At 68.9% G+C, this 55,071-nt stretch carries 56 protein-coding genes and 2 tRNA genes (2 of these 58 running past the window's edge); 27 read left to right on the plus strand and 31 right to left on the minus strand.

The window, feature by feature from the left end; all coding sequences use genetic code 11:
• From mutL to PQI07_RS03930, 7 genes are all read right to left on the minus strand, one after another.
• Positions 1-97, minus strand: the 5' end (the start) of a protein-coding gene (gene mutL, locus PQI07_RS03900) for a DNA mismatch repair endonuclease MutL (RefSeq protein WP_274927680.1). 1,850 nt of this gene lie to the left of the window's left edge; the window shows 97 of its 1,947 coding nt (coding positions 1-97); it begins with the start codon at positions 95-97; its stop codon lies off the left edge, out of view.
• 63 nt (positions 98-160) lie between these two features.
• A complete protein-coding gene (locus PQI07_RS03905; RefSeq protein WP_244538817.1) occupies positions 161-463 on the minus strand; it encodes a hypothetical protein in 303 nt (100 codons plus the stop codon).
• A 237-nt stretch (positions 464-700) separates the two neighbouring features.
• Complete coding sequence (locus PQI07_RS03910) at positions 701-1,687, minus strand: branched-chain amino acid ABC transporter permease (protein ID WP_043380392.1); 987 nt, start codon at positions 1,685-1,687, stop codon at positions 701-703.
• A gap of 23 nt (positions 1,688-1,710) precedes the next feature.
• The gene (locus tag PQI07_RS03915) at positions 1,711-2,598 is read right to left on the minus strand and encodes a branched-chain amino acid ABC transporter permease (RefSeq protein WP_043380394.1); all 888 of its coding nucleotides are present in this window, start codon (positions 2,596-2,598) and stop codon (positions 1,711-1,713) included.
• A 28-nt stretch (positions 2,599-2,626) separates the two neighbouring features.
• On the minus strand, positions 2,627-3,844 hold the full coding sequence (locus PQI07_RS03920) for an ABC transporter substrate-binding protein (protein WP_043348643.1): 1,218 nt from the start codon (positions 3,842-3,844) through the stop codon (positions 2,627-2,629).
• Between the two features lie 95 nt (positions 3,845-3,939).
• Positions 3,940-4,680 carry an ABC transporter ATP-binding protein gene (locus PQI07_RS03925; protein ID WP_043380399.1) on the minus strand — a complete coding sequence of 247 codons (741 nt, stop codon included), beginning with the start codon at positions 4,678-4,680 and terminating at the stop codon, positions 3,940-3,942.
• Entirely contained in the window at positions 4,673-5,431 is a 759-nt protein-coding gene (locus PQI07_RS03930) for an ABC transporter ATP-binding protein (protein WP_043348639.1), read from the minus strand. The genes PQI07_RS03925 and PQI07_RS03930 overlap by 8 nt, the downstream gene beginning before the upstream one ends.
• Before the next feature lie 211 nt (positions 5,432-5,642).
• Here PQI07_RS03930 and PQI07_RS03935 point away from each other — a divergent pair, with 211 nt between their 5' ends.
• From PQI07_RS03935 to PQI07_RS03945, 3 genes are all read left to right on the plus strand, one after another.
• Complete coding sequence (locus PQI07_RS03935) at positions 5,643-6,521, plus strand: 2-dehydro-3-deoxygalactonokinase (RefSeq protein WP_274926077.1); 879 nt, start codon at positions 5,643-5,645, stop codon at positions 6,519-6,521.
• Positions 6,518-7,153 (plus strand): 2-dehydro-3-deoxy-6-phosphogalactonate aldolase, encoded by a 636-nt coding sequence (locus PQI07_RS03940; protein ID WP_274926078.1) that lies wholly within the window; start codon positions 6,518-6,520, stop codon positions 7,151-7,153. The genes PQI07_RS03935 and PQI07_RS03940 overlap by 4 nt, the downstream gene beginning before the upstream one ends.
• Positions 7,154-7,237: 84 nt before the next feature.
• Positions 7,238-8,404: an alanine racemase gene (locus PQI07_RS03945; RefSeq protein WP_274926079.1), complete on the plus strand. Its 1,167-nt coding sequence runs from the start codon at positions 7,238-7,240 to the stop codon at positions 8,402-8,404.
• A 15-nt stretch (positions 8,405-8,419) separates the two neighbouring features.
• Here PQI07_RS03945 and PQI07_RS03950 read toward each other — a convergent pair whose 3' ends face one another.
• The 5 genes from PQI07_RS03950 to PQI07_RS03970 form a co-directional block, all read right to left on the minus strand.
• Entirely contained in the window at positions 8,420-8,662 is a 243-nt protein-coding gene (locus PQI07_RS03950; protein ID WP_043380408.1) for a hypothetical protein, read from the minus strand.
• A 145-nt stretch (positions 8,663-8,807) separates the two neighbouring features.
• Complete coding sequence (locus tag PQI07_RS03955; RefSeq protein ID WP_164706330.1) at positions 8,808-8,981, minus strand: hypothetical protein; 174 nt, start codon at positions 8,979-8,981, stop codon at positions 8,808-8,810.
• A 147-nt stretch (positions 8,982-9,128) separates the two neighbouring features.
• On the minus strand, positions 9,129-10,049 hold the full coding sequence (locus tag PQI07_RS03960; protein WP_043380410.1) for a histone deacetylase family protein: 921 nt from the start codon (positions 10,047-10,049) through the stop codon (positions 9,129-9,131).
• Positions 10,046-10,987: an NAD(P)/FAD-dependent oxidoreductase gene (locus PQI07_RS03965; protein WP_274926080.1), complete on the minus strand. Its 942-nt coding sequence runs from the start codon at positions 10,985-10,987 to the stop codon at positions 10,046-10,048. Before PQI07_RS03965 ends, PQI07_RS03960 begins: the two co-directional genes overlap by 4 nt.
• 175 nt (positions 10,988-11,162) lie before the next feature.
• Positions 11,163-11,247 (minus strand) — tRNA-Leu (locus PQI07_RS03970).
• A gap of 126 nt (positions 11,248-11,373) precedes the next feature.
• On the opposite strand from PQI07_RS03970, the gene PQI07_RS03975 reads away from it, so the two are divergent.
• Positions 11,374-11,955, plus strand: coding sequence for a YqaA family protein (locus PQI07_RS03975; RefSeq protein ID WP_043353820.1), 582 nt, complete (start codon positions 11,374-11,376; stop codon positions 11,953-11,955).
• A 2-nt stretch (positions 11,956-11,957) separates the two neighbouring features.
• Positions 11,958-12,446 (plus strand): disulfide bond formation protein B, encoded by a 489-nt coding sequence (locus PQI07_RS03980; protein WP_274926081.1) that lies wholly within the window; start codon positions 11,958-11,960, stop codon positions 12,444-12,446.
• A gap of 25 nt (positions 12,447-12,471) precedes the next feature.
• On the opposite strand, the gene PQI07_RS03985 is transcribed toward PQI07_RS03980, so the two are convergent.
• From PQI07_RS03985 to cpdR, 4 genes are all read right to left on the minus strand, one after another.
• The gene (locus tag PQI07_RS03985) at positions 12,472-12,930 is read right to left on the minus strand and encodes a DUF1178 family protein (RefSeq protein ID WP_043754906.1); all 459 of its coding nucleotides are present in this window, start codon (positions 12,928-12,930) and stop codon (positions 12,472-12,474) included.
• On the minus strand, positions 12,927-13,808 hold the full coding sequence (locus PQI07_RS03990) for a carbon-nitrogen hydrolase family protein (protein WP_043380415.1): 882 nt from the start codon (positions 13,806-13,808) through the stop codon (positions 12,927-12,929). Before PQI07_RS03990 ends, PQI07_RS03985 begins: the two co-directional genes overlap by 4 nt.
• A complete protein-coding gene (gene grxC, locus PQI07_RS03995) occupies positions 13,801-14,070 on the minus strand; it encodes a glutaredoxin 3 (protein WP_043353813.1) in 270 nt (89 codons plus the stop codon). The genes PQI07_RS03990 and grxC overlap by 8 nt, the downstream gene beginning before the upstream one ends.
• Positions 14,071-14,188: 118 nt before the next feature.
• Positions 14,189-14,545 (minus strand): cell cycle two-component system response regulator CpdR, encoded by a 357-nt coding sequence (cpdR, locus tag PQI07_RS04000; protein ID WP_003603128.1) that lies wholly within the window; start codon positions 14,543-14,545, stop codon positions 14,189-14,191.
• A gap of 206 nt (positions 14,546-14,751) precedes the next feature.
• Between cpdR and PQI07_RS04005 the strand changes: the two genes are divergently transcribed.
• Positions 14,752-15,654 carry an N-formylglutamate amidohydrolase gene (locus PQI07_RS04005; protein WP_043754900.1) on the plus strand — a complete coding sequence of 301 codons (903 nt, stop codon included), beginning with the start codon at positions 14,752-14,754 and terminating at the stop codon, positions 15,652-15,654.
• A gap of 336 nt (positions 15,655-15,990) precedes the next feature.
• Here PQI07_RS04005 and galU read toward each other — a convergent pair whose 3' ends face one another.
• On the minus strand, positions 15,991-16,860 hold the full coding sequence (galU, locus tag PQI07_RS04010) for a UTP--glucose-1-phosphate uridylyltransferase GalU (protein WP_043380421.1): 870 nt from the start codon (positions 16,858-16,860) through the stop codon (positions 15,991-15,993).
• Positions 16,861-17,035: 175 nt separating this feature from the next.
• Between galU and galE the strand changes: the two genes are divergently transcribed.
• From galE to PQI07_RS04025, 3 genes are all read left to right on the plus strand, one after another.
• Positions 17,036-18,028, plus strand: coding sequence for a UDP-glucose 4-epimerase GalE (gene galE / locus PQI07_RS04015; RefSeq protein ID WP_043353807.1), 993 nt, complete (start codon positions 17,036-17,038; stop codon positions 18,026-18,028).
• A gap of 4 nt (positions 18,029-18,032) precedes the next feature.
• Positions 18,033-19,226, plus strand: a complete 1,194-nt coding sequence (locus PQI07_RS04020; protein ID WP_274926082.1) for a lytic murein transglycosylase — start codon at positions 18,033-18,035, stop codon at positions 19,224-19,226.
• A gap of 93 nt (positions 19,227-19,319) precedes the next feature.
• Entirely contained in the window at positions 19,320-20,747 is a 1,428-nt protein-coding gene (locus tag PQI07_RS04025; protein ID WP_111474290.1) for an SGNH/GDSL hydrolase family protein, read from the plus strand.
• 28 nt (positions 20,748-20,775) lie between these two features.
• Here the strand turns inward: PQI07_RS04025 and PQI07_RS04030 are convergent, their stop codons facing one another.
• Positions 20,776-22,209 carry a glutamate synthase subunit beta gene (locus PQI07_RS04030; protein WP_274926083.1) on the minus strand — a complete coding sequence of 478 codons (1,434 nt, stop codon included), beginning with the start codon at positions 22,207-22,209 and terminating at the stop codon, positions 20,776-20,778.
• A 101-nt stretch (positions 22,210-22,310) separates the two neighbouring features.
• Positions 22,311-27,026 carry a glutamate synthase large subunit gene (gene gltB, locus PQI07_RS04035; RefSeq protein WP_274926084.1) on the minus strand — a complete coding sequence of 1,572 codons (4,716 nt, stop codon included), beginning with the start codon at positions 27,024-27,026 and terminating at the stop codon, positions 22,311-22,313.
• A 538-nt stretch (positions 27,027-27,564) separates the two neighbouring features.
• Here gltB and PQI07_RS04040 point away from each other — a divergent pair.
• Entirely contained in the window at positions 27,565-28,410 is an 846-nt protein-coding gene (locus tag PQI07_RS04040) for a hypothetical protein (RefSeq protein ID WP_274926085.1), read from the plus strand.
• A gap of 37 nt (positions 28,411-28,447) precedes the next feature.
• On the opposite strand, the gene fdhD is transcribed toward PQI07_RS04040, so the two are convergent.
• Positions 28,448-29,290: a formate dehydrogenase accessory sulfurtransferase FdhD gene (gene fdhD / locus PQI07_RS04045; protein WP_446720939.1), complete on the minus strand. Its 843-nt coding sequence runs from the start codon at positions 29,288-29,290 to the stop codon at positions 28,448-28,450.
• Positions 29,291-29,590: 300 nt separating this feature from the next.
• Between fdhD and coxB the strand changes: the two genes are divergently transcribed.
• The 10 genes from coxB (at position 29,591) to PQI07_RS04095 (ending at position 39,000) form a co-directional block, all read left to right on the plus strand.
• Positions 29,591-30,430, plus strand: a complete 840-nt coding sequence (gene coxB, locus PQI07_RS04050) for a cytochrome c oxidase subunit II (RefSeq protein ID WP_043348479.1) — start codon at positions 29,591-29,593, stop codon at positions 30,428-30,430.
• 50 nt (positions 30,431-30,480) lie between these two features.
• On the plus strand, positions 30,481-32,109 hold the full coding sequence (gene ctaD, locus PQI07_RS04055; RefSeq protein WP_043348481.1) for a cytochrome c oxidase subunit I: 1,629 nt from the start codon (positions 30,481-30,483) through the stop codon (positions 32,107-32,109).
• Between the two features lie 215 nt (positions 32,110-32,324).
• Positions 32,325-33,275 (plus strand): heme o synthase, encoded by a 951-nt coding sequence (locus PQI07_RS04060; RefSeq protein WP_043380432.1) that lies wholly within the window; start codon positions 32,325-32,327, stop codon positions 33,273-33,275.
• Positions 33,276-33,280: 5 nt separating this feature from the next.
• Complete coding sequence (locus PQI07_RS04065) at positions 33,281-33,445, plus strand: cytochrome c oxidase system small membrane protein (RefSeq protein WP_043348492.1); 165 nt, start codon at positions 33,281-33,283, stop codon at positions 33,443-33,445.
• 10 nt (positions 33,446-33,455) lie between these two features.
• Positions 33,456-34,067: a cytochrome c oxidase assembly protein gene (locus PQI07_RS04070; protein WP_274926086.1), complete on the plus strand. Its 612-nt coding sequence runs from the start codon at positions 33,456-33,458 to the stop codon at positions 34,065-34,067.
• Positions 34,068-34,221: 154 nt separating this feature from the next.
• Entirely contained in the window at positions 34,222-35,085 is an 864-nt protein-coding gene (locus PQI07_RS04075) for a cytochrome c oxidase subunit 3 (RefSeq protein WP_043348496.1), read from the plus strand.
• 146 nt (positions 35,086-35,231) lie between these two features.
• Entirely contained in the window at positions 35,232-35,612 is a 381-nt protein-coding gene (locus PQI07_RS04080) for a DUF983 domain-containing protein (RefSeq protein WP_075381481.1), read from the plus strand.
• Positions 35,609-36,373, plus strand: coding sequence for an SURF1 family protein (locus tag PQI07_RS04085; protein WP_182592440.1), 765 nt, complete (start codon positions 35,609-35,611; stop codon positions 36,371-36,373). The genes PQI07_RS04080 and PQI07_RS04085 overlap by 4 nt, the downstream gene beginning before the upstream one ends.
• A 212-nt stretch (positions 36,374-36,585) precedes the next feature.
• On the plus strand, positions 36,586-37,701 hold the full coding sequence (sfnG, locus tag PQI07_RS04090) for a dimethylsulfone monooxygenase SfnG (RefSeq protein WP_274926087.1): 1,116 nt from the start codon (positions 36,586-36,588) through the stop codon (positions 37,699-37,701).
• Positions 37,702-37,743: 42 nt separating this feature from the next.
• Positions 37,744-39,000: an SfnB family sulfur acquisition oxidoreductase gene (locus tag PQI07_RS04095; RefSeq protein WP_179697834.1), complete on the plus strand. Its 1,257-nt coding sequence runs from the start codon at positions 37,744-37,746 to the stop codon at positions 38,998-39,000.
• Between the two features lie 5 nt (positions 39,001-39,005).
• Here PQI07_RS04095 and PQI07_RS04100 read toward each other — a convergent pair whose 3' ends face one another.
• The 3 genes from PQI07_RS04100 to PQI07_RS04110 form a co-directional block, all read right to left on the minus strand.
• Positions 39,006-39,893, minus strand: a complete 888-nt coding sequence (locus PQI07_RS04100) for a cation diffusion facilitator family transporter (protein ID WP_043348505.1) — start codon at positions 39,891-39,893, stop codon at positions 39,006-39,008.
• Between the two features lie 97 nt (positions 39,894-39,990).
• Entirely contained in the window at positions 39,991-40,209 is a 219-nt protein-coding gene (locus tag PQI07_RS04105) for a hypothetical protein (protein ID WP_043754866.1), read from the minus strand.
• Positions 40,206-40,463, minus strand: a complete 258-nt coding sequence (locus tag PQI07_RS04110) for a hypothetical protein (RefSeq protein ID WP_043754863.1) — start codon at positions 40,461-40,463, stop codon at positions 40,206-40,208. The genes PQI07_RS04105 and PQI07_RS04110 overlap by 4 nt, the downstream gene beginning before the upstream one ends.
• Positions 40,464-40,560: 97 nt before the next feature.
• Between PQI07_RS04110 and queA the strand changes: the two genes are divergently transcribed.
• Positions 40,561-41,625 (plus strand): tRNA preQ1(34) S-adenosylmethionine ribosyltransferase-isomerase QueA, encoded by a 1,065-nt coding sequence (gene queA / locus PQI07_RS04115; RefSeq protein WP_274926088.1) that lies wholly within the window; start codon positions 40,561-40,563, stop codon positions 41,623-41,625.
• Entirely contained in the window at positions 41,622-42,758 is a 1,137-nt protein-coding gene (gene tgt / locus PQI07_RS04120; RefSeq protein ID WP_274926089.1) for a tRNA guanosine(34) transglycosylase Tgt, read from the plus strand. Before queA ends, tgt begins: the two co-directional genes overlap by 4 nt.
• A gap of 9 nt (positions 42,759-42,767) precedes the next feature.
• Here tgt and PQI07_RS04125 read toward each other — a convergent pair whose 3' ends face one another.
• A complete protein-coding gene (locus PQI07_RS04125) occupies positions 42,768-43,808 on the minus strand; it encodes a hypothetical protein (protein WP_446720940.1) in 1,041 nt (346 codons plus the stop codon).
• A 237-nt stretch (positions 43,809-44,045) separates the two neighbouring features.
• Between PQI07_RS04125 and PQI07_RS04130 the strand changes: the two genes are divergently transcribed.
• The gene (locus PQI07_RS04130) at positions 44,046-44,303 is read left to right on the plus strand and encodes a hypothetical protein (RefSeq protein WP_274926090.1); all 258 of its coding nucleotides are present in this window, start codon (positions 44,046-44,048) and stop codon (positions 44,301-44,303) included.
• Between the two features lie 117 nt (positions 44,304-44,420).
• Here the strand turns inward: PQI07_RS04130 and PQI07_RS04135 are convergent, their stop codons facing one another.
• The 4 genes from PQI07_RS04135 to PQI07_RS04150 form a co-directional block, all read right to left on the minus strand.
• Positions 44,421-44,705: a hypothetical protein gene (locus PQI07_RS04135; RefSeq protein ID WP_274926091.1), complete on the minus strand. Its 285-nt coding sequence runs from the start codon at positions 44,703-44,705 to the stop codon at positions 44,421-44,423.
• 133 nt (positions 44,706-44,838) lie between these two features.
• Positions 44,839-45,219: a hypothetical protein gene (locus tag PQI07_RS04140; RefSeq protein ID WP_274926092.1), complete on the minus strand. Its 381-nt coding sequence runs from the start codon at positions 45,217-45,219 to the stop codon at positions 44,839-44,841.
• Between the two features lie 93 nt (positions 45,220-45,312).
• Positions 45,313-45,389, minus strand: a tRNA-Pro gene (locus PQI07_RS04145).
• Positions 45,390-45,474: 85 nt separating this feature from the next.
• Complete coding sequence (locus PQI07_RS04150) at positions 45,475-46,191, minus strand: 4'-phosphopantetheinyl transferase family protein (RefSeq protein WP_274926093.1); 717 nt, start codon at positions 46,189-46,191, stop codon at positions 45,475-45,477.
• 130 nt (positions 46,192-46,321) lie between these two features.
• Between PQI07_RS04150 and PQI07_RS04155 the strand changes: the two genes are divergently transcribed.
• From PQI07_RS04155 to PQI07_RS04165, 3 genes are all read left to right on the plus strand, one after another.
• Positions 46,322-47,614, plus strand: coding sequence for an MFS transporter (locus PQI07_RS04155; protein WP_274926094.1), 1,293 nt, complete (start codon positions 46,322-46,324; stop codon positions 47,612-47,614).
• 64 nt (positions 47,615-47,678) lie between these two features.
• The gene (gene ligA, locus PQI07_RS04160) at positions 47,679-50,156 is read left to right on the plus strand and encodes an NAD-dependent DNA ligase LigA (RefSeq protein ID WP_274926095.1); all 2,478 of its coding nucleotides are present in this window, start codon (positions 47,679-47,681) and stop codon (positions 50,154-50,156) included.
• A gap of 72 nt (positions 50,157-50,228) precedes the next feature.
• Positions 50,229-51,098: a 3'-5' exonuclease gene (locus tag PQI07_RS04165; RefSeq protein ID WP_274926096.1), complete on the plus strand. Its 870-nt coding sequence runs from the start codon at positions 50,229-50,231 to the stop codon at positions 51,096-51,098.
• Positions 51,099-51,104: 6 nt separating this feature from the next.
• Here PQI07_RS04165 and PQI07_RS04170 read toward each other — a convergent pair whose 3' ends face one another.
• Together PQI07_RS04170 and PQI07_RS04175 are read right to left on the minus strand one after the other, a co-directional pair.
• Entirely contained in the window at positions 51,105-52,166 is a 1,062-nt protein-coding gene (locus PQI07_RS04170) for a GntG family PLP-dependent aldolase (protein WP_274926097.1), read from the minus strand.
• A 19-nt stretch (positions 52,167-52,185) separates the two neighbouring features.
• A complete protein-coding gene (locus PQI07_RS04175) occupies positions 52,186-53,094 on the minus strand; it encodes an amino acid ABC transporter substrate-binding protein (RefSeq protein ID WP_085987610.1) in 909 nt (302 codons plus the stop codon).
• Positions 53,095-53,254: 160 nt separating this feature from the next.
• Between PQI07_RS04175 and PQI07_RS04180 the strand changes: the two genes are divergently transcribed.
• The gene (locus PQI07_RS04180) at positions 53,255-54,217 is read left to right on the plus strand and encodes a LysR substrate-binding domain-containing protein (RefSeq protein ID WP_274926098.1); all 963 of its coding nucleotides are present in this window, start codon (positions 53,255-53,257) and stop codon (positions 54,215-54,217) included.
• On the opposite strand, the gene PQI07_RS04185 is transcribed toward PQI07_RS04180, so the two are convergent.
• Positions 54,187-55,071 carry the 3' portion of a 3-hydroxyacyl-CoA dehydrogenase NAD-binding domain-containing protein gene (locus tag PQI07_RS04185; protein ID WP_274926099.1) on the minus strand. It continues 1,317 nt past the right edge of the window, so 885 of the gene's 2,202 nt are visible here — the last part of the coding sequence; the start codon falls outside the window, past its right edge; it ends in the stop codon at positions 54,187-54,189. The genes PQI07_RS04180 and PQI07_RS04185 overlap by 31 nt on opposite strands.

Raw genomic sequence — 55,071 nt, forward strand, 5'->3', positions numbered from 1 at the left:
CCGAGGCGGGACGCTCAACGACTTCGCCGGCCGCGATGCGATCGACGAGCACGGGGTCGAGGCGACGGACGGACGGCGCGGTCAGGGCGGTGGACATCGCCACGGAGAATAGTCCCTGCGCCGCGGTGATCCAATCACGCTGCGCAGTGCGGACTGGGAATCAGGCGCGGCGCAGCGAACCGCCCAGAGAAATCCGGCCGCCGCCGCTGCGCGTCCCCTGGCTTGTCGCCACCTGGGGCCGGCGCGACAGGTCGAACAATGCGTTGCCGACGACGCCTGCCGTCCGCCGCAGGGTGGCACCGTCGCAGGTCGACGCAACGCGAACGCCGATCGCATGGGTGTGACTGCGGCCGTAGAGCCAGACCGCGAGCCGCGCCCGGGTCGCCTCCGGGATGCCCTCAAGGAGAAAGACCGCGCCCTCAGGATCGGCCTTGATCAGACGACCGACGACGTCCGGTGCCACCGGGCACTCGAGGGCGGGATCGTCGATGCTGAGCGTCCGGTCCTGAGTCATAGCGCCCCCTGGCAGCGTCAAGCCGTCAGCGTGGGCGGTCTTGGTTAACGAATGCTCACCGCGCGACGTCGGAAACGCAGACCGCCTGCGAAGCCGCTCATCTTCGGCTCGCCGTGATGCAGCCCGACGCCATGCGCCCGCATCTTCGGAACCCTAGTCAGTCCGTCTCCGGTGACGGTGCGGGCGCTACAACGGCCGGCGGACAACCCGGGCGATCAGACCGATGATGCCCTCCCGGAACAGCAGCACGCAGAGCACGAACACACAGCCCTGAATGATCGTCACCCAGGCCCCGAACTGCGCGAGGTAGGTCTCCATGGTGACGATCACCAAGGCCCCCACGATCGGTCCGAAGACCGTGCCCATGCCGCCCACGAGCGTCATCAGCACGACCTCGCCGGACATCGACCAGTGCACATCGGTGAGCGAGGCGAGCTGGAAGACGATCGCCTTGGTGGAGCCCGCGAGTCCGGCAAGGGTCGCGGAGAGGACGAAGACCGCGAGCTTGTACTGGCTCGCCCTGTAGCCGAGGGAGATCGCCCGGGGTTCGTTGTCGCGGATCGCCTTCAGCACCTGCCCGAAGGGCGAGTGGATGATCCGGTAGATCAGCAGCATCCCCGCCATGAAGATTACGGCGACGACGGCGTACATCGCCCGGTCGTCCGCGAGGCTGATCGCGCCGAACAGGTTGCCGCGGGGCACCGCCTGGATGCCGTCCTCGCCGCCGGTGAACTTCGCCTGCAGGGAGAAGAAGAACACCATCTGGGCGAGCGCCAGGGTGATCATCGAGAAGTAGATGCCCTGCCGGCGGATCGCCAGGGCGCCGAAGATCAGACCCAGCAGGGCCGCCGTCACCGTGCCGCTGAGGATCGCCAGTTCCGGCGTGAAGCCGAGCTGCTTGGCCGTGTAGGCGCAGAGGTAGCTCGCCATGCCGAAATAGGCGGCATGGCCGAAGGACAGCAAGCCGCCGTAGCCGAGCAGCAGGTTGAAGGCGAGCGCGAACAGCGCGAAGCACAGCACCTTCATCAGATAGACGGGGTACAGGACGAGCGGCGCTACGATCAGCAGCAGCGCGATGCCGATGAAGATCAGGCGATGGAGCGCCTTGTCGTCCCGGCTCGTCGGGAGCGCGGCGGCGATCGGGGCGGCCTCGAGGGCGGCGGTGTCGGCCATGGGTGTCGAGCCTCAGTTCGCGGTCAGGCCGTGCGCCCGAACAGGCCGGCGGGTTTGACGAGCAGCACCAGCACCATGATCACGAAGATCACGGTGGCCGACGCCTCCGGATAGAACACCTTGGTCAGCCCCTCGACGAGGCCCAGGGCGAAGCCCGTGATCACCGACCCGATGATCGAGCCCATGCCGCCGATCACCACCACGGCGAAGACCACGATGATGATGTCGGCGCCCATGTTGGGGTTCACCGAGTAGATCGGCGCGGCGAGCACCCCGGCGAAGCCTGCGAGTGCGACGCCGAATCCGTAGGTCAGCGTCAGGAACAGCGGCACGTTCACCCCGAAGGCCTGGACGAGCGTCGGATTCTCGGTGGCGGCCCGGAGATACGCGCCGAGCTTGGTCTTCTCGATGACGAGCCAGGTGGCGATGCAGACGGTCAGCGACGCGACCACCACCCAGGCCCGGTAATTCGGCAGGAACATGAAGGGCAGCCGCTGGCCGCCGGAGAGCTCCGCCGGGATCGCGTAGGGCAGCCCCGAGACGCCGTACTGGTTGCGGAACAGGCCCTGGATGATCAGCGCCAAGCCAAAGGTCAGCAGAAGTCCGTAGAGGTGGTCGAGCTTGTAGAGCCGGGCGATGAGCACCCGCTCCAGCACGATGCCGAAGGCGCCCACCACGAGGGGCGCGAGACCCAGCGCCCACCAGTAGCCCAGGCCCACATAGGTGAGCAGCATCCAGGCCACGAACGCGCCCATCATGTAGAGCGCACCGTGGGCGAAGTTGATGATGTTCAGGAGCCCGAAGATGATGGCGAGCCCCAGCGACAGGATCGCGTAGAACGAGCCGTTGATCAGGCCGAGCAGCAATTGCCCGAACAGGGCCTGCGTCGGCACTCCGAAGATCGTGGTCATGGCCGTTCTCCGCGCCCCGATCCCACCGTCAACCCTTCACGAGGGGGCAATTGCCCTCGTTGAGCGGCCGGAAGACCTGATCGCCCGGGATCGTCTCGAGCTTCTTGTAAAGATCCCACTCGCCCTTCGACTCGGCGGGCTTCTTGACCTCGAACAGGTACATGTCGTGGATCTTGCGGCCGTCCGCGCGGATCACGCCCTTGCCGAACAGCGGATCGTCGGTCGGCATCGCCTTCATCTTGGCGACCGTGGCGGCGCCGTCGGTGGTGGATTTCAGCTCGGCCACCGCCTTCAGGTAATGGAGCACGTCCGAGTAGACGCCGGCATGGTTGGCGGTGGGCTTCGAGCCACCCTTCATCTGCTTGGCGAAGCGGTCCGAGAAGGCCCGGGTCTGGTCGTTCAGGTCCCAGTAGAACGGCTCGGTGAGCACGAGACCCTGGGCGACCTTGGTGCCCAGCGAATGCACGTCGGAGGAGAAGACCAGAAGGCCGGCCAGCGCCTGCCCGCCCTCGGTGATGCCGAACTCGCCCGCCTGCTTGATCGCGTTGATCGTGTCGGTTCCGGCATTGGCCAGGCCGATGACCTTGGCGCCCGAGCCCTGCGCCTGAAGCAGGAAGGACGAGAAGTCCGAGGTCGGGAACGGCGTCTTCACCGAGCCGACGACCTTGCCGCCGTTCTTGGTGATCACCGCGCTGGTGTCGCGCTGAAGCGTCTGGCCGAACACGTAATCGGCCGTGAGGAAGAACCACGTATTGCCGCCGCGCTTCACCATGGCGCCGCCGGTGCCGTTGGCCAGCGCCACCGTGTCGTAGACCCAATGGATGGTGTTCGGCGTGCATTGCGGGCCGGTGAGGTCGGCGGTGCCGGCGCCGGTGTCGATGAAGACCTTGTTCTTCTCCTTGGTGACCTGGCTGATGGCCAGCGCCACCGAGGAGGTCACCCCGTCGGTGATCATGTCGACGTTGTCGCGGTCATACCATTGCCGGGCGATGGCCGCCCCGACATCCGGCTTGTTCTGGTGATCGGCCGAGACGATCTCGACCTTCAGGCCGTGAGCGTCCGGCTTGAAGTCTTCGACGGCGAGCTTCGCGGCCACGACCGAGCCCTCGCCGCTGATGTCGGAATAGGCGCCCGATCGATCGCCCAGGATGCCAATCTTCACGTTCGTCTGCGCAGCAGCGGTGCCCATCATCAGGGCGCCGGCGAGGGCGGCGAGGGTCGCGGGCCGGGCGATACGTCCGAACATTTTCGTTTCCATCCTTGTAACGGCGCAGCGGATCTCCGCCAGCCGAGTATCGGGGCGCCGATTGTTGGCGCTTCTACGGTTTTTGCGAACGGGCTTCAGACGCCGAGATAGGCGTGGAGCTTGTCGATATTGGCGTCAAGCTCGGCATTGGGGATCATATCGACCACCCGCCCCTGCTCGATCACGAAATGCCGGTCCGCCAGGGTCTGGGCGAAGCGGAAGTTCTGCTCCACCAGAACGATGGTGTAGCCTTTCGCCTTCAATTGCTGGATGGTCCGGCCGATCTGCTGGACGATGACCGGCGCCAGTCCCTCCGTCGGTTCGTCGAGGAGGATCAGCTTGGCACCGGTGCGCAGGATGCGTCCGATCGCCAGCATCTGCTGCTCGCCGCCGGAGAGCTTGGTGCCCTGGCTGCCGGCGCGCTCCTTCAGGTTCGGGAAGAGCTGATGGATCTCGTCCACCGACATGCCCCCCGGCTTCACCCGCGGCGGCAGCATCAGGTTCTCGTGGACCGTGAGGCTCGCGAAGATGCCCCGCTCCTCCGGGACGTAGCCGATTCCGAGGCGGGCGATGTTCCGGGACGCCATGCGGATGGTCTCGACACCGTCGTAGACGATCGAGCCGGCGCGCTTGCCGAGGATGCCGATGATGGCCCTCAGCGTCGTGGTCTTTCCGGCGCCGTTGCGCCCGAGCAGCGTGATGACTTCACCGGTCCGGACGTCGATGTCGATCCCGTGGAGCACGTGGCTCTCGCCGTACCAGCCTTCCAATCCGCGGACGGTGAGGAGCGCGCCGGTCGCGGCCGCCGGAGGTGTCTTGAGAGCCGCCTCACGCATGTCCCGCCCCGATATACGCTTCGACCACACGCGGATCCTTCGAGACCGTGGCGTAGTCCCCCTCGGCCAGCACCTGGCCGCGGGCCAGCACGGTGATCCGGTCCGAAAGGGAAGCGACCACCGACAGGTTGTGCTCGACCATCAGGATCGTCCGGTCCTTCGAGACGCGCCGAATGAGCGCGGCGGTCCGGTCCACGTCCTCGTGGCCCATGCCGGCCATCGGCTCGTCGAGGAGCAGCATCTCGGGATCGAGAGCGAGCGTGGTTGCGATCTCCAGCGCGCGCTTGCGGCCATAGGACAGCTCGACCGCCAGCACGTCGGCGAACTCCGAGAGTCCGACCGCGTCGACCAGTTCGAGCGCCTCGCCGTTCAGCGCACGCAGGACCCGCTCGGGCCGCCAGAAATCGAAGGAATCGCCGCGCCGCCGCCGCTGCAGGGCGATGCGGACATTCTCCATCACGGTGAGATGCGGGAAGACCGCCGAAATCTGGAACGAGCGGACGAGCCCCAGCCGGGCGACATCCGCCGCCTTGAGGCCGGTGATGTCGCGATCCTTGTAGCGGATCGTCCCCGAGGTCGGGATCAGGAACTTGGTGAGCAGATTGAAGCAGGTGGTCTTGCCGGCGCCGTTCGGCCCGATGAGTGCGTGAATCGTGCCGCGCTCCACCTGCAACGCCACGCCGTTGACGGCCCGGAATCCACGGAATTCCATCGTCAGGCCATCGGTCGCCAGGATTACATCCCGTGCCAAGCGTGTCCCTCCCGGGTTTGATTTCTTGCCGCCATATCGCCGATCCGTGACGGTACAGTCCATCGCAATCGCCGGGGACCACGCGACAATCCCCCGTCAGTGATATCTGTCGCCGACCGTGTCGCGACGGTCGCTCGACCGAACTTGACCACGCGCCGCCCTCCAATTAACTCAGACAAATTACGGTGGCGCTATTCAGGGGAGACACGGCATGGACGGTCGCGCGGCCTACATCGCCGTCGACTGGGGCACCACGAACCGTCGGGCCTTCGCCGTGTCGGGCTCGGGAGCGGTGCTCGACAGCCTGCAGGACGGACGCGGGATCCTCTCCCTGGCGCCCGGCGACTACCCCGCGGAGATCGCGGATCTGCGCGCGCGGCTGGGGCCTCACCCGGTCATCGCGGTCGGCATGGTCGGATCCAACCGGGGCTGGCTGTCGGCGCCCTACATCGCCGCGCCGGCAACCCTCGCGGCCCTGGCGAATGCCTGCGTGGAACCCGCGCCCGACGTGCGGATCGTCCCCGGCGTCGCCCTGCGGGACGGACAGCGTCCCGATGTGATGCGGGGGGAAGAGGTCCAGGTCTTCGGTGCGATCGAAGCGGGTTCAGCGCCGCCGACGGCCTTGTTCTGTCAGCCGGGCACACACAACAAGTGGATCGAGACCGTCGATGGTGCGATCACGGATTTCACCACCGTGATGACCGGAGAGATCTTCGCCCTGCTTCGCGCACAGGGCATCCTGGCGGGGATGCTCGACGGTGAGGTCGGGAACGGAGCCGCCTTCCGCGCGGGCGTCGGGCGGGGCCTCGCCTCCCGAAACCTCGCCGCGACCCTTTTCGAGGTCCGCTCGGGACTGCTGCTCGACCGCCTCGCCCCCGATGACGCGGTCTCCTACGCCAGCGGCATCCTGATCGGCGCCGATGTCGGCACCCGGGACGACCTCCAGGGCCGTCCGGTCCATCTGCTCGGCGGCGGCCCCCTGGCCGCGCTCTACGCCGCCGCCATCGCGCAAGCGGGCGGGACTGGGGTGATCGTGCCGGACGGTTCCACCACGTCCGGTATCCACGCCATCTGGAGTCTGCGGACATGACCATCCACGACCGGTTCGAGGCGGCTTTCGCGGGCTGCCCGCTCGTGGCGATCTTGCGGGGACTCACGCCGGACGAGGCGCCGGCGATCGGGGAGGCCCTGGTCGGGGCCGGGTTCACCCTCATCGAGGTGCCGCTCAACTCGCCGGACCCGCTGCGGAGCATCGCGGTGCTCGCTGAGCGCCTCGCCGGACGGGCGCTCGTCGGCGCCGGCACCGTTCTCAACCGATCGCAGGTCGCCGACGTCGCGGCCGCCGGCGGAGGCCTCGTGGTGTCGCCGAACGCCGATTCGGCGGTCATCGGCGCGACCGTCGCGGCCGGTCTCGTTTCCCTCCCGGGCTATCAGACACCCACGGAGGCCTTCGCGGCCCTGGCGGCCGGCGCCACCGCGCTCAAGCTGTTCCCGGCGGACGTCGCGACGCCTCTGGCGCTCAAGGCGCATCGCGCGGTTCTGCCGCCGGTCACCCGAGTCCTGGCCGTCGGCGGAATCCTGCCCGAGACGATCGCGGGCTGGCGACAGGCGGGAGCCGATGGTTTCGGCCTCGGCTCCAATCTCTACCGCCCCGGCAAGGGGGCGGACGACGTGGCGCGCGATGCTGCGGCCTACGTGGCGGCATTGCAGCGATCTGCCTGAAGACACGTACGGGGTCCCGACGGCTTGGACCGGCGCCGAGGCTCGCCTATCAGCCTCTCGCGTCGGATAGGTCGGGAGCGGTAGATGATCGGTGACACTGCGGTATCGCCCGGTGGCGGCGGTTTTGACGGGCTGGAGACACCGTGCCTCCTCTTGGACGCCGACATCCTGCAGGCGAATGTCGACAGGATGCGCAGGCATCTCGACGGGTTGGGCGTCACCCTGCGCCCGCATCTCAAGACGGCCAAATCCCTCGAGGTCGCGCGCCGGGCGATGGCCGGTCCCGCTGGGCCCGCGACGGTCTCGACGCTCCGGGAGGCCGAGTATTTCGCCGAGGGCGGCGTGCGCGACATGATCTACGCCGTCGGCATCGCACCGCAGAAGCTCGATCGGGTCGGAGCCATCCGACGGCGCTGGGGGGCGGATCTGGCGATCGTCCTGGATTCGGCAGCCCAGGCCGAGGCTGTGGCGGCCTGGAGCCGGCGCAGTGGCGATGCCCTGCCGGTGCTGATCGAGGTGGATGCCGATGGACATCGCTCCGGGGTCGGGCCGCGGGATGCCGAAGCGCTCGTCGCCATCGGCCGCGCGGTCGCGGACGGCGCGAGCCTGCGCGGCGTGCTGCTCCATGCCGGCGACAGCTATGGGCTGAGCGATCCCGCCGCCCTTCGTCGGGCGGCCGAGGCCGAGCGCGTGGCCGCCGTCGCGGCGGCCGAGATCCTGCGCGGCGCCGGCCTCCCCTGCCCTGTCGTGAGCGTCGGATCGACGCCCACCGCCCGGTATGCGGAGACCCTCGCGGGCGTCACGGAGGTGCGCGCCGGCGTGTTCATGATCGGCGACTTGTTCCAGGCGGGCGTCGGCTCCTGCACGATCGACGACATCGCCCTCACCGTTCTCGCGACGGTGATCGGGCATCAGCGGGACAAGGGCTGGATCATCACCGACGCGGGATGGATGGCACTCTCGCGTGATCGTGGCACCGCGCGGCAGGCGGTCGATCAGGGTTATGGCTTGGCCTGCGACATCGCCGGGCGCCCCTATCCGGACCTGATCGTGCGGGACGCCAACCAGGAGCACGGGATCGTCGCGGTGCGGAAGGGCGCTGCCGCCGGGCTTCCCGACCTTCCGGTCGGCGCGCGCCTGCGGATTCTCCCGAACCATGCCTGCGCCACGGGTGCTCAGCACGACCGCTATCACGTCGTCGCCGATGGCCGCCTCTCCGGAGAGGTCTGGCCGCGCATCAACGGCTGGTGAGGCGCGGCGCCGCGCCTAGCGGCGATTTGCGATGTTCCCTTTCGACCGGTCGGAACGGTCGACGACCGTCCGGCAGGCGGAACTCAACGCCACCCGATTCTCCCGCAGGCAGAGGGTGATAGCGCCCGCATTGGGAATCTGAGAGGCGCAGAGGCGCATCACGTCCGGCGTGCAGGCGGCCCGCTCGGCCCCCGTTTCCGCGAACGCCGAAGCCGTGCCGAGGAGGACGACGAACAGTGCGAGGGGGGCGGACTTCATCGCGGTGGGTTCTCCTGAACGGGTCGGGTCGGCGTGCGGCCAAGCCTCGGCATCGGGCGAGAACGTCGACGCCGACCGAGATATCCCGTCACGCTTGTTTCAATCTGACGCAGGGGCGCCGCTCAAGACTACGCAGAGCGCAGGCTCAAGGACGCTCCTGCCGCGTAATCGTTCCGGTGGTGGCCGGCTCGATCAGTGCGGCGCCGACGACCGGTTGCGTTTTCCGCCGGTCGACCTTGTCCGCCGAGACGAGGGCGGCGGCGATCAGGGCCGACACCGCCAGCGTCGCCTTCACCACGTCCCAGACCCGCGCGAGCATGGTCGAACCCTTCCGATGTCACCGAATGCAAGCGGCGGATCCGCGTCGATCATCCGCGCACTCCGGATCCTCGACGGTGGCCGTTCCCAAAACCTTTCCTGCTCGACCGAGACCTGCAGATCGACGGTACCGTGATGCAATCAGGTATCACTTCGACGTCGGCCGAGCGGCCGCCTCGGCGGCCAGGGCTTCGAAGACCAGCGCGTGGCGCCGCGCGAGGGCCTCGACATCGTGGGTGTATCCGCCGCCGATCACCGCAGCGAGCGCGATCCCGCGCGCGCGAGCCTCGGCCACGACGAAGCGGTCGCGGGCGAGAAGGCCATCATCGGTGAGGCAGAGTCGGCCGAGGCGGTCGTCGCGATGCGGATCGACGCCGGCATTATAGAAGACGAGGTCCGGCGCGAACGTGTCGAGCAGCGGCGGCAGACGGGCACGCAGAACAGCGAGGTAGCCGGCGTCGTCGAGCCTGTCCGGCAGGCCGATATCTAGGTCGCCGGCGATCTTCTGGGCTGGATAATTGTTTTCGCAATGAATCGAGAAGGTGAAGAGCTCCGGGCTTCGGGCGAGACAATCGGCGGTGCCGTCGCCCTGATGCACGTCGAGATCGACCACGAGGACGCGCCGGACCAGCCCCTCGGCCTGGAGCGTCCGCGCCGCGACTGCGACGTCGTTCAGCACGCAGAAGCCAGCACCCTGCTGGCGCCGCGCGTGATGGCTGCCGCCAGCGGCGCTGCCCGCCAGACCTTCCGCCAGGGCGAGGCGCGCGGCCAGAAGGGTGCCGCCCACCGATGCGCGCGAGCGCCGGACGAGGGCCGCATCGACCGGTAGCCCGATGGCCCGCTCGATTTCAGGACCGACATCGCAGGCCAGCACCGCATCCACATAGGCGGCATCGTGAGCGCGGATCAGGATGTCCGCCCCGGCCGGCTCCGGCGTGACGAAACCGAGCGGAGCCAGCCCCTTCGCGATCAGCGTCTCCGCGAGCAGGCCGTACTTGCGCATCGGAAACCGATGGCCGACCGGGAGGGACGCCTCATAGGCCGGGTGGAAGGCGATCGGGGGAGTCACGCAGGGTGCCCGAGATCGTTCAGGATAGCGTCGGCGAGCGCCAGCCCGCTGTCGTAGGCCGCCTCGATCCGGGCCCCCAGGCACCAATCCCCGGCCGCCCCAAGTCGGCATGCCGGATCGTACAGGCAGGGCACCTGCAGGGCGTTCTCGACCTGCGCGTAGCGCCAGCGATGGGCTTCCATGTGGGACGGTCGAAGTTCGGTGCCGAGGCAGTCCCGGGTGGCGCGGACAAGTTCGGCGACGATCGTCTCACGCGGCGCTTCGAGATGCCGGCGCGACCAATCCGGGGTCGCGTGGACCGTGAGCCGGATCCCGGGGGGCCGCCCGGGCTTCGACGAATCGCACGCGATCAGGCCGATCGGACCGCCCCCCGGCTCGGTCAGGTCCTCCGGCGGGGACGTGTCCGCCGCGATCATGAAGGACCAGCAGGGTGCGTATGAAGCGCGGGCGATGTCCGGGAGGGTGACGCCGGATGCCGCGAGCAGCGTCATGACCTGCGGCGCCGGGACGGTGATCGCCACCGCGTCGAACGGGCCGTGAACGGCGCCGGACGCGTCCTCCAGCCGCCAGTGTGCCCCATCCCGGTGAAGACGCAGGATGGTCGTGGCGCTCTGAACCGGAAGACCCGACAGGAGCTCGCGCACGGGCTCGACCATGCTCGGCACGCCGACATGCCGTTCGGAACCGGCCCAGGGCGCAACGATGCCGCTTCGCGCCCATCGATCGATCTGACCCGCGAAGGCGGTACCGCGCGCGCGCATGAATTGAGCGCCATGGTCGAACTGGAGATCACCGACGCGCCGGGTTGCCATCCGACCGCCGACGCCGCGCCCCTTGTCGAACACCCGCACCCGCAGGCCCGCCTCGGCAAGGTGGCGTGCCGCAGCTGCGCCGGCCATGCCCGCGCCGAGAACCGCGACGATCCCACGCTCGTTCAAGTCCCTACTCCGCTCCGCAGGACGGCCAAGCCGGCCGCGTTGCAGCACAGATAGGGGGCAGCGATCAGGAGATCAGGGCGACCGAACTTCGCGCGTCGATGGGATTCGCGCGGACAACGGGTCGCCCCTCATGGAGCCGCCGGACGGGACAGGCCGCACGATCGCCGGATGGCCATGGTGCGGGTAGAGGGAATCGAACCCCCACGCCTTGCGGCTGGCGATTTTGAGTCGCCCGCGTCTACCAGTTCCGCCATACCCGCGTACGGAGGGCTCTTCGCATAGGTCGGCGGGTCCGGCCAAGTGTTGTTTTTGCGGTGGGCGCCGATCTGGCCAAGGCGGGACGCCTATGCTCAAAGGGCGACCGATCGCTCACTTCGGGACCTTGCATGCTCCGCCGGCTGTACGCGTGGATCCTGGCCCTCAGCGACAGGCCGTCCGCGCCCTATGCGCTCGGCGCTGTGGCCTTCGCCGAAAGCTCCTTCTTCCCGGTTCCGCCGGACGCGATGCTGGTGCCCATGGCGGTCGCCCGACCGGACCGGGTCTGGCTCTACGCCACGATCACCACCGTCGCCTCGGTCATCGGCGGACTCGTGGGCTACGCGATCGGGGCCCTCCTGTTCGATTCCCTCGGGGAATGGCTCATCCGTCTCTACGGATTGCAGAACTCGGCCGCGACCTTCCAGGATTCCTACGCGCGCTACGGCCACTGGGTGATCCTGCTGAAGGGACTCACGCCGATCCCCTACAAGCTCGTCACGATCACCTCGGGCTTCGCCCATTACAGCCTGTTCTGGTTCACGGTTCTTTCGATCGTGACCCGCGGCGCCCGCTTCTTCATCCTGGCCGGATTGCTTGGACGCTACGGCGTCCAGATTCGGGCCGTGCTCGACCGGCACCTCAACGCGGTTGCGGCGATCTCCGTCGCCGTCATCGTCCTCGGCTTCCTGCTCTTCAAGGTGATCCTGTAGCGATGAATACGGCGGCCGCCCTGCGCCTCAAGACCGCTGGCCTCTGGCTGGCAATCGCTTCCGCCCTCACCGTCGGAGCCGCGCTCGTTCTGCAGTACGGATACGGCTACGCGCCGTGCAAGCTCTGCCTGACAGAGCGGCTGCCCTATTACGCCGCGATCCCCCTGGGCCTTCTGGCCCTGTTCCTGCCGGAGCGCCTGGCACGGATCGCCCTCGGGCTGGCCGCCCTCGGCCTCCTCTACGGCGCCGGCATCGGGGTCTACCACGCCGGCGCGGAATGGGGCTTCTGGCCGGGGCCGGCCGATTGCGGGGGCGGCACCGGGACGAATCCGGGCCAGGTCGGCGACTTCCTCAACACGCTCCAGACTACGAAGGTCGTCGATTGCTCGGTGGCGGCGCTGCGGGTGGCCGGGATCTCGCTCGCCGGCTGGAGTGCCCTGGTCTCGGCCGTGCTGGCGTCGTTCGCAGGGACCGCCGCCCTGCGGCCCTGAGGCTCGGGGCGGGTCTGGTATCCGCTCAGTTCCGGTCGTCCGGCAGGACCGGGATCGCCGCCACCTCGATGCCCTCGTCGATCAGCGCGCGCGCCTCCGCGGGGGTCGCCTCGCCATAGATCGAACGGCCCTCGGTCTCCCCGTAATGGATCCTGCGCGCCTCTTCGGGAAAGCGCGCGCCGACGTGCTCGGCATTCGCCACCACGTGCTCCCGGAGCGCGCGCAGCATCGCCCGCAACTGACGCTCCGGCTCGGCGACCATGGTCACCGGCGCTTCCGCCTCCGCCTTCGCGGGCGGCGCAGATGCACGCGCCCGATCCGTGCGGGCGACGCTCGGCACCATCAGGGCCTTGCTGACCTTGGCGCTGTCGCAGACCGGGCACGTCACGAGCCCGCGTTCGACCTGCGTGTCGTAGGAGTCGGAGGACGGGAACCAGCTCTCGAAGCCGTGTCCGGCCTCGCAGACGAGACTGTAGCGGATCATTCTGTCGCTTGCTGTGCTGCCTGATGCGCCGCTTGAGCCTGGGAAGAGACGCGCTCGATGGTGAAGGGCCGACCGTGCTGCAGCGAGGGGATGCGGGCCCGGGCCTCGGCGACCTGCGCGAGGTCGATCTCCGCCAGAATGATCCCGGGCTCGGCCCCGCCGGCATCGGCCAGCACCCGGCCCCAGGGATCGACGATCAGCGAATGGCCGTAGGTTTCGCGTCCGTCCTCGTGCAGGCCGCCCTGCGCCGCCGAGATCACGAAGGCGCCGGTCTCGATGGCGCGGGCCCGCTGCAGGACGTGCCAATGGGCCTCCCCGGTCTGACGGGTGAAGCAGGCGGGTGCCGTCAGCACGTCCGCGCCCGCTTCGGCGAGGGCGCGGTACAGGGCGGGAAATCGGATGTCGTAGCAGATCGTCAGGCCGAGGGTGGCCCACGGCGTCTCGGCGAGGACCGCGCAGGCCCCTCCGGAATACGTGGCGGATTCCCGCCACCGCTCGCCGCTCGGCAGGTCGACATCGAAGAGGTGCAGCTTGTCGTAGGACGCCAGGATCGCGCCATCGGCGCCGATCAGGTAGGCCCGGTTGGCGATCTTGTCGCCGGACCGGACTGCGATCGAGCCGATCTGGACGACCGTGCCGGTCTGGCGCGCGGTCTCGCGGAGGGCCGCCAGGGTCTGGTCCTGCTCCTCAGCGGTGACGTGGGCGAACAGGCGCTCGCGGCTCCGCTCCACCAGGGATGTCATCTCGGGAGTCTGCACGTAGGCCGCGCCCCGGGACGCCGCTTCGCGCACACCCGCCACGGCCGCGTCGCGGTTCGCCGCGGGATCGCGCCCCGACCGCATCTGCACGCAGGCGGCCGTGAAGCGGGCCTCAGGCATCGGCCGTGTCCTTGAGCAGCGGGTCGAGCTTGCCCGCCCGGTCGAGGGCGTACAGGTCGTCGCAGCCGCCGACATGCGTGGCACCGATGAAGATCTGAGGCACGCTCGTACGGCCGCCCGCGCGCTCGACCATCGCGGTTCGAGCACCCTGCGCGCGCTCGACGTCGATCTCCTGGAAGGCCACGCCCTTCTCCTTCAGCAGGCTTTTGGCCGCCGAGCAGTAGGGACACCAGCCCGTGGTGTAGATTGTGACCGGCTGCATCGCGAACGTCGTCCCGACCGTGAACTCCCGCCATATAGGAGTGCGGGACGCGACTTGCCTATGCCCGTGTCGCCACAGGCAAACTCGGTCGCGCCATGCCGGTGGCTCCGCGGCCGGCTCAGGCAGCCAGCAGTTTTTCGACCTCGTTCACCAGATCGCGCAGGTGGAAGGGCTTCGACAGGACCTTCGCGTCCTTCGGAGCCTTGGAATCCGGGTTCAGGGCCACGGCTGCGAAGCCGGTGATGAACATCACCTTGATATCGGGATCGAGCTCGGTGGCCCGGCGGGCCAACTCGATACCGTCCATCTCGGGCATCACGATATCGGTCAGCAGCAGCTCGAACGGCTCCTCGCGCAGCCGGTTGTAGGCCGAGAGGCCGTTGTCGAAGGACAGGACATCATAGCCCGCATTCTGCAGCGCCTTGGCCAGAAACCGGCGCATGTCGTTGTCGTCTTCCGCCAGCAGGATTTTCATCGGCCGGATCCGAGCCTTCGAGTCGAGAAGTTGATCCCATAAAGGGAGGCGATGGTAAACAAGGTGTTAGGATGGAGCGCGCAGCGGGAGCCGCGTGTCTCACGGGCGACTGCCCCAGTCGCCGGCACGGAGTGGACAGGCGGTCGATCGCGCACCACAGTGAGCACCTGCCGTCCTCGTTCAACCGCCGGGGTGTCCACCAACCGATGACTGCATCCGAACCGGTACAGCCAGACGCCTTCGGATTTGCCCCGGCCTTTGCGGTCGACGAGCCCGCGGCGCACACCCTGCCCTTCGTCTTCAATACCGGTCATTCTGGAGCCGTCTACCCCCCAGACTTCATCGCAGCCTCGCGGCTCGACGCCCTGGCGCTGCGTCGTTCCGAGGACGCCTATGTCGAGCGCCTGTTCGCGCCCGTCGTCGAACTGGGCGCGCCGCTGCTGCGGGCCAACTTCCCCCGCGCCTTCCTCGACGTGAACCGCGAGCCGTACGAACTCGACCCCCGCATGTTCGACGGGCGCCTGCCGCCCTTCGCCAACACCCGGTCGATGCGCGTGGCCGGCGGCCTCGGGACGGTCCCGCGCGTCGTCGCAGACGGTCAGGAAATCTACGCCCGGCGACTGCCCGTGGCCGAGGCGACCGCCCGGATCGAGGGCCTGTACAAGCCCTATCACCGCGCGTTGCGCAGCCTCATCCAGCGCACGGCGCGCGCGCATGGTTGCTGCATGCTCATCGACTGCCACTCGATGCCCTCATCGAGCCTGGGCCGCGACCCGGAGATGAAGGCCGACGTGGTGCTGGGCGACCGGTATGGCACGGCTTGCGCGCCCGCGCTGATCGACGGGTTCGAGGCCGCGTTCCGGGCTCGGGGTTTTCGCGTGGTGCGCAACAAGCCCTACGCGGGCGGGTTCATCACGGAGCATTATGGCGAGCCGAACCTGGATCGCCACGCGCTCCAGATCGAGGTCAACCGCGGCCTCTACATGAACGAGGTCAGCCTCGCGACGACGCCGGGCTTTCCGGCCCTGGTCGGAGCCTTGCGCGCCGTGATCGTCGAGGTCGCCCAAGATCTCGCAGATGTCGTTCCGCGCCAAATCGCCGCGGAATAGCGATCGCGCCGGGACGTTCGGCGGAGACGGGTGCGGGAGGACCAGACAGAAAAAAGGCCACTCCCGAAGGAGCGGCCCGAAGTCTAGGGAGGAAACGCCCAAGAAGGGCAGCGGAACCGCGACGCCATCGCGATCCCGCAACGCACAAATTAAAGTGCGCCGCACAAGAAGCAAGGGCAAATCGTCGGATCTCGCTGCTCTGCGTGCATACCGGAGCCGCGTGCGACGGACTAAAGAGGCCCACGCGGTCTCCGGGTGAGCGATCGGCCCCGATCACCGCGTTCGCCGGTCGGGGCCCGGATCTGGGCGGTTCGGCAGCCCCGGAGACGGAGCGCCTTAGCCCTGACGCTTCAGGAGCTTCTCGATTTCAGCCTTCAGCGGCCCCGCGAGGTCGTCCCGATCGAGGGCGTAGGCGAGATTGGCCGTGAGGAAGCCGAGCTTCGAGCCGGTGTCGTAGGTCCGGCCCTCGTAGCGCATGCCGTAGAACGCCTGCGTCTCCATCAGGTCGATCATGGCATCGGTAAGCTGGATCTCGCCGCCAGCGCCCTTCTTGCCATGCTCGAGTATACCGAAGATCTCGGGCTGCAGGATGTATCGGCCGGAAATGATGAAGTTCGATGGCGCCGTGCCCTGCTTGGGCTTCTCGACCATGCCGGTGATCTGGAACGACTGACCGTAGGTCTCGCCGACGCTCACGATCCCGTACTGATGCGTTTCCTCAGGCTTCACCTCCTCGACGGCGATGATGTTGCCACCGTGGCGCTCATAGGCGGACAGCATCTGCTTCATGCAGCCGCGGCTGAGCATGTCGGGGAGCAGGACCGCGAAGGGCTCGTCGCCGACGATCTCCCGGGCGCACCACACCGCATGGCCCAGGCCCAGCGGGGCCTGCTGCCGGGTGAAACTCGTCTGGCCCGCCTTCGGCAGGTCCTTCTTGAGTTCCTCATAGGCGGCCGTCTTCCCCCGCTCCTGGAGCGTGTGGTCGAGTTCGAACGCCATGTCGAAATGATCCTCGATCACGGCCTTGCCGCGACCGGTCACGAAGATGAAGTGTTCGATCCCCGCCTCACGGGCCTCGTCGACGACATGCTGCACGACCGGCCGGTCCACGACCGTGAGCATTTCCTTCGGGACCGCCTTCGTGGCTGGCAGGAAGCGCGTGCCAAGGCCCGCGACGGGCAGGACGGCCTTGCGGATCGGTTTCATCAAACGGTAACCCCGGAACAGGATGGAGCGACGTGGTCGGCGGTGCCGTCAGTGAGATAGCTTAACGCGAGCCGTCGCAAGGGTTCTACGTCGATAGTATGAAGCAGCGGAGCGTAAATTTCCCGTCTGCAATCGCGTAATCAGGCTCGGCGGGACGGCGTCAGGGTGGGGGGTCATGGCGGTTCTGGTTACGGGCGGTGCCGGCTACATCGGCAGCCACATGGTGCTGGCGCTGCTCGATGCGGGCCACGAGGAGGTGATCGTCCTGGACGATCTGTCCACCGGCTTCGACTGGGCGGTTCCGGAGGGCGTCAAGCTCGTGGTCGGAGACGTGGCCGACCAAGCCCTTGTCACGCAGACGATCCTTCAGCATCGGATCGATGCCCTCGCCCACTTCGCCGCCAAGATCGTCGTGCCCGACTCGGTGGCCGATCCGCTGGGTTACTACCTGTCCAACACGGTCAAGACCCGATCGCTGGTCGAGGCCTCCGTGCGGGCCGGCGTCCGGCACGTCATCTTCTCCTCGACCGCAGCCGTCTACGGCGAGCCCGAGGTCGTGCCGGTTCCCGAGGACCTGCCACTGAAGCCGATCAATCCCTACGGCCGCTCGAAGCTGATGAGCGAATGGATGATCGCCGATGCCGCGGCCGCGCACGGCTTCTCGTACGTCATTCTGCGCTATTTCAACGTGGCCGGCGCGGATCCTGAGGGTCGGTCCGGCCAGTCGACGCCGAATGCCACCCACCTCATCAAGGTCGCCACGCAGGCGGCGCGAGGACAGCGCGCACGGCTCGACGTCTTCGGGACCGATTACCCGACCCCCGACGGGTCCTGCCTGCGCGACTACATCCAGGTCTCGGACCTCGCCGAAGCGCATCGTCTGGCCCTCGACCACCTCCGGTCGGGCGGCGACAGCCTGACGCTGAATTGCGGCTATGGCCGCGGTTACTCCGTGCTGGAGGTCATCGAGGTCGTGAAGCGTCTATCCGGCCGCGACTTCGAGGTCAGGCTCTGCCCGCGTCGTGCGGGAGATCCGGCCCGGATCGTGGCCGAGGGCGCGCTGATCCGCGAGCGTTTGGGCTGGCAGCCCCGGCATGACGATCTGGACGCCATCGTCGCTCAGGCCCTGGCCTGGGAGGAGCGCCTGGAAACGCGCAACCGGATCTGACCGAATGATGTCTCGCAGAGGGCTGCTCGCCGCGGCGGCCTGTCTCGCCGCGGGAGAGGTCCGCGCCGAAGATACCTTCCAGGCCTTCGTGGCAGCGCTCCGCCCGGATGCGGCGGCGCGGGGCGTCTCCGCGCAGACCTTCGACGCGGCATTCCGCGGAATCACCGGCCCGGACCCCGGCATTCTGGCGCATACGCGCCGCCAGAGCGAATTCGTCCGGCCCGTCTGGGACTACCTCGTCGGCGCCGTCTCCCCCGGACGCATCGCGCGCGGACGCGCCCGTGCCGCGGCCGTCGCAACGACCCTCCAGGCCATCGAAACCCGCTTCGGCGTGCCGGGGCCGATGATCACGGCGTTCTGGGGCGTGGAATCGGATTTCGGGGCCAGCGCGGGCAGCGTTCCCACCATCCGGGCGCTGGCGACTCTGGCCGAGGCGCGCCACCGCGGCACGCTGTTTCGCGACGAACTCCTCGCCGCTCTCACGATCCTGCAGCGCGGCGACATCACGCCCGACCGGATGAGCGGCAGCTGGGCCGGGGCCATGGGCCAGGTCCAGTTCCTGCCCTCCACCTATCTGGCACATGCGGTCGATTTCGACGGGGACGGGCGGCGCGACATCTGGGCCAGCGCGGCGGATTCGCTCGCCTCGATCGCGGCCTACCTCAAGGATCTCGGCTGGGATCCGACCCTGTCCTGGGGCTACGAGGTGCGCCTGCCGAAGGATTTCGACCTGAGCCGATACAGCGGCGAGCTCGGCTCGTTCGCCGAACGCGGCGTTACCCGCACGGACGGGAAACCTCTGCCCGGCCGCGGCCGGGCCAACCTATTCCTGCCCGGGGGCCTCGGCGCCCCGGTCTTCCTGATCACCGACAATTTCGAGGTGATCCGAGGCTATAACACCTCGGATTCCTACGCTCTGGCCGTGGGCCACCTCGCGGACCGTCTCGGCGGCGGACCGCCGCTGGCGGCTCCCTGGCCGGCCGCAGGGGGGCGCCTCGACGGGCCGGGCCTTCGGGCCCTGCAGACCGGTCTGGCGGCTGCCGGCTTCTACGACGGTCCGACGGATGGCCGCGCCGGCCCGAAGCTGCGCGAGGCGGTGCGCCGCTATCAGATCAGCGTCGGATTGCCGGCTGACGGCTATGCCACGCCGGCCCTGCTCAGCCGGGTCACGGGACAGCCGGCGTCGCCGCGACGCTGATCCCCGCGAGAGGTTTAGACCCGCCGTCAGCTTCCACCTATACTGTGCGCGTTCCGAACGGGTTGGGTTCGGCGTACAGCGTACGGGATGCGCATGGTAGTCGCTCGTCGGCGTCACTCGGAACGCCCGTTGCTCCTCGGCCTCGCGGCCCTGCTGGGGCTCGCCGGTCTGTCCGTCCTCGGCGGGGGACCGGCCCGCGCGCAATGGGGCGACAGCTATCAGCAGCCCGGCGGCGGCACCTATTACGAGGCTCCACCGCGGCGTCGGCCACGGGATGCGTATTACCGTGACGACGGCACATACGGGCGACAACCGCGATATGCGCCGCAGCAGGAGGCGCCGCGCCAGTTCTACTGGCCCTGGGAGGACAGGCCGCAGCCGGTGGCGCCACAGCCGGAGCGCACCTACCGGGCGCCACGCTCACGTCCCCCTTACGCGACCGGGGAGGCACAACGACCGGCTCCCGCGGTGAAGCGGCGGGTCCGCCCGGCGCGGGCGCCGACGCCGCCGAAGCCGGCCGTCGCCAAGACCGAGCCGAACGTCCAGATCGCCGTGTTCGGCGATTCCCTGGCCGACCACCTCGCGAAGGGCCTCGACGACGTCTTCGAGGACAATGCCGACGTCGCCGTGATCGACCGTGCCAAAGGCGACAGCGGCCTCGTACGCAAGGACGTGGTCGACTGGCCGAAGGTTGCCCAGGACTATCTCCAGAGCAACGCGAAAGTGCGCTACGCCTTCGTGATGATGGGCGCCAACGATCGGCAGCCGATCCGCGACGGGGACGAGACGGTCGATCCGCTGACGGATCGCTGGCGTGCCCTCTATCGCGCACGGGTCGAAGCGCTGGTGAAGGTGTTCGTCGATCGCAAGATCCCGCTGATCTGGGTCGGATTGCCGCCGATGCAGAGCGAATCGCTGAGCCGCGATCTCGCGTCGCTGAACGAGATCGTGCGCGACAGTGTGACCAAGGCCGGCGGCACCTATGTCGATATCTGGCCGGGCTTCGTCGACGATCGGGACCGGTACGCGGCGTCGGGACCGGATCCGGAAGGACAGATCGCCAAGCTGCGCACCGCGGACGGTGTCCACTTCACCAAAGCGGGTGACCGCAAGCTCGCGCATTTCGCCGATGTCGAGCTGAAGCGCCTCATGGGCACCGTGCCGGGATCGGCCGAGCCTTCGCCCACCGCAACCGTTGCGCCGACGGCGCCGTCCTCGACCTCGGGGCCCAGCCTCGACGGGCCCGCGCCGGCAACCGACACCGCGGCGATCGATCGCCAGATCACCGCCATGCTGCCGAGCCTGCCGGAACCCCCCGGTGTGCCGGCGCTTCCGGTCAAGCCCGCGGCCGGACCTGTGGTCCCGCTGAGCCGCATGGAGGTCTCGCCTGGCGGCGCTCTCCTGAACGGGCGGCCGCGCGAGCCGGACAACCTCGGCACCGTGGAGCGGACGCTGCTGCGCGGCAACGCCCCCATGCCGCAGCCCGGCCGCGCCGACGATTTCCGCTGGCCGCCCGGCTGAGCCGGGCGCGCCTCTCTCTCGGTCGGCCTCAGCGCGGCAGGACGCTCGTGCCCATCAGGGTCTCGTCGATGGCGCGCGCCGCCTGACGTCCCTCGCGAATAGCCCAGACCACCAGGGACTGGCCGCGGCGCATGTCGCCCGCCGCCCAGATCTTCGGATCCGAGGTCTGATAATCCTCCTCGTTGGCCTCGACGTTGCCGCGCTTGCTCACGCCGATTCCGGATTGCTCCAGGAGACCCTTCTGGACCGAGCCGGCGAATCCGATCGCCATGAAGACGAGGTCGGCGGGCAGGACGAACTCGGTGCCGGGAATCGGCTGACGCTTGGCGTCGACCCGGGCGCAGACCACACCGGTGAGCTGGCCCTTCTTGTTGCCCTGGAGCCGGAGCGTCGCGGCCTGGAACTCGCGCTCCGCCCCCTCGGCCTGGCTGGACGAGGTCCGCATCTTCGTCGGCCAGTACGGCCACACGGTCAGCTTGTCCTCCCGCTCGGGGGGACGGGGGCGGATGTCGAGCTGCGTCACCGACAGGGCACCCTGGCGGAACGCCGTACCGACGCAATCGGAGGCGGTGTCGCCGCCGCCGATGACGACCACGTTCTTGCCGCCCGCCAGGATCGGCAGCTCGCCGTTGCCGCGCATCGGCTCGCTGCTGACCCGGCGGTTCGACTGGACGAGATAGGGCATCGCGTAGTGAACGCCCTCCAGCTCCTGTCCCGGGAGCTGCGGGTTGCGGGGATCCTCGGCGCCGCCGCAGAACATCACGGCGTCGAACTCGGCCTTGAGCTCGTCCACCGACTTCGTCACGCCGATGTTCTGGTTGTAGTGGAAGACGACGCCCTCGGCCTCCATCTGGCGCACGCGCCGGTCGATGTGCCGCTTCTCCATCTTGAAGTCGGGGATGCCGTAGCGCAGCAGGCCGCCGGCCTTCGGCTCGCGCTCGAAGACATGGACGTCGTGACCGACCCGGGCGAGCTGCTGCGCCGCCGCCATGCCCGCGGGACCGGAGCCGACGATGGCGACGCGCTTGCCGGTGCGGGTCTCCGCGGGCTCGGGCTTGACCCAGCCCATGTTCCAGGCCCGGTCGGCGATCGCCTGCTCGATCGTCTTGATGGCGACGGGCTGGTTCTCGAGATTCAGCGTGCAGGCTTCCTCGCACGGCGCGGGGCAGATGCGGCCGGTGAACTCGGGGAAGTTGTTGGTGGAATGGAGGTTGCGCGCAGCCTCCTCCCAATCCGACTGGAAGACGAGGTCGTTCCAGTCCGGGATCTGGTTGTGGACCGGGCAGCCCGTCGGGCCGTGACAGAACGGGATGCCGCAATCCATGCAGCGGGCCGCCTGTTTGGTCAGGTCGTGCTCGTCGAGCGGCAGCGTGAACTCGCGGAAATGCCGGACCCGGTCGGCGGCGAGCTGGTACTTCTGCTCCTGCCGGTCGAACTCGAGGAAACCTGTGATCTTGCCCATTGGTCCGCCCCTGGGCCGGCCAGTCCGTGACTGCGCTGCCCGCGTCGTCTCACATCATGCGTGCGTGACCGGGCGGCGAACCGCCCGGTTCGGGTGTCCGCCTATTCCGCGGCCACCGGCATCCGCGCCATCTCCATCTCGCGCAGCGCCCGGCGGTACTCCACCGGCATGACCTTCACGAACTTGGTGCGGTAGCCGCTCCAATCGTCGAGGATCGCCTTGGCGCGGGGGCTGCCCGTGTACTTGAGATGGTTGGTGATGAGCTGCGTCAGCCGCTCCTCGTCGTGCCCGGACATGTCGGCCAGGATGTCGACCCGCCCCTTGGTCTCCAGATCGCCGTCCTGGTGAAAGCGACGCATCAGGTCGTCCTCCTCCTCGACCGGCTCCAGATCGACCATCGACAGGTTGCAGCGCGCCGAGAACGAGCCGTCCTCGTCGAGCACGTAGGCGATACCGCCCGACATGCCGGCCGCGAAGTTGCGCCCGGTCTCGCCGATCGACACGACCACGCCGCCGGTCATGTACTCGCAGCCATGGTCACCCATGCCCTCGACCACCGTGATGGCGCCCGAGTTCCGCACGGCGAAGCGCTCGCCGGCAGAGCCGCGGATGTAACACTCGCCCGCGATCGCCCCGTACAGCACGGTGTTGCCGACCATGATGGTCCGGTCCTGCGGCGACTTCAGCGCGTCGCTCGGCCGGATGATCAGCTTGCCGCCCGACAGGCCCTTGCCGACATAGTCGTTGCCGTGGCCCGTCAATTCGAGGGTCACGCCGGCCGCCACCCAGGCGCCGAAGCTCTGGCCGGCGGTGCCGGCGAGCTTCACCACGATGGTGTCGTCGGGCAGGCCCTCGTGCCCATGCGCCTTGGCGACCATGCCGGACAGCATCGCTCCGGTCGCCCGATCCGAATTCCGGATCGTGTCGGTCAGGACCACGGGCTCGCCGCTCTCGATGGCGCGCTGGGCACCCGCGATCAGGCGACGGTCGAGGACCGTGTCGATCGGGTGATGCTGCACCTCCACGTGGCGGATCGCCGTGCCCTCGGCCACCTTGGGCCGATGGAACAGCTTGGTGAAGTCGAGCCCGCGCGCCTTCCAGTGGGCGATGGCGTCGACCTTGTCGAGCAGGTCCGAGCGTCCGACCGCTTCCTCCAGCTTGGTGAAGCCCAGCGACGCCAGGATCTCGCGCACCTCCTCGGCCACGAAGAAGAAGTAGTTCACCACGTGCTCGGGCGTGCCCTTGAAGCGCTTGCGCAGCACCGGATCCTGCGTGGCAACGCCCACCGGACAGGTGTTCAAATGGCACTTGCGCATCATGATGCAGCCGGCGGCGATCAGCGGCGCCGTCGAGAAGCCCATCTGGTCGGCGCCGAGCAGGGCCGCGATGATCACGTCGCGCCCGGTGCGGATACCGCCGTCGGCCTGGAGGGCGACGCGCCCGCGCAGGCCGTTGAGCACCAGCGTCTGCTGGGTCTCGGCCAGCCCGGTCTCCCACGGCCCGCCCGCATGCTTGAGCGAGGTCAGCGGCGCGGCACCGGTGCCGCCGTCGAAGCCCGAGATCGTGATGTGGTCGGCCCGCGCCTTGGCGACGCCGGCCGCGACCGTGCCGACGCCGACCTCAGAAACGAGCTTCACCGACACGTCCGCCGACGGATTCACGTTCTTCAGGTCGAAGATCAGCTGGGCCAGATCCTCGATCGAGTAGATGTCGTGGTGGGGTGGCGGCGAGATCAGGCCGACGCCCGGCGTGGCGTAGCGGACCTTGGCGATCTTGGCGTCGACCTTGTGGCCGGGCAGCTGGCCGCCCTCGCCGGGCTTGGCACCCTGCGCGACCTTGATCTGCATCATGTCGGAATTGACGAGGTATTCCGTCGTGACGCCGAAACGGCCGGACGCAACCTGCTTGATCGAGGACCGGCGCGAGCGCCCGTCCGGCAGCGGCTTGAACCGCTCGACCTCCTCGCCGCCCTCGCCGGAGTTCGAGCGGCCGCCGAAGGAGTTCAGCGCGATGGCGAGCGTCTCGTGCGCCTCCTTGGAGATGGAGCCGTACGACATGGCGCCGGTGGCGAAGCGCTTGACGATCTCGGAGGCCGGCTCGACCGACTCCAGCGGGACCGGCTGACGGCCGATCTCCGGCGCCGACTTGATCCGGAACAGGCCGCGCAGCGTCTTGAGCTGGTGCTCCTGGCGGTTCACGAGATCGGCATATTCCCGGTAGCGCTCGGGCACGTTGAGGCGCACCGCGTGCTGCAGCGTGGCCACCGTGTCCGGCGTCCAGGTGTGGGTCTCGCCGCGCAGGCGGTAGGCGTACTCGCCGCCGACATCGAGGGCGTTCCGGTAGACCGGTGCGTCCCCGAAGGCGTCGCGGTGACGGCGCACCGTCTCCTCGGCGATCTCGGCCATGCCGACGCCCTCGATGGTCGTCGCCGTGCCGAAGAAGTCGCGGCCCACGAAGGTCGAGTTCAGGCCGACCGCGTCGAAGATCTGGGCGCCGCAATAGGACTGGTAGGTCGAGATGCCCATCTTGGACATCACCTTCAGCAGGCCCTTATCGATCGCCTTGATGTAGCGGTAGATGATCTCGTCGTCGGTGAGATCCGGGGGGAACTCATCCTTCATCTCGAGCAGCGTCTCGAAGGCGAGATACGGGTTGATCGCCTCGGCGCCGTAGCCCGCCAGGCAGGCGAAGTGATGCACTTCGCGCGGCTCGCCCGATTCGACCACAAGGCCGACCGAGGTCCGCAGCCCCTTGCGGATCAGGTAATTGTGGACGGAGGCCGTGGCGAGAAGCGCCGGAATCGGGATCCGGTCCGGCCCGACCGCCCGGTCGGTGAGAACGATGATGTTGTAGCCGCCACGCACCGCAGCCTCGGCCCGGTCGCAGAGGCGGTCCAGCGCCCCGTCCATGGCCTGCGCGCCCGACTCGGCCGGGTAGGTCATGTCGAGCGTCTTGGTGTCGAACCGGTCCTCGAAATGGCCGATCGAGCGGATCTTCTCCAGGTCACCGTTCGTCAGGATCGGCTGGCGGACCTCCAGGCGCTTGCGCCGGGATGCGCCTTCCATGTCGAGCAGGTTCGGCCGCGGCCCGATGAACGACACGAGGCTCATCACGGCCTCCTCGCGGATCGGGTCGATCGGCGGGTTCGTGACCTGCGCGAAGTTCTGCTTGAAGTAGGTGTAGAGCAGCTTCGACTTCTCGGAGAGCGCCGAGAGCGGCGTATCCGTGCCCATCGAGCCGACCGCCTCCTGGCCGGTGACGGCCATGGGCTGCATCAGCAGCTTGAGGTCTTCCTGGGTGTAGCCGAAGGCCTGCTGGCGATCGAGCAGGCTGACGTCGCCGCGCGACTCGCGCGGCTGCACCGGGCGCAGATCCTCCAGGACGATCTGGGTGTTCTTGACCCAATCGGCATAGGGGTGCGCGGCGGCGAGCTCGCCCTTGATCTCCTCGTCCGAGACGATGCGACCCTTCTGCAGGTCGATCAGAAGCATGCGGCCCGGCTGGAGGCGCCAGGATTGCACGATCTTCTCGTCCGGGATCGGCAGGGTACCCATCTCGGAGGCGAGCACCACGAGGCCGTCATCGGTGACGATGTAGCGGGCCGGGCGCAGACCGTTCCGGTCGAGGGTCGCGCCGATCTGGCGGCCGTCCGTGAAGGCCACGGCGGCGGGGCCGTCCCACGGCTCCATCAGCGCGGCGTGATACTCGTAGAAGGCGCGCCGCTCCTCGGTCATCAGCGGGTTGCCGGCCCAGGCCTCCGGGATGAGCATCATCATCGCGTGGGCGAGCGGGTATCCGCCCTGCACGAGGAACTCGAGGGCGTTGTCGAAGCAGGCGGTATCCGACTGCCCTTCGTACGAGATCGGCCACAGCTTCGAGATGTCGTTGCCGAACAGGTCGGAATCGACGCTCGCCTGACGGGCGGCCATCCAGTTGACGTTGCCGCGCAGCGTGTTGATCTCGCCGTTATGGGCGACCATCCGGTACGGGTGCGACAGCCGCCAGGTCGGGAACGTATTGGTGGCGAAACGCTGGTGGACGAGGGCGATCGCCGAGACGAAGCGCTTGTCCTTCAGGTCGAGGAAGTAGCCGCCGAGCTGCGTGACCAGCACCATGCCCTTGTAGACGATGGTCCGGGACGAGACGGAGACCGGGTAGAACTCCTTCACCCGCGGGTCTTCGAGGGCGTAGACCTTGTTGGAGATCACCTTGCGGGCGACATAGACCCGGCGCTCGAACGCGTCCTGGTCGGTGACCGAAGCCGGCCGGCCGATGAAGACCTGACGGTGATGCGGCTCGGTCGCCTTCACGGCCTCTCCGAGATCCTCCGGATCGACCGGCACGTCGCGCCAGCCGAGCAGCGGCAGGCCCTCGGCGGCGAGCGCCGATTCGACGATCTCCTGAATGATCGCCCGCGGCTCGTCCGCCTTCGGCATGAAGAACTGGCCGATCGCGTACGAACCCGCCGGCGGCAGCTCGAATCCGAGCCGCGAGCATTCCTCGGCGAAGAAGCCGTGCGGAATCTGCGTGAGGATGCCGCAGCCGTCGCCCATCTTGGGATCTGCGCCCACCGCACCGCGATGGTCGAGGTTCTCCAGGATCTTCAGACCCTGCGCGACGATCGCGTGGGTCCGGCGGTCGTGCATGTCGGCGATGAAGCCGACGCCGCAGGCATCGCGCTCGTTCGCGGGATCGTAGGAACCCTGGGCTTTCGGAAGGGCGGGATCGCGCACGATGAGCGGCATCGCGCCGCCGCGCGGGGCGGCAGCCTGGGCCGTGGACGCAGCAAACTCTTCGGCAGCCCTGCGTTGTGACATGCTTCGTCTCGTCCTTCCCTCGAACCCGTCCGCAGCCAAGAACCCGCGAGCATGTTTCATGCCCGCAAGCCGTCGGCGCCCGGCGCTTCGGCCTCTTGCCGCAGGCCATTCGGCCGGTCCGGGTGGACACGTCCGTCGGCTTGCGTTCATCGAGGACCCAGACCGCTCAGGGAGCGGTGCGCTGGCGCGCCCGTATCCGTCAGCCGAAGAACTCGCCCGCGCGCGAGACGGCGACGGCCGGGGTGCACGGCCGATGGGACAGTTGTGCTGTCCTAAGTCGCAAAACTGCCAGATTGAAATGTTTTCAGCAAGAGACTGCTGGCGGCTGCGGCGTCGCCGCTCTGGATGAGGGGGCGGACCCGGCTCCCGGCCTCCGCAATCTCGCCCGAATCGCGGGTTCTACCGGGCAGGCCGAGCACAAGCGGCATGCGGGGCAACGACCTCGCCGGCATGGTCGAGGTCCGGGTCCACCGGCCCGGACCATGCCGGAACCGGACACTCTGCCGGGTCTCCAAACCGAGAACGCACAAGAGTGACGATGAAGAGCAGAGTTGCACGCCTCCGACGACCGACGATCCTGACGCTGGGCGCGGTCGTCCTATCGGCCGCGACCTGCCTGGGTGCATCCAGCGGCGCCCACGCGCAATTCGCTTTCGAGGATGAGGTCCTCCCCCCGCGCGTCGTGGCTTGGCGCCTCGCAGACCGCGGCTTCAGCGGCCTCAGCCGCCCGCACTTCGACGGGCGGGTCTACGTCGTCGAGGCCGTCGGCCCCGCCGGCGTGCCGGTGCGGCTCTTCGTCGATCCGATGACAGGGGCGATCGTGGGCCGCCAGCGGACGGGGGCGCCGGAAACCTACGCGCGGCTTGAGCGGCCCACACCCGGTTTCGGCTGGACCGAGGACGAGGCCCTCCCCCGTCGCGCGATCCGCCCGGCCCCGCCCGCCGAGGACCCGATGGCGCGACCGAAGCGCCGTCCGGGTGGCGAAGCCTTCCGACCGGACGTCAATCCCGACGGGCTCAACCCCGACGGCGTCGTCCGCAGCGCTCCGTCCAGAAAGGTCGCACGGGCGACGCCCGCGCGCACGCCGGAGCTGAAGACGCCCCACCGCACCTCACCCGAGGCGCCGGCCCCCAAGATCGCTCCCGCCGACACGGCCAAGAGCGATCCGAATCCGCCCTCGGCGCCCGAGACCAAGGCGGCATCGATCGAGAAATCCCCCTCGCCGGCCCCGACGACGCCTGCTGCAGCACCCTCGAAGCCGGCCGGAGCCCCCGTCGCGGACGCGGCCAAGCCGGCCGCGAAGGACTGGAAGGACCCGCCGTCGGACAAGAAGCCGGTGCGGGTGATCGGCGGCGCCACCATCGTCCCGGGCCCGTCCGAATAGGCGCGCCGGCTCTGGCCTCGGCGTCACCCGCCGGTGGTCAGCCGCCGGCGGTCAGCCTCTCTGCGCCCGTGAAGACCGTGACGGTATCGGCCCGCGCGATGGCGCAGAGCGTCAGGCCATAGGATCGGGCACGTTCGAGGGCCAGCGACGTCGGTGCCGAGATGGCGACGATCACAGCCGCGCCGAGCCGTGCGGCCTTTTCAACCATCTCGAACGAGCAGCGGCTGGTGATGACGAGAAAACCCTCGTCCGCGGGCGTGCCCGCCCGCATCAGGGCGCCGATCAGCTTGTCGAGGGCGTTGTGGCGGCCGACATCCTCACGGACCGCCGCAAGGCTGCCGTCGCGGCGAGCCCAGGCCGCCGCGTGAACGGCGCGCGTCTCCGCGCCGAGCACCTGCGCCCGATCCAGCTCGGAGAGCGCGCGGGCAATGGCCGGTAGAGCGATCCGGACTTCGGACGCGGCCCGCCCCCCGGCCCGCGGCAGTTGCGCCAGATCCTCGATGCCACAGACGCCGCAACCGGTCCGGCCGCTGATGGCGCGCTTGCGCGCCAAGTGCTCGCGAAGCCGACCGGGCGCCAGATCGACGTGAAGGCGCAGGCCGTCCTCGGCCATCTCGACCCGGGTCGCGCGGATCTCGTCCACGCTGTCCACGATCCCTTCCGTGAGGCTGAACCCGTAGGCGAAATCCTCCAGATCGGCGGGCGTCGCCATCATCACCGCGTGCGGCACGCTGCCGTAGACGAGGTTGACCGGCGCCTCCGCTGCGAGCGCCCGCGTGTCCGGCTTCGGCGCCGAGCCGTCATAGGCCATCACCTGCATGGACACCGGCACCGCGCAGGGCGGCAGACCGGACGTTCGGCTTCCGGTTTCCGTCGACATCTCGAACTCCGATGGGGTGATACGAACGGCCGGCGATGGCTCATCCCCCGCGCCATGCGACCGTGAATGATTTCGCCGTTCCCTAGTGCGCCGACGCCACGAGACACCGCCAACTGGCTGGAAAGCGCGCGATGCGACGCTTGTGCGGTTGCACCTCGTCGGCCCTTGTGGTCTGAAGCCCCGGTCGGATAATGCCGGGTGACACAACCGGTACTCCGTCACGTCGGTACAATCCCGCACGCAGTCAAGACGGGACGGTTCGGCGGCAGCCAGATAGTTCAAGGGAGCCACGAGAGGCAGATGCGGACGGTGCGGACGATCAACCGGTCACTCTGGAGCCTCGCCGCTCTCGGCGCCCTGCTCTTCCCGATATCAGGCGCGCAGGCTGCGGGCTTCGGTCAGCCCGTGCCGTGGGAGATGGACCGGCAGATTCCGGTCACAGACAACGCGCGCGACATCCTGAACTTCGAAATCGGCCTGCACTGGCTGTCCCTCGGGATTTCCGTCTTCGTCCTGGGGCTGATCCTCTGGTGCATCTACCGCTTCAGCGAGAAGCGGAACCCGACGCCGTCGCGCACCACGCACAACACCGCCATCGAGATCGCCTGGACGATCGTGCCGGTGCTGATCCTGGTCGCCGTCGCGATCCCGTCCTTCCGCCTGCTGCGCACGCAGCTCTCGGATCCGAAGGCCGACATGATCGTCAAGGTCATCGGCCACGCGTGGTACTGGTCCTACGAGTACCCGCAGACCGAGGCCGGCGGCGGCTTCACCTTCGACGCCAACATCGACGAGGACAAGCAGCCGCGCCTGCTCCAGACCGACAACGAGATGGTCGTTCCGGTCAACAAGATCGTGAAGATCCAGGTCACCGCTGCCGACGTGCTGCATTCCTGGGCCATGCCGGCCTTCGGCTTCAAGATCGACGCCGTTCCCGGCCGCCTGAATCAGATGTGGTTCAAGGCCGACAAGGAAGGCACCTTCCACGGTCAGTGCTCCGAGCTGTGCGGCCAGCGCCATGCCTACATGCCGATCGTGGTCCGCGTGGTCAGCGAGCAGGCCTATGCCGAATGGCTGAAGGAGGCGAAGACCAAGTACGCCCGCATCGACAACGGCACGAGCTTCGCCGAGGCCCGCTGAGCCCCGGCTGACCGAACCGAACCCATCAGATTCACAAGGCATTCGAATCCATGGCTACAGCCGCAGCCCATGCCGGGGCCCACGAGGTCCACGACCACAAGCCATCGTTCTTCGCCCGCTGGTTCCTGTCGACGAACCACAAGGACATCGGCACCCTCTACCTGCTGTTCGCCTTCTGCGCCGGCATGATCGGCGCGTTCCTCTCCTTCGGCATCCGGATGGAGATGGAGGCGCCCGGCCTGCAGTATTTCTCAAACCCCGCGACCTACAACGTGTTCGTCACGGGACACGGCCTCATCATGGTGTTCTTCATGGTGATGCCGGCGCTGATCGGTGGCTTCGGCAACTGGTTCGTGCCCCTCATGATCGGCGCGCCCGACATGGCGTTCCCGCGCATGAACAACATCTCGTTCTGGCTGACGGTGGCGGGCTTCTGCTCCCTGCTCTGCTCGCTGTTCGTCGAGGGCGCGCCCGGCGCGTCAGGCGCCGGCACCGGCTGGACCGTCTACCCGCCGCTCTCGACCGCCGGCCATCCCGGCCCGGCCGTCGACTTCGCGATCTTCGCCCTGCACCTCTCGGGCGCGGGCTCGATCCTCGGCGCGATCAACTTCATCACCACCATCCTGAACATGCGCGCCCCGGGCATGACGCTGCACAAGATGCCGCTCTTCGCCTGGGCCGAGCTGGTCACCGCCTTCCTGCTGCTGCTCTCGCTGCCGGTGCTGGCGGGCGCCATCACGATGCTGCTGACCGACCGCAACTTCGGCACGACCTTCTTCGATCCGGCCGGTGGCGGTGACCCGATCCTGTACCAGCACCTGTTCTGGTTCTTCGGTCACCCCGAAGTGTACATCATGATCCTGCCGGCCTTCGGCATCGTGTCGCACATCATCGCCACGTTCTCGCGCAAGCCCGTGTTCGGCTACCTCGCGATGGCCTACGCCATGGTGGCGATCGGCGTCGTCGGCTTCGTCGTGTGGGCCCACCACATGTACACGGTCGGCCTGTCGCTGCAGACGCAGTCCTACTTCGTGTTCGCCACCATGGTGATCGCGGTCCCGACCGGCGTGAAGATCTTCTCGTGGATCGCCACCATGTGGGGCGGCTCCATCCGCTTCACCGCCGCGATGCACTGGGCGGTGGGCTTCATCTTCCTCTTCACCGTCGGCGGCGTCACCGGCGTCGTGCTCGCCAACTCGGCGGTCGATAAGTACCTGCACGACACCTACTACGTGGTCGCGCACTTCCATTACGTGCTGTCCCTGGGTGCCGTGTTCATCATCTTCGCCGGTGTCTACTACTGGTTCCCGAAGATGACCGGCCACATCATCCCCGAGTGGGCCGGCAAGCTGCACTTCTGGCTGGCCTTCATCGGCGCGAACGTCCTGTTCTTCCCGATGCACTTCCTCGGCCTCGCCGGCATGCCGCGTCGCTACGCCGACTATCCGGATGCCTTCGCCCAGTGGCACAAGGTGTCGACCTACGGCGGCCACATCTTCGGCCTCGGCATGTTCGTGTTCGTGATCGGCGTGGTCCTGGCCTTCCGCTCCAAGGAGCGGGCCGCGGACAACCCGTGGGGCGAAGGCGCTACCACCCTCGAGTGGACGCTCTCCTCCCCGCCGCCCTTCCACCAGTTCGAGACGCTGCCCCGCATCGTCGACGAGCCGGGCGCGCACTGATAGAGACCTCGCGAGGGCCGCAGCCGCGGCCCTCGCCCTTCCCCGGAGGCCGGTCGGCCGACCTCCCGGCAAGGGCGAGCGTTGAGGGCGATCCGCACGGGCCGAGGACGACGTCCTGGGCCCCGCTCACGCCGACTCTTGGAACACGTCGAATTCGAGAACCGACTCGGCCGTGACGCGCGCGGCCGGGCGCCGACACAGCAGCGGCAGACGCGATGACGAGCCTGACGAACACGATCGGACCGGAGGTCCCCGCCCCGGCCCTCACGAGCGCCGGCGGCGACGTTCCGGACTATTTCGCCCTGCTGAAGCCGCGGGTGATGGTTCTCGTCATCTTCACCGCCCTGGTCGGCATGGTGGTCTCCCACGGGCACGTGCAGCCGGCGATCGGCGCGATCTCGCTGCTCGCCATCGCGGTCGGCGCCGGTGCCTCCGGCTGCCTCAACATGTGGTGGGACGCGGATATCGACGCCGTCATGAGCCGCACGGCGACGCGGCCGATCCCTGCGGGCAAGATCACGTCGGAGGAGGCCCTCGGCTTCGGCCTGTTCCTCTCGGTGGCGTCCGTGCTGGTGCTGGGCCTCACCGCCAACTGGCTGGCCGCGGCGCTCCTGGCCTTCACCATCGTGTTCTACGCGGTGGTCTATTCCATGTGGCTGAAGCGGGCGACGGCGCAGAACATCGTCATCGGCGGCGCCGCGGGCGCCCTGCCGCCGGTCATCGGTCAGGCGGTGGTGACCGGCTCGGTGGGCATCGAGTCCCTGATCCTGTTCGCCATCATCTTCATCTGGACCCCGCCCCACTTCTGGGCGCTCGCCCTGATCAAGGCCGACGAGTACGCCCGCGCCGGCATCCCGATGATGCCGAACGTCGCCGGCCCGGCCTCCACCCGCCGCCAGATCGTGTGGTACTCGCTGCTCCTCGCGCCCCTCGGCCTCGTGCCGGTTGCGCTCGGCTTCGGCGGCCTCGTCTACGCGGTGGTCGGCCTCGTGGGCGGCCTCGGTATGGTGGCCTTCAGCATCCGGGTTCTCCGGAACCGCGAGGGCGATGCCGAGAAGCGTGCCGCCATGGGCATGTTCGGCTTCTCGATCCTCTACCTGTTCGCGCTGTTCTCGGCGCTCCTGGCCGAGCAGAGCTTCGGCCTGTTCCGCCCGGTCCTGGGCTGAGCGCCATGGCGGATCCCGAGATCCAGTACCGGCCACTCACCCCCGAGGAGGAGGCGCGCCGCCGCAAGCGCTCCGTGGCCATCGCGCTGGCCCTCGGCGCCTGGGTTTTGCTGTTCTTCGTGCTGACGATCGTCAAGCTCGGACCGCAGATCCTGAGCCGGCCGCTCTGAGGAGTTCGCGATGACAGCTGCCCCTTCCGGACCGGGTCGCGGCGCCAAGCGTACCGCCATCGCCTGCGCCGGTCTCGCCGTCGGCATGGTCGGCCTCGCCTTCGCGTCGGTCCCTCTCTACAACGCGTTCTGCAAGGCGACCGGCTACGACGGAACGCCCCGCCAGGGGCCGGCGCTCGCCGCCTCCGCGGCACGCAACGACGACAGCATGGTCGTGCATTTCGACACCAACGTCGCACCGGGGCTGTCCTGGAAGTTCGTCCCGGAAGTGAGCCGCGTCGAAGCGAAGCTCGGCGAGACGAAGACCGTCTTCTTCCGGGTGCAGAATGTCGGCAGCGCACCGTCGGCGGGTGTGGCCACCTTCAACGTCCAGCCCGGCCTGATGGGCGGCTATTTCGTCAAGATCGCCTGTTTCTGCTTCAACGAGCAGACGCTTCAGCCCGGCGAGACATTGGACGTGCCCGTGGTGTTCTATGTCGATCCGGCCGTCCGGGACGATTCGAACACCGCGCATCTCTCGGAGATGACGCTGTCCTACACGTACTTCGCCTCCAAGAACGGCCAGCCGGTCAAGGCGACGGTGGCGAAGTCCGGTTCTTCGGAGACGAAGGGCGATTTCTGATCGCGGACCCGTGACAAGACGGGCCTGCACCGACTAAACGTTCGGGCAAGCTTGGGTGTGGTGTCGGCCGCGCCCGGCCAAGAGCAAGCAACGAACAGCGTAAGGCCGGATGCCGGGAACGGCGCGGGGCACGAGGGTGAGGAGCGACGGGACGATGGCCGAGGCGCACGCCAAGAATCACGACTATCACATCCTGAGTCCGAGCCCGTGGCCGTTGATCGGGGCCTTTTCAGGCTTCCTGATGGCGTTCGGCGCCGTGTTCTGGATGAAGAGCCTCCAGATCGGCACCCTGAGCCCAGGCCCCTACATCTTCGGGGCCGGCACGATCGGCGTCCTCTACACGATGTTCTCGTGGTGGCGGGACGTCGCCCACGAGGCCAATTCCGGCGATCACACCCGCGTCGTCCAGCTGCACCACCGCTACGGCATGATGATGTTCATCGCCTCCGAGGTGATGTTCTTCGTCGCGTGGTTCTGGGCCTACTTCGAGGCCGCGCTCTACACCGCCGATCCCATCCAGGTCTCGCGTGTGGAGTTTACCGGCGGCGTCTGGCCGCCGAAGGGTATCGAGGCCTTCGATCCCTGGCATCTGCCGCTCCTCAACACGCTGATCCTGCTGACCTCCGGCACCACGGTGACCTGGGCCCACCACGCGCTGATCGAGGGCGACCGCAAGGGCCTGAAATACGGCCTGTGGCTGACGATCATCCTCGGCGTTCTGTTCACCGCCTGCCAGGCCTACGAGTACAGCCACGCCGAATTCGGCTTCTCGGGAAGCATCTACGCGTCGACATTCTTCATGGCGACGGGCTTCCATGGCGCCCACGTCATCATCGGCACGATCTTCCTCGCGGTCTGCCTGTTCCGCGTCTATGCGGGCCAGTTCACCCCGCGCCAGCATCTCGGCTTCGAGTTCGCCGCCTGGTACTGGCACTTCGTCGACGTCGTATGGCTGTTCCTGTTCGCCGCCATCTACGTGTGGGGCTCGGGCGTCTTCCACGGCGGCGGCGCTCACTGAGAGCGAAGCATCCCGCCGATGCATGGCGGACCTGCGAAGGGCGGCTCAGGCCGCCCTTTTGCATTTCCGACGCTTCGTGATCCCCATATCGGATAGGACGGCCCGGGCGCGGGACGACCGGGGTCCGCGCGGAGCTGTTCTGGAGTATGCCCGTGGACAACCGAACCTATTCGCCGCCGCCCCCGATCCCCACCGGCCTGCGCGGCCGGTGCCCGCGTTGCGGCGAGGGACATCTGTTCAAGGGGTTTCTCACCCTGCGTCCCTCCTGCGAGGCCTGCGGCCTCGACTACACGCATTTCGACTCGGCGGATGGGCCGGCCTTCTTCGTGATGTCGATCGTCGGCCTCATCGTCGTGGGCCTCGCCCTGTGGCTGGAGATCACCTACGAGCCGCCGATCTGGGTTCACGCCACGGTGGCACTGACACTCTCCGTCGGTCTCAGCTTGATCCTGGTTCGACCGCTCAAGGGCCTTCTGGTCGCCCTTCAGTTCAGCAATCGGGCCGAGGAAGGGCGCTTCGAGCCGTGACCGCTGCCGAAACGAAGCGGGCCGCCTGGCGCGATCTCGTCGCGCCGGGAATCGCGTCCTTGATCGCTCTGGCCATCCTGCTCGGCCTCGGGACATGGCAGCTCGAACGCAAGGCCTGGAAGGAAGACCTGATCGCGCGGATCGTTCGGCAAAGCCGGGCCGAGCCCGTGGCGCCCCCGGCGCCGGAGGCCTGGACTCCGGAGCGTGACGAGTTTCGGCATGTCCGGGTCTCCGGGCGCTTCCTCAACGACCGGGAGACCCTCGTCCACGGCCTGGCAGCCGGCGAGACGCCGGGACGCGCCCTGCAAGGCTTCTATGTTCTCACGCCCCTGCGCCGCGACGACGACAGCATCGTGTTGATCAACCGGGGCTTCGTGCCCACGGAACTGAAGGCGCAGGGTGATCGCCGGGATGGCCTGATCGAGGGGCCGACGACGGTCACTGGAATCCTCCGGTCCAGCGAGGCCCGGGGGATGTTCGTGCCGGCGCCCGACCCGGCCCGTGGCGAGTGGTTCAATCGGGATATCGCCGGCATCGCCGCGGCCCGCGGCCTCGGCACGGTGGCGCCCTACCTGATCGAGGCCGATGCCGTCCCGGGACAGACGACCTGGCCGCGGGGCGGTCAGCTGCGCGTCGACCTCCCCAACAACCATCTGCAATACGCGTTCACGTGGTTCGGCCTCGCCGCCTGTCTGATCGGCGTCTTCTCGGTCTTCGCGTGGCGCCGCCTGCACGATTCGGCCGAGCCCCGGGCGGCCTAGGACAAAATCGAACTCTTTGGCTCCCGGCGAGGAAAAGTCTCGCGGGGTCCGGCTGAAAAACAGCAACCCGTTCCTTTGACCGCGCGCCGTCGCTCCAGAATACTTTCTGTGTTCTGGATCGATCGGCCGCGCAGTGCATAGTGTATTCAGTTCGCGGCGATCTTCCAAAGACGACACGGCGCGTGGCCGCCGTGCAACTGAGGTAGCGCCGGATGACAAGCCATTTCGCCGATGACCCGCGGCGCGAGCCGATCCGCTTCGCCTACTGGGTGCCCAACGTTTCCGGTGGGCTCGTGATCAGCAAAATCCCGCAGCGGACGAGCTGGGATGCGGAGTACAATCGAAAGCTGGCCCAGATCGCCGAGGCGGCGGGGTTCGAGTACGGGCTGACGCAGATCCGGTTCACCGCCGGCTACGGGGCTGAGTACCAGCACGAATCGGTGGCCTTCAGCCACGCCCTGCTTGCCGCGACGACCAAGCTCAAGGTCATCGCCGCCCTTCTACCCGGACCGTGGCATCCGACCCTCGCCGCCAAGCAGATCGCCACGATCTCGCAGCTCACCGAGGGGCGCATCGCGGTGAACATCGTGTCGGGCTGGTTCTCGGGAGAGTTCCGGGCCATCGGCGAGCCCTGGCTCGATCATGACGAGCGTTACCGCCGGTCCGAGGAATTCATCCGGAGCCTGCGCGGGATCTGGACGCAGGACAACTTCACCTTCCGCGGCGATTTCTATCGCTACAGCGACTACACGTTGAAGCCGAAGCCCGCCCAGCCGCTGCCTGAGATCTTCCAGGGCGGTTCGTCCCGGGCGGCGCGCGACATGGCGACCCGCGTCTCCGACTGGTACTTCACCAATGGCGGCACGCCGGAGACGATCCGGGCCCAGGTGGACGACATCCGCGCCAAGTCGGCCGAGACCGGCAATTATCCCCGGATCGGCGTGAACGCCTTCGTGATCGCCCGCGACACGGAGGAGGAAGCCCGCGCCGTCCTTCAGGAGATCATCGACAATGCCGATCCCGAGGCCGTGAGGGCTTTCGGCCACGAGGTGAAGAATGCCGGCAAGGCCTCGCCCGAAGGCGAAGGCAACTGGGCGAAGTCGAGCTTCGAGGATCTCGTTCAGTACAACGACGGCTTCAAGACCAACATGATCGGCACGCCCGACCAGATCGCCGAGCGGATCCTGGCGCTGAAGGATGCCGGTGCGGACCTCGCGCTGCTGGCCTTCCTGCACTTCCAGGAAGACGTCGCGTATTTCGGCGCGCACGTGATCCCCCGGGTCCGCGCCCTCGAGGCCGCCCGGAACCGGCATGCCGAGGCAGCCTGAGCGTCGCACGCCGATCCGTATCCTGCCTGACTGGAGTGAGCCATGAACATCGCCGTCGATGCGCGCACGCTCGCGCCGGAGCGCCGTCAGGGCGCTCCCGGCCCTACGCGACCGCCCTCCCCCGCCCATGTGATCCGTGACGATGCCGAGGCGCTGGCCGTCGCCCAGCGGCTGGCTGCCGCGTTCCGGGGCGGCGCCTCGGAGCGGGACCGCCACGCCGCACGACCGCTGGCGGAACTCGACGCCTTCTCTCAGAGCGGCCTCTGGTCGATCAACGTGCCGCGGGCGTATGGCGGCCCGGAGGTCTCGTACCGGACCCTGGCCCAGGTGATCGCCATCCTTGCGGCTGCCGATCCATCGATCGCGCAGATCGCCCAGAACCATCTCGGCATCCTGGCGGCCATCCGGACCGTGTCGGACGAGGCGCAGAAGCACCTGCTCTTCTCGGAGGTGTTGCGCGGAACGCGGTTCGGCAACGCCTTCTCGGAGCGCGGCACCAAGCGGGCGGCCGATTTCGACACACGCTTCACCGATGACGGCGACCACGTCGTCGTGCGGGGCCAGAAATTCTACGCCACGGGCGCCCTTCTCGCGCATCTCGTGCCGATCGTCGCGCTCGATGGAGACGGGCGTGCTTGGTACGCCATCGCCGAGCGGGACGCGCCCGGCCTGACGGTAATCGACGACTGGTCGAGCTTCGGCCAGCGCGGTACGGCCAGCGGGACCGTGCTGATCGAGGACGTGCGGGTACCCAAGACCCATCTCGTCCCCGCCTGGAAGGGCTACGAGGCGCCCACAGCCGACGGCGCGGTGTTCCAGATTATCCAGGCGGCCGTCGATGCCGGGATCGGCCGCGAGGCCCTGGACGACACGATACGCTTCGTTCGCGACAAGGCCCGCCCCTGGATCGATAGCGGGCTGGAACGGGCCTCGGACGATCCCTACACGATCCACGCGATCGGCGATCTGACCATCCGGCAGCACGCCGCCGAAGCGCTGCTCGACCGGGCCGGGCTCGTCCTCGACGCGGCCGTAGCGCGACCCGATGCCGAGGCGGTCGCCGCGGCACAGATCGCCGTGGCCGAGGCAAAGGTGCTCACCACCGAGGTGGCCTTGGCGGCGTCAAACAAGCTCTTCGAGCTGTCGGGCACCCGCTCGACCCTGGCGGCGGAGAACCTCGACCGGCACTGGCGGAACGCCCGCACGCACACGCTGCACGATCCAGTCCGCTGGAAATACGCGATCGTGGGCAACCACGCCCTGAACGGCGTGAACCCGCCGCTCCACGCCTGGAGCTGACGGTCCTACAGCACGGGCAATCCCCGGGCCTTGGCCTCCTCGCCGGGCTCGACATGGATGGTCACCACGGCGCCGGGAATCGTCGTTTCCAAGGCGGACTCCAGCCGGTCACAGATCGCGTGGGAATCCTCGACGGTCATGGCCCCGGGGACGACGAGGTGGAAATCGATGAAGGTGGCCTGACCGGCGGAGCGGGTGCGCACGTCGTGCGCCTCCAGCGCGCCCTCACCGTGCTGCGAGATGAGCGACCGGATCTGGCTCACCATCTCGGCCGGGGCGGCCCGATCCATCAGGCCGTCCACCGATTCCCGGACCATGCGGAAGCCCGACCAGAGGATGTTGAGCGCCACCAGCCCGGCCACGACGGGGTCGAGGACCGGGTATCCGGTCAGGATGACGGCGCCGACGCCGGCAAGGACGCCGCAGGACGTGACAACGTCGGCGAAGACGTGACGCGCATCGGCGATCAGAGCCGGCGAACGCCAGCGCTTGCCCCACCGCATGAGTGCCACCGCCCAGGCGGCGTTGATGATTCCGGCCCCGAAGTTGATCGCGAGGCCGATCAGGGGCGCGTCGAGGGGCTCCGGAGCGAGCAGCCCGGAATAGGATTCGCGCAGGATCAGCAGCGCAGCCACCACGATCAGCGCGCCCTCGATCACCGCGGAAAAGAACTCGGCCTTGTGGTGTCCGTAGGGATGGTCCTCGTCGGCCGGACGCGCGGCGACCCGCAGGGCCACGAAGGCGCCCACGGCCGCGACCACGTTGATGATGCTCTCCAGCGCGTCGGAGTACAGGGCAAGGCTGCCCGTGAGCCACGCGGCGTAGAATTTCAGCGCCGTAACGGCGAGGCCGATGCCCGCGCTGAAGAGGGCGGCTTTCTGGGTGCGGTCCATGGATTGCGCCGTTGGGGTGACGCCGCGCCCATACGGCACCCGCCGCGGCCAAGGCCACGGCAAAGGTTCGAGACCGTCGAAAACGTGTTAGCCGCGGCTATGTCTCCGACGGGGTCTCGCGGCCCCGGGCAACCTCGCGCCGTCGGCTCAGCTCCGCCTTGGCGTGGGCGACCTCGGCCTTGCGGAGATAGCGCCGACGCTGCCAAGCGAAGCGCGTCGCGGCGGCCAGGGTCTCCAGCCGGGCGGCCTCACGCTCCCAATAGCCGAGGAGCTGGCCGTCCAGGGTGATGGACCGGGGGGGCACGCGGGTCGTCACGCGGGGCGATCCCGCGACGCCGACGGCTCGCCCGTCTCGGCGACGACCAGCGCGTCCGGATCGCCGCGGAAGCTGCCGGCACCGGTATCCGGAACGGGGACGCCGGGGCTGCCGAAAGGCTGGCTCGGATAGGCCGATTCGAACTTCGCGCGCGCGGCTTCTGGATCCTCGGCCTTCAGCACGATCTCGGCTGTGCCGGGCAGCGGCCAGCGGGGGTCGGCGTCATCACGGGGGCGAACGGCGTACCAGGGCATGGATCGAGGACCTCGCGTCTCGGTGACGCGGAAACGGGCGCACTCCCCGGCGGTTCCGCGGTTGAAACCGCGTGCCGTTCGGTGCAGGCAGCCGGCGATGCGCGTGGACCTCTTCGATTTCGACCTGCCGGAAACCAGCATCGCCCTGCGCCCGGCCGAGCCGCGCGATGCCGGGCGGCTGCTCGTGGTGCAACCCGGCCTGCCGCCGGCCGACCGGACCGTGCGCGACCTTCCCGGCGCCCTCCGGGCGGGCGATGCCCTGGTCTTCAACGACACGAAGGTGATCCCCGCGCGGCTGAACGGTGTCCGCACGCGTCCCGGCGCCCCGGGCCAGCGCACGGAGGTGTTGCTTCACCTGCGCGAAGCCCCGGATCGCTGGCGCGCCTTCGCCCGGCCGGCGAAACGACTCGCTCCGGGCGATGCACTGCGCTTCGGCGCACTGGGCGCCACCGTCATCGAGAAGGCCGAGGCCGGCGAGATCGTCCTGGCCTTCGACCGGTCCGGGCCCGAGCTCGACGCCGCCATCGCCGCCGAGGGCGCCCTGCCGCTGCCGCCCTACATCGCGGGCAAGCGCGCCACGGATACCCGGGACACCACCGACTACCAGACGGTCTACGCCCGGCATCCGGGAGCGGTCGCGGCGCCGACGGCGGGCCTGCACTTCTCCGAGGCGCTGCTGTCCGATCTCGATGCCGCCGGTCTACGGCGCCACCACGTCACGCTGCATGTCGGCGCCGGGACCTTCCTGCCGGTCAAGGCCGAGGATACCGACGCACACCGCATGCATGCGGAGATCGGCATCCTCGACGCCGCCACGGCCGACGCCCTGAACGCGGCGCGGGCCGCGGGGGGCCGGATCGTCGCGGTGGGCACCACGGCGCTGCGCCTTCTGGAGAGCGCCGCCGGCCCGGACGGGACGCTCGCGCCCTTCTCGGGGCCGACCGAGATCTTCATCACGCCGGGCTATCGGTTCCGCGCGGTCGACGCGCTCGTGACCAACTTCCACTTGCCGCGCTCGACGCTGTTCATGCTGGTCTCGGCCTTCTCCGGACTGGAGACGATGCGCGCGGCCTACGCGCACGCGATCGAGGCGGGATACCGGTTCTACTCCTACGGCGACGCCAGCCTGCTCTTCCCGGGCCCGCGCGCGGACATCCCATGACCGACAGCGTTCCCTTCGGATTCAACCTGCTGGCGCAGGACGACACCGCCCGAACCGGCGTCATCACGACGCCGCGCGGCACGATCCGCACACCGGCCTTCATGCCGGTGGGCACCGCCGCGACCGTCAAGGCGATGTATCCCGATCAGGTCCGCGACCTCGGCGCCGACGTGGTGCTGGGCAACACCTATCACCTGATGCTGCGCCCCGGCCCGGAGCGCATGGCCCGGCTCGGCGGCCTGCACCGCTTCATGAACTGGGATCGGCCGATCCTGACGGATTCCGGCGGCTTCCAGGTGATGTCCCTCTCCGCCCTGCGGAAGATCGACGAGCAGGGCGTGACCTTCCGCTCGCATATCGACGGCACCGCCCACCACATGAGCCCGGAGCGCTCCATCGAGATCCAGGGTCTGCTCGGCTCGGACATCCAGATGCAGCTCGATGAATGCGTGCGCCTGCCGGCCGACCATGCGGCCATCGAGAAGGCCATGCATCTGTCCCTGCGCTGGGCCGAGCGCTGCCGCGTCGCGTTCGGCGAGCAGCCCGGGCGGGCCCTGTTCGGCATCGTCCAGGGCGGCGACGTGCCGGCCCTGCGCGTCGAGAGCGCGCGTGCGCTGACGGATCTCGATCTCAAGGGCTACGCGGTGGGCGGCCTCGCCGTGGGCGAGCCCCAGGAGGTCATGTTCGCCATGATCGAGACGGTGGAGCCGCATCTGCCGGCGGCGAAGCCCCGGTACCTGATGGGCGTCGGTACGCCGGACGACATCCTCGGCGCGGTCGCCCGCGGCATCGACATGTTCGACTGCGTGATGCCAACCCGCGCCGGCCGGCACGGCCTCGCCTATACGCGCCACGGACGGGTCAACCTGCGCAATTCCCGCCACGCCGAGGACACCGCGCCGCTCGACGAGGCTTCGACCTGTCCGGCGGCCCGGGATTACTCCCGCGCCTATCTGCATCACCTCGTTCGGTCGAACGAGATCCTCGGGATGATGCTCCTGACCTGGAACAACCTCGCCTATTACCAGGACCTGATGGCCGGCGCCCGCGCGGCGATCCGGGACGGCCGCTACGCGGATTACTGCACCAGCACCCGCGCGGGTTGGGCTCGGTCCGAGCGCGCCGCCGCCTGACCGCCCAATTCAGGGATGTGCCAGCACGCGGTAGACTCCGTCCGGATCGTCTTGGCCCGTCGCGACGGCGGCCTTCAGATCCGAGACGAGGCGCGCCGCCACGGGCAGGCGGTAATGGAGCGCGTCCCAGTAATTCGCGTCCTCGGTCGTGAGCGGCGAGATCCGGCGGAAATCCACCACGACGGCGCCGCGGCGTTTCCCGATCATCGCGGTGCGCGCCTTGCAAGCCGCCTCGCGCCGGCCCGCTGCCGAGTCCGGCGCTCCCTGCGCCGCCGCATGGACCGGCATGAACGCCACGATCTTCAGCGCCTCCCCCGGTACGCGGCCGAGCAGATCGTCGAGATGGGCGAGGGCCGGCATCGGGGCGCCCGGTGCGTCGGCGGCGGATGACTCGACGGCCCCCGCTCGGATATGCGCCCGCGCGCGGTCGAGGTCGTAGCGCGCCTCCGATGGCGTGAACACCGCATAGCCGTCGCCGCGGATCCTCGCCCGTGCCAGCCCGAGATCTGCGAACCCGGCTCCGACGGCCGTCGTGACCGAGCGCAAGCTCATCTGCCGCAACACGTCCCCCGGCGCTCCGTCCGCGTAGAGCCAGTCCGGAAAGGCGTTCGCGGTTCGGGCCGGCGGATCGGCGGCGCACCACGTGGCGTCGAGGCCGAACAGGACCGCGCGGATCGGCCTGCGTGCCAGGAACAATCCGGCGAGGCGGGTCTGCTCATCGGGCGTGGCGGCATTCATAGCCAGATTGGCGAACCGCACGCCGAAGGCCGCGTCCAGCGCGACCGGGTCGAGCAGACGTGCGGTCGAGGTCCCGAAGACCGCCGCGTCGAACGGACCGCCGCGGGCGATCTGCGGGTAGGAGAGCCGCTGATTGGTGTCCATGATCGGTCCCGGCGGACGACCGGGCGCGGCCCGCAATCCGTAGGGGTCGATTGCGGCCACGAGGCCGATCGCCGCCAGGCCCATGATTGCGGCGGCCACGACGAAGGTGCGGGCGAAGCCGCTCCATACTGAAGGGTGGTCGATCGGGCGGTGAGACGGCGCGTCCATCGGCGGGCTCCATACGCCATTCCGCCGCCCGCGTCGCAGCCGGCGACACCGGGCGACGGCGCATCCCCGTGGGTTTGCTCGACCAGGGACACGGGCATGCGCGGAGCCATCACGCCGCCTCCACCGCGACTGACCGCTTCGTCGCGGCACCCAGACCCGTCTCAGATCGAAAAACCTTCGATTCACCATCCTGGCCGGAGGCGAAGGCCAAATCCTGATCGAGGCCGTTGGAGGCGCATGGTCTCCTCCGCGCCGCCTGAGAAAGACCCCCTCGCGACGGCGGCGGAAGCGGTCGCCGATCTGCCGACGAATGTCTTCGTTACGCGGTGGCAGCAAATCACGGGTGAGCCGCCCGCGATTCTCTTGAACTCGTATTCCGAGATGATCGCGCTCTTGGTGGCGAGCGTGCCCATGGCGCCGTTTCCATGTCACGGGCCTGAGCCCGACGAGGCGGGCCTCGACCCCGGTGCGGGCCGAGATCAAAAAGAGCCATGACGATCAAGCCGTCGGCGGCCTGTAACTGGGTCCAGCGCCATATCTGGCGGCAGCACGCGCGCGACGCCCTGACGCCGTTTGAGGTCCCGTGCGATAGGCAGGAGTGAGGCAGCCGAGTTAAGATCCCTCGACGGCTGGAAACCCGGCTTGAATCGGCCACCGGAGCTTTACGCCGTTCACGACCGCCTCATCCCGAGACAAAAGCCGGTATTCAGGGATGGACTGCGGCCACACTCCAGGATCAGATGACCGTTGAAGACCATCAACTAGAAATGCGTGCATCCTTCTCCCAGAGAAATTATCGTTGAACTCGATATAAAAGTCGGGATTCAGTCCGGCACTGCTAATCAATTTTTTTAGGACATCGACCGCTTTTACAATCTCTGCCGCGACATTGCTCATGCCATCCTCCGCTACGTTTCCCTAATGAAACCTACGGTTGATGTCTTCGAGCCAAGTCGATTGAAATGACAGATCGCCGGTAGCGTTGCCTAGCCGTCACAGCATTTGTTGTCATTGCCTCGATAGCACGTAGCTAATGTCCGATACCGTACATTCGGCTTGTGCCTAGCGTGCTGGTCTGTTTATCTTGATCCCAGCCGGCGCCGACGTGGCGCAGGGCTGACCAGCGGCCTTTCTGAGCCAGCAGCCGCCCGGTCCGCGCGCTCCATTCCTTCGCCCGGTCCCCCGCGGCGGCGAGCGCCTCAATCGCTTCATCCCGGGTCGCGGCCTCACCGTTCAGCGGCCGGACGCCCGTGGCCTCATGCCCGCGCTGGCAGCCGGTGCAGCTCCACATCCAGACGCCATCCTGCGGCCCGCCGTGGATTCGCCGGATGCGGCCGACATGCTGGCCCGCTTCCTCGGCTACGAAATCGTGGTGCGTGTCGGGGAACGTGCGGCGCCAGGTGAAGGTCATATTGCGGCGCATCAAAACCGCGTTAGCGTCCCGATAAACGTCCCGGCGCGGTGGGCCGGTGGTCCAGGGGCGGTGCTAAGTCTCGGGAAAGATTGGTCGGAGTGGCAGGATTTGAACCTGCGACCCCCACGTCCCGAACGTGGTGCGCTACCAGACTGCGCTACACTCCGAAGGCCGTCCCGCGTCTCCGCCAAGGCCGGCGAGCGGGTGTATAGCCGCGCCTTTCCCCCACCGCAAGCGCGGTGTTGCGCCTTTTCAGCCGAGATGTTCGGGCCAATCGTCGGAGAGCCGGTGGCTCGTGATCGCCACCGCGGCCGAGCGCACCGCAACCGTGGCGAGATGGTCCGCGCCGCAATCGAGATCCGCGAGACTCCACGGGCCGTCCAGTGTCCAGGATCCGTCGCCGACCGCCCGGAGGAGACGCGGGGCTTCAGGCGGAACGGTGACGCTGAACCGGTCGAGGGGCAGCGACAGGCCGCTGCCGAGCGCCTTCACCACGGCTTCCTTGCGGGTCCACAGACCGAAGAAGGCACGCTCGACCGTGCTCCGGGATGCTCGGGACAGGGCTGACACCTCGTCGGCGGCGAAATGCGCCCGCGCGATCCGCAGCGCGTCCACGATCGGCCGGACGGCCTCGACATCGACACCGATGGGCATGTCGCGCGCGATGCCGATCACCGCCCGCGCTCCGGAATGCGACAGGTTGAACTGCCAGGCGCCTCGCGCCGCACCCGCGAGCTCCGGCTTGCCGCCGGGGCCGGCCGTGATCTCCACTTCGGCCGGCGGGAGACCGAGCACGTCGGCGAGCACCGTTCGGAGCGCCGCATGGCTGGCGACGAAGCGCGCCCGATCCGCCGGCCGCAGGAACCGGTCCGCGCGCAGGCGCTCCGCGCCGTCGAGTACGGCGTCGCAGCGATGGAGCCGGTCCGGAGAAAGCCCGAGATCGACGATCCAGACCCGAGCCGCGCTCACGCGACGCCTCGCAGGGGCGGAGAGCTGGCGCTAGCGTCGGCAGGGCGAAACGGCACGGGCGGGGATCCGGTGAGGGCGGTATGAGCAGCATCGGAAACAAGCCCGCCTCCCGCAAGGAGCGGCGTGCGCGATGACCCCGATTGCCGCGGGTTTCGGCAGCGCTCCCTCGGACAGGCCGAGTCTGCACCGGCGAAGGGTCCGCTACGGGGTGTTCTTCGCCACCTATCTCTACCAGGGACTCATCGCGGGCTTCTCGCTCACCGCCCTCGCCAACCATCTGGCGGCGCAGGGCGTTTCGTCGGCCGAGGTCGGCGTTCACTTCGCCCTGGCGGGACTGCCCTGGACGTTGCAGCCCCTGCTCTGGGGACCCTGGGTGGACCGGGCCGGCGACACGCGGATGGGCCGGCGTCGGCCCTTCGCGGTCGCAGCGCTCGTCGGATGCCTCGCGAGTCTCGCGCTCCTCCTCGTCGTCGAACGCAACGCCATCGGTGCCTTGGGACTGGTCTTCCTCGTTCACAGCGTGTTCGCGTCGCTGCTCGACACCGCCTGCGACCGGATGATCATGGACCATGTCCCGGCGCACGAGCTCGGCCGGGTCAGCGCCTGCACGCGCGCGGGCTTCGTGGCGGGAACCAGCCTCAGCGCCGGACTCTTCGGCTGGATGCTGGCGGCCTGGGGATTCGCCGCGAGCAGCCGCTGGCTGCTCGTCGCCGCGATCCTTGCGAGCCTGCCGATGCTGCTGATCCGCGAGGCGCCGACTGACGCGTTCCTGTCCCTTGAGCGTCGCGGACCGGCACCGCGCCGCGTCCCGGTCCGGCGCTTCCTGCGCCGGACCGTCGTCGCGCTCCAGCGGCCGCGTGCCCTGCGTCTGCTCGCCTTGTGCTTCGGCCTGGACGCCGCCCTCGGACTGTTCGAGCTGCCCTTCTCGATCGATCTGCTCCAGCGTCAGGGCTGGGATGCCGCCGGCCTGTCGCGCCTTCAGGCGATCCTGACCCTGGCGAGCGGCACGGCCGGCGCCGTCGCGGTGGGTCTCTGGTCGGATCGGGCGGGGGCAGCAGCGCCCTTGCGCGTGCTGCTCCTGGGAAGCGCCGTCACCTTCGCGCTCGCCGGCAGCCTGATCGGCGCCGGCCTCATCGGGGCGGCGGGACCGGTGATCCTGGCGCTCACCAGCGTGCTGCCCGGCCTGCTGATCGTCGCCCTGATGCCGGCCCTGCTCGAGTCGAGCCGGGGCCGACCGGGCGCGGCCACGCAGTTCGAAGTCTACATGGCCGCCATGAATCTGGGCTCGGTCGCCGGCACCGCCGTCGCGGGCTGGCTGGCGCCCCTGCTGCCGCTGCACGGGGTCGCCGTCCTCGTCGCCGCAACATTCCTGGCGGCGTTCCGGATGGCGGGAGACGGCGGCCTGCTCAAGTCCCATGCTTGAGGGAACAGGGGACTGCGCGCCACGGCCGACTCCCCGTCGGCCGCCGATGCGTTAGAACCCCGCAATGGCCGTTACGAAATCCGATCCGCTCGATCTCGACCTCACCGCCGAGGATGCGCGCGCCGAGTACGCGCGGCTGTCGGACGCGCTCCTGGAGGCCGACCGGCTGTACTACCAGGAGGACGCGCCCGAGATCTCGGACGCCGAGTACGACCGGCTGCGCCGCCGCCTCGAGGAGATTGAGGCGCGCTTTCCGGATCTCGCCGGCACCGGCGCGGCCAGCACGTCGGTCGGCGCAAAGCCCTCGGAAAAGTTCGCCAAGGTGCGGCACGCCGTACCCATGCTCTCGCTGGGAAATGCCTTCGACGATGGGGAGGTGGCCGAGTTCGTCGCGCGCGTGCGCCGCTTCCTGGGCTGGCCCGACGAGACACTCCTCGCCTTCACGGCCGAGCCCAAGATCGACGGCCTGTCCCTTTCGCTGCGCTACGTGAACGGGCGGCTCGACACCGCGGCCACCCGCGGCGACGGCGAGGTCGGGGAGAACGTCACGGCCAACGCCCGCACGGTGCAGGACATCCCGGCGGCGCTCGCGGGGTCCGGCTGGCCGGAGATCTGCGAGGTGCGCGGGGAGGTCTACCTGTCCCACGCCGATTTCGCCGCCATCAACGCCCGGCAGGAAGCGGCCGGCAAGCCGCTCTTCGCCAACCCGCGCAACGCCGCGGCCGGGAGCCTGCGCCAGCTCGATCCCGCGATCACCGCGTCCCGTCCGCTCCGGTTCTTCGCCTATGCCTGGGGCGAGCTGTCTGCGCCCATCGCGGAGACGCAATCCGGCAGCCTACAGCGCTTCGCGGACTGGGGCCTGCCGGTGAATCCCCGCACCGAGACCTTCACGGACACGGAGGCGATGCTCGGCCATTACCGCCGCATCGAGGCGGACCGGGCCGGGCTCGGCTACGACATCGACGGCGTCGTCTACAAGGTCGACGACCTCGGCTTGCAGAAGCGTCTCGGCTTCGTCTCGCGCTCGCCGCGCTGGGCCCTCGCCCACAAATTCGCCGCGCAGGAAGCCACGACGGTGATGGAGGACATCGTCATCAATGTCGGCCGCACCGGCTCCCTGAACCCGCTGGCGAAGCTGCGCCCCGTGACGCTCGGCGGCGTCGTCGTCTCCAACGCCACCCTCCACAACGAGGGCTACGTGAGGGGCGTCGGGGCGGACGGCGAGTTTATCCGTGAGCCTATCGCGGAGGGGATCGGCGCCGACGGTCAGCCGATCCTCGTGCCCCGCGACATCCGCGTCGGCGACACCGTGACGGTGGTGCGGGCCGGGGACGTGATCCCCAAGGTCATGGATGTCGACCTCACCAAGCGTCCGGCCGGGTCGCAGCCCTATGTGTTCCCCGAGACCTGTCCGGCCTGCGGCAGCCGCGCCGTCCGCGCCATCAATCCGCGCACCGGCCGCCCCGACGCGGTGCGCCGCTGCACCGGCGGCCTGATCTGCCCGGCGCAGGGCGTCGAGCGGATGAAGCACTTCGTGTCGCGCAACGGCTTCGACATCGAGGGGTTCGGCGAGACCTATATCGAGGTCCTGTTCGAGGCCGGGCTCGTGCGCCAGCCCGCCGACCTGTTCCGCCTCGATTTCGAGGAACTCAAGGCCGCCATCGTGGCGCGACGCGAGGCGCTCTCGGCCGAGCGGCGTGCGGAATCGACAACGGCCGAGCCGCCCAAGAAAGCCGCCAAGAAGAAGGGCGAGTACGACGACAAGGCGATCAAGAACCTGCTCGCCGCCGTCGAGGCACGACGGGCCGTGCCGATGAATCGCCTGCTCTTCGCCCTCGGCATTCCGCAGATCGGCGAGGCGACCGCCAAGGCGCTGGCCAAGCGTTTCACCGACATGCCGACGCTCATCGCGGCGATCCAGGAGGCCTCGGCGGCGCAGCCCGGACCGGACTGGGTCGAACTCACCGCCGTCCCGCGCGTCGGAGGCACCACCCGCGACCGGCTGCTCGATCTTGGCTTCCCGGAGGACGACGCCGCGCCGGCCAAGGAGCGGGCGCGCCTGAGCGCGGTCCAGCGCGAGAACCTCCTTGCCCATTACGGCGACGTCGATGCGGTGCGTGCGGCGATCGCGCGCGCGGCGGCGCAGCGTCCCGGGGATGCCTACCGGGTCTTCGCCGATGACGGGGAGATCGGCCCGGTAGCGACCGATGCCCTGCTCCTGTTCTTCTCCGAGCCGCACAACGCCGATGCCGTCGCGGCTCTGCTCGACGCGGTCGCGGTCGAGCCGATGGAGCGGCCCGCCTCGGCCTCCGCCTTCGCGGGGAAGACCGTGGTCTTCACCGGCAGCCTGGAGAAGATGACCCGCAACGAGGCCAAGGCGGTGGCCGAGCGCCTCGGCGCCAAGGTGTCCGGCTCGGTCTCGGCCAAGACCGACCTCGTCGTGGCCGGCCCGGGAGCCGGCTCGAAGCTGAAGGACGCCCAGAAGCACGGCGTCCAGGTCGTGTCGGAGGACGATTGGCTGGCGATGGTGGCGCAGGGTTGAAGCCCGGATCCGGGCGGCCTAGACCTCGCGGGGAACACCCCGAGAACTCCCACCCGGCATGGTTGACCCTAGATGACGGTCCTGGCCCTCGACTTCGAGACGGCCAACGAGCGGCGTGACAGCGCCTGCGCGGTGGGCCTCGCCTGGATCGCGCAGGGTCGGGTCGTCCGCCGGGAGAGCCATCTGATCCGGCCCCCCGAGATGCGCTTCGCGCCGGGCAACATCCGGGTTCACGGGATCCTGCCGGCCGACGTCGCGGACAAGCCGGATTTCGCCACCGTGATGGCGCCCTATCTCGGCGATCTCGGGCGCGGGCTGATCCTGGCGCACAATGCGAGCTTCGATATCGGCGTCCTGCGGGCCGGCCTGACGCGGGCGGGCCTGGCGGTTCCCGATCTCGCGTATCTCTGCACGGTCCAGGTGGCGCGCCGGGTCTTCCCGGCGCCGGAGGGATGCGGGCTCGGCAAGGTGGCGCGGCGCCTCGGCATCCGCTTCGAGCATCACGATGCCGGCGAGGACGCCTATGCCTGCGCGGAGATTGCCCTGGCCGCGATGCGCGAGCGGGCGGTCGCGGACGTGCATGCCCTCGCGGCCGCGCTCGGCCTGCCGGTCACGCGGGCGGTCGGCGGCCCGGCAGGACCGCGTCGCAGCCCGCGGACGATCAGCGGCCGCGCCCTGGCGGCCTTCCCCGACGAGCCTGCGGCTTTGCGATTCGCCATGCGGGGCTCGACCGGCAATCGCTACCATGTCAGCCTGGAGGAGCGGCCGGGCGGCCCGGAGCTGCGCTGCACCTGCACCGCCGGCCGCTACGGCATGCGCTGCCGCCACGTGAAGGCGCTGGAGGTCGGCGACGTTACCGACCTGCTCTCTGACAATGCCGCCGACGTCGTCCTCCTCGCCCGGATGCTCGGCGCGAAGACGCGGGTCGCGGGCGCGGCCTGATTCCGCTCAAGCCCCGTCGAGGCAGGTGCGGAAGGCCGCCACGGCGCGGTCGATATCGGCCGCCGCGATGTGGCGGTGCGTGACGAGCCGAAGCCGCTGCCCGCCGAGGGGGCGCGTGCGAATCCCGAGCGCGTCGAGATCCGTGATCCAGCGCGCGCTATCCCGCCCGGTCCGGCCGAGATCGACCTGCACGATGTTGGTCTGCGGCATGGTCGCCGAGAGGCGCGGCCGCAGGGCGTTCAGCCCCTCGCTCAGCTGCCGGGCTCGGTCGTGATCCTCGGCGAGGCGCGCACCCATGACGGTGATCGCCTCGAGGCCGGCCGCGGCCATGATCCCCACCTGCCGCTGCGTCCCGCCGATCATCTTCCGCAGGCGCCGCGCCGCCGCGATGACCGGCCCGTCGCCGGCCAGCACGGCGCCGACCGGGGCGCTCAGGCCCTTGGACAGGCACAGCGACACCGTGTCGACATGCGCGGCGAGATCCGCCGGCGCGACGCCGAGATGCGTCGCCGCATTGAACAGGCGCGCCCCATCGAGATGGACCGGGATGCCGCGCGCCCGGGCGAGATTTGCGACCGCCGCCATATGGGCCGGCGGCAGCACGGTGCCCCCGGCGGCGTTGTGCGAGGTCTCCAGCGCGATCATGGCCGTCCGGAGCGGGCTGGCATTCGGGCTGAGGGCGTCCTCCAACCGGTCGAGGTCCATGGCGCCGTCCGTGCCGGCGACCCCGTACAGGAAGGCACCGGTCAGGGTCGCGGCGCCGCGCTCGGTGTTGAGCATGTGGGCCTGGGCTTCGAGCAAGATCTGCTCGCTGCGCTGGACCTGGGCGAGGATCGCCAGCAGATTGCCCATCGTGCAGCTCGGCACGAACAGGCCGGCCGCCTTGCCGAGCATGGCGGCGGCGGTCTCCTCCAGCGCGCAGGCGGTCGGGTCGGCGTCGAGCCCGTCATCGCCCAGCGGTGCCGTCCGCATCCGCGCGTACATCGCCTCGGTCGGCCGCGTGACGGTGTCGCTCCGCAGGTCGACGACGGACGGCGCGTCCGCCGTATGGGTCAGATCGTTTCGCATCTCGGACTCGCCGGCCGCCCTATCGGTACGCGGCCTCGTCGCCGGAATCGGTCGGGTGGGCCAGGGCCCGCTTGAGCACGTCGCTCATCGGCAACTCCAGGTTTATACCCTTCGGCGGGATCGGCTGCTCGAAATACCTGCCGTAGAGGCGTGCAACGGTGCCGTCCTGAATTAGCTCGATCACCGCCTTGTCGACGGCCGCCTTGAAGGCCGGGTCGTCCTTCGGCTCCAGGATCCCGTAGGGCGCGAATTCCAGGCCCTTGGTGCCGATCTTGTAATCCGCGGGCCGCTTGGCGCCGGCCACCGTGGCGTGGGCCAGGGCGTCGTCGTTGATGGCGCCCGCCGCGCGGCCGGTCTCGAGAAGCAGGAACACCTCCGCGGTGTCCTTGGCCGGCATCACCTGGATGTCGAGCTTGTCGCGGACGTTGATCCGGGTGGCGACGCGCTGGGTCTCGCCGCCGGCCTGCGCCGAGATGGCCTTGCCGCGGAATGAGGCGATGTCGTCCACATCCACCGGCGTATCCTTCTTGGCCACCAGCACCACCTGCGCCACGAAGGTGGTCGGCGCGAAGGAGACCAGCTTGTGCCGCTCGGGCAGGTTGCTGGCGGTGCCGCATTCCAGGTCGATCGTGCCGTTGTTGATCAGCGGGATCCGGGTCGCCGACATCACCGGCACGTGGCGCACCTCGAGCTTCGGCAGGCCGAGGGCGGCCTTGAGCTTCTGCGCGACGTGCTCGCATATCTCCAGCGAATAGCCCACCGGCTTGGCGTTCTGGTCGAGGAAGCCGAAGGGCGGCGACGCATCCGGGAAGCCGAGGCTGATCTGTCCGGTCGTGCGGATCTTGTCGAGGCGCCCCTCCGCGGCCGACGGCGCGGCGAGCCCGGCCCAGCACAGAGTGGCCAACAGAAGCGGCAGCGTCCTCGACACGATCCGAACCCCCTCGCTATGTCTGAACCGGTTCAGCGCCGGGCCGTCCGCCAGGGAGTCGGCCCGAAGCTTTGCCGTGCGATCCTAGGAGCGGCCGCGCGCGGGCGTCCAATGCCGATTCACCTGCCGAGCATACGGATCTGATATGGCCGAGCGGCGCATGACCTTCCGGCACATCGAGGCCTTCCGGGCCGTTGTGGCCACCGGGTCCATGACCGAGGCGAGCCGCCGGCTCCACACCTCGCAGCCGCAAGTGAGCCGGCTGATCGCCCAGCTGGAGGCGATCACGGGCCTGCCCCTGTTCGATCGGAGCGGGAGTCGGGTCGTACCGTCCCTCGACGGCACGCGGTTTCACGCGGAGGTCGAGCGCGCCTTCGTTGGGCTGACCAGCCTGGAATCCGCGGCCGCACGGATCCGCGCCTTCGGGGCGGAGCGGTTGCGGGTGGCCGCGATGCCGCGGCTGGCGGGCGGGCTCCTGGCGCGGGCGGTCGTGCGCTTCCGCGCCGCGCATCCGGACGTGATCGTGGCGATCCATTCCGGCGACGACGAGACCGTGAACCACTGGCTCGCCACCGGCTTCTGCGACGCCGCGCTGACGATGCTGTACGGCGACGCCCCGGACGCGCATCGCGAACATGTCGAGACGCGTGCCTGCGTCGCCGTCCTGCCGCAGGACCATCCCCTTGCCGCGCAGGCTCTTCTAACCCCTGCGGATTTTTACGGCGTGCCCTTCGTCGCCTCCTCGCTCGGGAGCGCCCTGCGCACCCGGACCGAGGCGATCTTCGCAGCAGCCGGGATTACCCTGACCATCACCGCCGAGGCCGGCCTCGGTGCATCGATCTGCACCCTCGTCTCGGCCGGGCTCGGGGTCAGCGTGATGAACCCGCTGGCCGCCTACGAGGAGGCGAAGATCTCGCCGATCGCGATCCGTCCTTTCGCCCCCGCCCTCCCGGTGCATTTCGCCCTGCTGTTCCCGCCCGACCATGCCCGTGGACGGCTGATGCGGGCTTTCGGCGCCTGCGCGCGGGCGGTGCTGCTGGAAGAACTCGCTCAGCTGCCGGACGCCGCGATCGGGCGTCCGGCACCTCCGTCTCAGGCGGCGCGCTTCTCGGCGCCCGCGTAGAAGGTGCCGCCGCGCGCGGCCATCGCTGTCAGGTTATCGGGTGCCCGGAACCGGGGGCCGTGCTTGGCCTCGAGCGTCCGCGCGAGGTCGACGAAGGCCGCCGCACCCATGAAGTCGATGTACGACAAGGCCCCTCCGGTGAACGGCGCGAAGCCGAACCCGAGGATCGAGCCGACATCGGCCTCGCGCGGGTCGGTGACCACGCCCTCGCCGACGGTGCGGGCGGCCTCCAGCGCCTGCACCACCAGAAGCCGCTGCTTCAGCTCGGTGAAGTCGACGGCGTCCGGGTCGAGGCGGTTCGGCTGCAGGTCCTTCAGGCCGGGCCAGAGACGCTTGGGCGCGCCTTCGGGGTAGTCGTAGAAGCCCTTGCGGTTCTTGCGACCGAGCCGGCCCTGCTTCTCGACCATCTCCGACAGGATCGCCTTCTGCGCCGGGTCCACGGCGCCCTGCCCCACCTGCGCCTCGGTGGCCTTGGCGATCTTGAGCACGAGGTCGAGGGCGACCTCGTCGTTGAGCGACAGCGGCCCGACCGGCATGCCCGCCTGGCGGCCGGCGCTCTCGATCATGGCCGGCGGAACGCCCTCGGCGAGCATTTTGTGCCCTTCGAGGATGTAGGCGCCGACGCAGCGGTTGGCGAAGAAGCCGCGGGCATCGTTCACGACGATCGGGGTCTTCTTGATCAGGCGCACGTAATCGAGGGCCGCGGCGAGCGCCGCATCCCCGGTCGCCTCGCCCTTGATGATCTCGACGAGCATCATCTTCTCCACGGGGGAGAAGAAGTGGATGCCGACGAATTGCGCCGGCCGCTGCGAGGTCCTGGCCAGCCCGGTGATCGGCAGGGTCGAGGTGTTGGA

This window comes from Methylobacterium sp. 092160098-2, assembly GCF_028920805.1.
Lineage (GTDB): Bacteria > Pseudomonadota > Alphaproteobacteria > Rhizobiales > Beijerinckiaceae > Methylobacterium > Methylobacterium fujisawaense.

What these genes read in the sequence shown, in the direction of transcription:
- ligA (WP_274926095.1), top strand. Translation starts at nt 47,679, where the DNA reads ATGGCCGTTACGAAATCCGATCCGCTCGATCTCGACCTCACCGCCGAG.
- PQI07_RS04065 (WP_043348492.1), top strand. Translation starts at nt 33,281, where the DNA reads ATGGCGGATCCCGAGATCCAGTACCGGCCACTCACCCCCGAGGAGGAG.
- PQI07_RS04135 (WP_274926091.1), bottom strand. Translation starts at nt 44,705, where the DNA reads ATGAGCAATGTCGCGGCAGAGATTGTAAAAGCGGTCGATGTCCTAAAA.
- PQI07_RS03920 (WP_043348643.1), bottom strand. Translation starts at nt 3,844, where the DNA reads ATGTTCGGACGTATCGCCCGGCCCGCGACCCTCGCCGCCCTCGCCGGC.
- PQI07_RS04060 (WP_043380432.1), top strand. Translation starts at nt 32,325, where the DNA reads ATGACGAGCCTGACGAACACGATCGGACCGGAGGTCCCCGCCCCGGCC.
- PQI07_RS03955 (WP_164706330.1), bottom strand. Translation starts at nt 8,981, where the DNA reads ATGCTCGCGCGGGTCTGGGACGTGGTGAAGGCGACGCTGGCGGTGTCG.
- PQI07_RS04080 (WP_075381481.1), top strand. Translation starts at nt 35,232, where the DNA reads ATGCCCGTGGACAACCGAACCTATTCGCCGCCGCCCCCGATCCCCACC.
- PQI07_RS04095 (WP_179697834.1), top strand. Translation starts at nt 37,744, where the DNA reads ATGAACATCGCCGTCGATGCGCGCACGCTCGCGCCGGAGCGCCGTCAG.
- PQI07_RS04140 (WP_274926092.1), bottom strand. Translation starts at nt 45,219, where the DNA reads ATGACCTTCACCTGGCGCCGCACGTTCCCCGACACGCACCACGATTTC.
- PQI07_RS03945 (WP_274926079.1), top strand. Translation starts at nt 7,238, where the DNA reads ATGATCGGTGACACTGCGGTATCGCCCGGTGGCGGCGGTTTTGACGGG.
- PQI07_RS04180 (WP_274926098.1), top strand. Translation starts at nt 53,255, where the DNA reads ATGACCTTCCGGCACATCGAGGCCTTCCGGGCCGTTGTGGCCACCGGG.
- coxB (WP_043348479.1), top strand. Translation starts at nt 29,591, where the DNA reads ATGCGGACGGTGCGGACGATCAACCGGTCACTCTGGAGCCTCGCCGCT.
- PQI07_RS04130 (WP_274926090.1), top strand. Translation starts at nt 44,046, where the DNA reads ATGGTCTCCTCCGCGCCGCCTGAGAAAGACCCCCTCGCGACGGCGGCG.
- PQI07_RS04025 (WP_111474290.1), top strand. Translation starts at nt 19,320, where the DNA reads ATGGTAGTCGCTCGTCGGCGTCACTCGGAACGCCCGTTGCTCCTCGGC.
- PQI07_RS04125 (WP_446720940.1), bottom strand. Translation starts at nt 43,808, where the DNA reads ATGGACGCGCCGTCTCACCGCCCGATCGACCACCCTTCAGTATGGAGC.
- grxC (WP_043353813.1), bottom strand. Translation starts at nt 14,070, where the DNA reads ATGCAGCCGGTCACAATCTACACCACGGGCTGGTGTCCCTACTGCTCG.
- PQI07_RS04005 (WP_043754900.1), top strand. Translation starts at nt 14,752, where the DNA reads ATGACTGCATCCGAACCGGTACAGCCAGACGCCTTCGGATTTGCCCCG.
- PQI07_RS03990 (WP_043380415.1), bottom strand. Translation starts at nt 13,808, where the DNA reads ATGCCTGAGGCCCGCTTCACGGCCGCCTGCGTGCAGATGCGGTCGGGG.
- PQI07_RS04075 (WP_043348496.1), top strand. Translation starts at nt 34,222, where the DNA reads ATGGCCGAGGCGCACGCCAAGAATCACGACTATCACATCCTGAGTCCG.
- sfnG (WP_274926087.1), top strand. Translation starts at nt 36,586, where the DNA reads ATGACAAGCCATTTCGCCGATGACCCGCGGCGCGAGCCGATCCGCTTC.
- gltB (WP_274926084.1), bottom strand. Translation starts at nt 27,026, where the DNA reads ATGTCACAACGCAGGGCTGCCGAAGAGTTTGCTGCGTCCACGGCCCAG.
- PQI07_RS04110 (WP_043754863.1), bottom strand. Translation starts at nt 40,463, where the DNA reads ATGCCCTGGTACGCCGTTCGCCCCCGTGATGACGCCGACCCCCGCTGG.
- PQI07_RS03935 (WP_274926077.1), top strand. Translation starts at nt 5,643, where the DNA reads ATGGACGGTCGCGCGGCCTACATCGCCGTCGACTGGGGCACCACGAAC.
- ctaD (WP_043348481.1), top strand. Translation starts at nt 30,481, where the DNA reads ATGGCTACAGCCGCAGCCCATGCCGGGGCCCACGAGGTCCACGACCAC.
- PQI07_RS03975 (WP_043353820.1), top strand. Translation starts at nt 11,374, where the DNA reads ATGCTCCGCCGGCTGTACGCGTGGATCCTGGCCCTCAGCGACAGGCCG.
- PQI07_RS04170 (WP_274926097.1), bottom strand. Translation starts at nt 52,166, where the DNA reads ATGCGAAACGATCTGACCCATACGGCGGACGCGCCGTCCGTCGTCGAC.
- PQI07_RS03940 (WP_274926078.1), top strand. Translation starts at nt 6,518, where the DNA reads ATGACCATCCACGACCGGTTCGAGGCGGCTTTCGCGGGCTGCCCGCTC.
- PQI07_RS03925 (WP_043380399.1), bottom strand. Translation starts at nt 4,680, where the DNA reads ATGCGTGAGGCGGCTCTCAAGACACCTCCGGCGGCCGCGACCGGCGCG.
- PQI07_RS03910 (WP_043380392.1), bottom strand. Translation starts at nt 1,687, where the DNA reads ATGGCCGACACCGCCGCCCTCGAGGCCGCCCCGATCGCCGCCGCGCTC.
- PQI07_RS04070 (WP_274926086.1), top strand. Translation starts at nt 33,456, where the DNA reads ATGACAGCTGCCCCTTCCGGACCGGGTCGCGGCGCCAAGCGTACCGCC.
- PQI07_RS03985 (WP_043754906.1), bottom strand. Translation starts at nt 12,930, where the DNA reads ATGATCCGCTACAGTCTCGTCTGCGAGGCCGGACACGGCTTCGAGAGC.
- fdhD (WP_446720939.1), bottom strand. Translation starts at nt 29,290, where the DNA reads ATGTCGACGGAAACCGGAAGCCGAACGTCCGGTCTGCCGCCCTGCGCG.
- PQI07_RS04040 (WP_274926085.1), top strand. Translation starts at nt 27,565, where the DNA reads ATGAAGAGCAGAGTTGCACGCCTCCGACGACCGACGATCCTGACGCTG.
- PQI07_RS03980 (WP_274926081.1), top strand. Translation starts at nt 11,958, where the DNA reads ATGAATACGGCGGCCGCCCTGCGCCTCAAGACCGCTGGCCTCTGGCTG.
- galE (WP_043353807.1), top strand. Translation starts at nt 17,036, where the DNA reads ATGGCGGTTCTGGTTACGGGCGGTGCCGGCTACATCGGCAGCCACATG.
- PQI07_RS03950 (WP_043380408.1), bottom strand. Translation starts at nt 8,662, where the DNA reads ATGAAGTCCGCCCCCCTCGCACTGTTCGTCGTCCTCCTCGGCACGGCT.
- PQI07_RS04020 (WP_274926082.1), top strand. Translation starts at nt 18,033, where the DNA reads ATGATGTCTCGCAGAGGGCTGCTCGCCGCGGCGGCCTGTCTCGCCGCG.
- PQI07_RS04155 (WP_274926094.1), top strand. Translation starts at nt 46,322, where the DNA reads ATGACCCCGATTGCCGCGGGTTTCGGCAGCGCTCCCTCGGACAGGCCG.
- PQI07_RS04030 (WP_274926083.1), bottom strand. Translation starts at nt 22,209, where the DNA reads ATGGGCAAGATCACAGGTTTCCTCGAGTTCGACCGGCAGGAGCAGAAG.
- PQI07_RS03915 (WP_043380394.1), bottom strand. Translation starts at nt 2,598, where the DNA reads ATGACCACGATCTTCGGAGTGCCGACGCAGGCCCTGTTCGGGCAATTG.
- queA (WP_274926088.1), top strand. Translation starts at nt 40,561, where the DNA reads ATGCGCGTGGACCTCTTCGATTTCGACCTGCCGGAAACCAGCATCGCC.
- PQI07_RS04100 (WP_043348505.1), bottom strand. Translation starts at nt 39,893, where the DNA reads ATGGACCGCACCCAGAAAGCCGCCCTCTTCAGCGCGGGCATCGGCCTC.
- tgt (WP_274926089.1), top strand. Translation starts at nt 41,622, where the DNA reads ATGACCGACAGCGTTCCCTTCGGATTCAACCTGCTGGCGCAGGACGAC.
- PQI07_RS04165 (WP_274926096.1), top strand. Translation starts at nt 50,229, where the DNA reads ATGACGGTCCTGGCCCTCGACTTCGAGACGGCCAACGAGCGGCGTGAC.
- galU (WP_043380421.1), bottom strand. Translation starts at nt 16,860, where the DNA reads ATGAAACCGATCCGCAAGGCCGTCCTGCCCGTCGCGGGCCTTGGCACG.
- cpdR (WP_003603128.1), bottom strand. Translation starts at nt 14,545, where the DNA reads ATGAAAATCCTGCTGGCGGAAGACGACAACGACATGCGCCGGTTTCTG.